General features: G+C 70.8%; 58 protein-coding genes and 1 riboswitch (1 of these 59 cut by a window edge). Of the genes, 24 read left to right on the plus strand and 34 right to left on the minus strand.

Annotated features, from left to right (window positions below; genetic code table 11):
* The first annotated feature begins 126 nt into the window (after positions 1-126).
* On the plus strand, positions 127-627 hold the full coding sequence (locus ACWGLC_RS06725; protein ID WP_452099165.1) for a hypothetical protein: 501 nt from the start codon (positions 127-129) through the stop codon (positions 625-627).
* Positions 628-709: 82 nt separating this feature from the next.
* On the opposite strand, the gene ACWGLC_RS06730 is transcribed toward ACWGLC_RS06725, so the two are convergent.
* From ACWGLC_RS06730 to ACWGLC_RS06750, 5 genes are read right to left on the minus strand one after another with little or no spacing between them, the layout of a single operon-like run.
* Positions 710-1,399, minus strand: a complete 690-nt coding sequence (locus ACWGLC_RS06730) for a metal-dependent transcriptional regulator (protein WP_452099166.1) — start codon at positions 1,397-1,399, stop codon at positions 710-712.
* Entirely contained in the window at positions 1,396-2,265 is an 870-nt protein-coding gene (locus ACWGLC_RS06735) for a metal ABC transporter permease (protein ID WP_452099167.1), read from the minus strand. Before ACWGLC_RS06735 ends, ACWGLC_RS06730 begins: the two co-directional genes overlap by 4 nt.
* Positions 2,262-3,065, minus strand: a complete 804-nt coding sequence (locus tag ACWGLC_RS06740) for a metal ABC transporter ATP-binding protein (protein ID WP_452099168.1) — start codon at positions 3,063-3,065, stop codon at positions 2,262-2,264. Before ACWGLC_RS06740 ends, ACWGLC_RS06735 begins: the two co-directional genes overlap by 4 nt.
* Positions 3,062-4,126, minus strand: a complete 1,065-nt coding sequence (locus ACWGLC_RS06745; protein ID WP_452099169.1) for a metal ABC transporter substrate-binding protein — start codon at positions 4,124-4,126, stop codon at positions 3,062-3,064. The genes ACWGLC_RS06740 and ACWGLC_RS06745 overlap by 4 nt, the downstream gene beginning before the upstream one ends.
* Before the next feature lie 14 nt (positions 4,127-4,140).
* On the minus strand, positions 4,141-4,632 hold the full coding sequence (locus ACWGLC_RS06750) for a tRNA (cytidine(34)-2'-O)-methyltransferase (RefSeq protein ID WP_452099170.1): 492 nt from the start codon (positions 4,630-4,632) through the stop codon (positions 4,141-4,143).
* 60 nt (positions 4,633-4,692) lie between these two features.
* Between ACWGLC_RS06750 and ACWGLC_RS06755 the strand changes: the two genes are divergently transcribed.
* Together ACWGLC_RS06755 and ACWGLC_RS06760 are read left to right on the plus strand one after the other, a co-directional pair.
* Complete coding sequence (locus ACWGLC_RS06755) at positions 4,693-5,550, plus strand: bifunctional methylenetetrahydrofolate dehydrogenase/methenyltetrahydrofolate cyclohydrolase (protein WP_452099171.1); 858 nt, start codon at positions 4,693-4,695, stop codon at positions 5,548-5,550.
* Between the two features lie 7 nt (positions 5,551-5,557).
* Positions 5,558-5,911, plus strand: a complete 354-nt coding sequence (locus ACWGLC_RS06760) for a DUF3017 domain-containing protein (RefSeq protein ID WP_452099172.1) — start codon at positions 5,558-5,560, stop codon at positions 5,909-5,911.
* 131 nt (positions 5,912-6,042) lie between these two features.
* Here ACWGLC_RS06760 and ACWGLC_RS06765 read toward each other — a convergent pair whose 3' ends face one another.
* The 4 genes from ACWGLC_RS06765 to ACWGLC_RS06780 all read right to left on the minus strand — a co-directional run bounded on the left by ACWGLC_RS06765 (position 6,043) and on the right by ACWGLC_RS06780 (position 10,116).
* Positions 6,043-6,972: a type IV toxin-antitoxin system AbiEi family antitoxin domain-containing protein gene (locus tag ACWGLC_RS06765; protein WP_452099173.1), complete on the minus strand. Its 930-nt coding sequence runs from the start codon at positions 6,970-6,972 to the stop codon at positions 6,043-6,045.
* A 130-nt stretch (positions 6,973-7,102) separates the two neighbouring features.
* Entirely contained in the window at positions 7,103-7,603 is a 501-nt protein-coding gene (locus ACWGLC_RS06770; RefSeq protein ID WP_452099174.1) for a hypothetical protein, read from the minus strand.
* Entirely contained in the window at positions 7,600-8,769 is a 1,170-nt protein-coding gene (gene metX, locus ACWGLC_RS06775; RefSeq protein WP_452099175.1) for a homoserine O-acetyltransferase MetX, read from the minus strand. The genes ACWGLC_RS06770 and metX overlap by 4 nt, the downstream gene beginning before the upstream one ends.
* A 12-nt stretch (positions 8,770-8,781) precedes the next feature.
* Positions 8,782-10,116, minus strand: coding sequence for an O-acetylhomoserine aminocarboxypropyltransferase/cysteine synthase family protein (locus tag ACWGLC_RS06780; protein ID WP_295652236.1), 1,335 nt, complete (start codon positions 10,114-10,116; stop codon positions 8,782-8,784).
* A gap of 52 nt (positions 10,117-10,168) precedes the next feature.
* Positions 10,169-10,284, minus strand: a riboswitch (SAM riboswitch).
* Between the two features lie 185 nt (positions 10,285-10,469).
* Here ACWGLC_RS06780 and ACWGLC_RS06785 point away from each other — a divergent pair.
* Positions 10,470-11,381 carry a bile acid:sodium symporter family protein gene (locus tag ACWGLC_RS06785; protein ID WP_452099176.1) on the plus strand — a complete coding sequence of 304 codons (912 nt, stop codon included), beginning with the start codon at positions 10,470-10,472 and terminating at the stop codon, positions 11,379-11,381.
* 107 nt (positions 11,382-11,488) lie between these two features.
* Complete coding sequence (locus tag ACWGLC_RS06790) at positions 11,489-12,631, plus strand: MFS transporter (protein WP_452099324.1); 1,143 nt, start codon at positions 11,489-11,491, stop codon at positions 12,629-12,631.
* Between the two features lie 31 nt (positions 12,632-12,662).
* On the opposite strand, the gene ACWGLC_RS06795 is transcribed toward ACWGLC_RS06790, so the two are convergent.
* A complete protein-coding gene (locus ACWGLC_RS06795; RefSeq protein ID WP_452099325.1) occupies positions 12,663-12,989 on the minus strand; it encodes a type II toxin-antitoxin system PemK/MazF family toxin in 327 nt (108 codons plus the stop codon).
* Positions 12,990-12,991: 2 nt separating this feature from the next.
* The gene (locus ACWGLC_RS06800) at positions 12,992-13,198 is read right to left on the minus strand and encodes an antitoxin MazE family protein (protein ID WP_452099177.1); all 207 of its coding nucleotides are present in this window, start codon (positions 13,196-13,198) and stop codon (positions 12,992-12,994) included.
* 80 nt (positions 13,199-13,278) lie between these two features.
* On the opposite strand from ACWGLC_RS06800, the gene ACWGLC_RS06805 reads away from it, so the two are divergent.
* The 9 genes from ACWGLC_RS06805 to trpS all read left to right on the plus strand — a co-directional run bounded on the left by ACWGLC_RS06805 (position 13,279) and on the right by trpS (position 22,610).
* Positions 13,279-14,124: an exodeoxyribonuclease III gene (locus ACWGLC_RS06805; RefSeq protein ID WP_452099178.1), complete on the plus strand. Its 846-nt coding sequence runs from the start codon at positions 13,279-13,281 to the stop codon at positions 14,122-14,124.
* A 36-nt stretch (positions 14,125-14,160) separates the two neighbouring features.
* Positions 14,161-14,619 carry a PPOX class F420-dependent oxidoreductase gene (locus ACWGLC_RS06810; RefSeq protein ID WP_452099180.1) on the plus strand — a complete coding sequence of 153 codons (459 nt, stop codon included), beginning with the start codon at positions 14,161-14,163 and terminating at the stop codon, positions 14,617-14,619.
* Positions 14,620-14,685: 66 nt separating this feature from the next.
* Positions 14,686-15,243 (plus strand): hypothetical protein, encoded by a 558-nt coding sequence (locus tag ACWGLC_RS06815; protein ID WP_452099181.1) that lies wholly within the window; start codon positions 14,686-14,688, stop codon positions 15,241-15,243.
* Positions 15,240-15,797: a hypothetical protein gene (locus ACWGLC_RS06820; RefSeq protein WP_452099182.1), complete on the plus strand. Its 558-nt coding sequence runs from the start codon at positions 15,240-15,242 to the stop codon at positions 15,795-15,797. Before ACWGLC_RS06815 ends, ACWGLC_RS06820 begins: the two co-directional genes overlap by 4 nt.
* Before the next feature lie 77 nt (positions 15,798-15,874).
* Positions 15,875-17,239 carry a sensor histidine kinase gene (locus ACWGLC_RS06825; protein ID WP_452099183.1) on the plus strand — a complete coding sequence of 455 codons (1,365 nt, stop codon included), beginning with the start codon at positions 15,875-15,877 and terminating at the stop codon, positions 17,237-17,239.
* Entirely contained in the window at positions 17,236-17,934 is a 699-nt protein-coding gene (locus tag ACWGLC_RS06830) for a response regulator (protein WP_452099184.1), read from the plus strand. Before ACWGLC_RS06825 ends, ACWGLC_RS06830 begins: the two co-directional genes overlap by 4 nt.
* A 218-nt stretch (positions 17,935-18,152) precedes the next feature.
* Positions 18,153-19,022, plus strand: coding sequence for an ABC transporter ATP-binding protein (locus ACWGLC_RS06835; RefSeq protein ID WP_452099185.1), 870 nt, complete (start codon positions 18,153-18,155; stop codon positions 19,020-19,022).
* Entirely contained in the window at positions 19,019-21,487 is a 2,469-nt protein-coding gene (locus ACWGLC_RS06840) for an ABC transporter permease (protein ID WP_452099186.1), read from the plus strand. The genes ACWGLC_RS06835 and ACWGLC_RS06840 overlap by 4 nt, the downstream gene beginning before the upstream one ends.
* 70 nt (positions 21,488-21,557) lie before the next feature.
* Positions 21,558-22,610 (plus strand): tryptophan--tRNA ligase, encoded by a 1,053-nt coding sequence (trpS, locus tag ACWGLC_RS06845; protein ID WP_452099187.1) that lies wholly within the window; start codon positions 21,558-21,560, stop codon positions 22,608-22,610.
* A 198-nt stretch (positions 22,611-22,808) separates the two neighbouring features.
* Here the strand turns inward: trpS and ACWGLC_RS06850 are convergent, their stop codons facing one another.
* The 4 genes from ACWGLC_RS06850 to ACWGLC_RS06865 all read right to left on the minus strand — a co-directional run bounded on the left by ACWGLC_RS06850 (position 22,809) and on the right by ACWGLC_RS06865 (position 26,722).
* Positions 22,809-23,783 carry an RNase H family protein gene (locus ACWGLC_RS06850; RefSeq protein ID WP_452099188.1) on the minus strand — a complete coding sequence of 325 codons (975 nt, stop codon included), beginning with the start codon at positions 23,781-23,783 and terminating at the stop codon, positions 22,809-22,811.
* Between the two features lie 106 nt (positions 23,784-23,889).
* The gene (locus ACWGLC_RS06855; protein ID WP_295654072.1) at positions 23,890-24,144 is read right to left on the minus strand and encodes a hypothetical protein; all 255 of its coding nucleotides are present in this window, start codon (positions 24,142-24,144) and stop codon (positions 23,890-23,892) included.
* Positions 24,145-24,218: 74 nt separating this feature from the next.
* Positions 24,219-25,439: a fatty acid desaturase family protein gene (locus ACWGLC_RS06860; protein WP_452099189.1), complete on the minus strand. Its 1,221-nt coding sequence runs from the start codon at positions 25,437-25,439 to the stop codon at positions 24,219-24,221.
* A gap of 47 nt (positions 25,440-25,486) precedes the next feature.
* Entirely contained in the window at positions 25,487-26,722 is a 1,236-nt protein-coding gene (locus tag ACWGLC_RS06865; RefSeq protein WP_452099190.1) for a flavin reductase family protein, read from the minus strand.
* Between the two features lie 256 nt (positions 26,723-26,978).
* On the opposite strand from ACWGLC_RS06865, the gene ACWGLC_RS06870 reads away from it, so the two are divergent.
* Positions 26,979-27,575: a TetR family transcriptional regulator gene (locus ACWGLC_RS06870; protein ID WP_452099191.1), complete on the plus strand. Its 597-nt coding sequence runs from the start codon at positions 26,979-26,981 to the stop codon at positions 27,573-27,575.
* 19 nt (positions 27,576-27,594) lie between these two features.
* Here ACWGLC_RS06870 and ACWGLC_RS06875 read toward each other — a convergent pair whose 3' ends face one another.
* From ACWGLC_RS06875 to sdhC, 5 genes are all read right to left on the minus strand, one after another.
* The gene (locus ACWGLC_RS06875; protein WP_452099192.1) at positions 27,595-28,980 is read right to left on the minus strand and encodes a D-alanyl-D-alanine carboxypeptidase family protein; all 1,386 of its coding nucleotides are present in this window, start codon (positions 28,978-28,980) and stop codon (positions 27,595-27,597) included.
* A 257-nt stretch (positions 28,981-29,237) separates the two neighbouring features.
* Positions 29,238-30,020 carry a succinate dehydrogenase iron-sulfur subunit gene (locus ACWGLC_RS06880; protein WP_452099193.1) on the minus strand — a complete coding sequence of 261 codons (783 nt, stop codon included), beginning with the start codon at positions 30,018-30,020 and terminating at the stop codon, positions 29,238-29,240.
* Positions 30,020-31,789, minus strand: a complete 1,770-nt coding sequence (sdhA, locus tag ACWGLC_RS06885) for a succinate dehydrogenase flavoprotein subunit (RefSeq protein WP_230930212.1) — start codon at positions 31,787-31,789, stop codon at positions 30,020-30,022. The genes ACWGLC_RS06880 and sdhA overlap by 1 nt, the downstream gene beginning before the upstream one ends.
* Before the next feature lie 58 nt (positions 31,790-31,847).
* Positions 31,848-32,279 carry a succinate dehydrogenase hydrophobic membrane anchor subunit gene (locus ACWGLC_RS06890; protein ID WP_230930213.1) on the minus strand — a complete coding sequence of 144 codons (432 nt, stop codon included), beginning with the start codon at positions 32,277-32,279 and terminating at the stop codon, positions 31,848-31,850.
* A 14-nt stretch (positions 32,280-32,293) separates the two neighbouring features.
* Positions 32,294-32,701: a succinate dehydrogenase, cytochrome b556 subunit gene (gene sdhC, locus ACWGLC_RS06895; protein WP_230930214.1), complete on the minus strand. Its 408-nt coding sequence runs from the start codon at positions 32,699-32,701 to the stop codon at positions 32,294-32,296.
* A 236-nt stretch (positions 32,702-32,937) separates the two neighbouring features.
* Here sdhC and ACWGLC_RS06900 point away from each other — a divergent pair, with 236 nt between their 5' ends.
* Together ACWGLC_RS06900 and ACWGLC_RS06905 are read left to right on the plus strand one after the other, a co-directional pair.
* Positions 32,938-33,357, plus strand: coding sequence for a cytidine deaminase (locus ACWGLC_RS06900; protein WP_452099326.1), 420 nt, complete (start codon positions 32,938-32,940; stop codon positions 33,355-33,357).
* Complete coding sequence (locus ACWGLC_RS06905; protein ID WP_452099194.1) at positions 33,354-34,682, plus strand: thymidine phosphorylase; 1,329 nt, start codon at positions 33,354-33,356, stop codon at positions 34,680-34,682. Before ACWGLC_RS06900 ends, ACWGLC_RS06905 begins: the two co-directional genes overlap by 4 nt.
* 29 nt (positions 34,683-34,711) lie before the next feature.
* On the opposite strand, the gene ACWGLC_RS06910 is transcribed toward ACWGLC_RS06905, so the two are convergent.
* The 5 genes from ACWGLC_RS06910 to ACWGLC_RS06930 are packed head-to-tail and all read right to left on the minus strand — an operon-like array spanning position 34,712 to position 38,139.
* Positions 34,712-35,935: a primosomal protein gene (locus tag ACWGLC_RS06910; RefSeq protein ID WP_452099195.1), complete on the minus strand. Its 1,224-nt coding sequence runs from the start codon at positions 35,933-35,935 to the stop codon at positions 34,712-34,714.
* Positions 35,936-35,959: 24 nt separating this feature from the next.
* Positions 35,960-36,340, minus strand: coding sequence for a YbaB/EbfC family nucleoid-associated protein (locus tag ACWGLC_RS06915; protein WP_452099196.1), 381 nt, complete (start codon positions 36,338-36,340; stop codon positions 35,960-35,962).
* On the minus strand, positions 36,337-36,606 hold the full coding sequence (locus ACWGLC_RS06920; protein WP_452099197.1) for a hypothetical protein: 270 nt from the start codon (positions 36,604-36,606) through the stop codon (positions 36,337-36,339). The genes ACWGLC_RS06915 and ACWGLC_RS06920 overlap by 4 nt, the downstream gene beginning before the upstream one ends.
* Entirely contained in the window at positions 36,603-37,796 is a 1,194-nt protein-coding gene (locus ACWGLC_RS06925; protein WP_452099198.1) for a C40 family peptidase, read from the minus strand. Before ACWGLC_RS06925 ends, ACWGLC_RS06920 begins: the two co-directional genes overlap by 4 nt.
* A 4-nt stretch (positions 37,797-37,800) precedes the next feature.
* On the minus strand, positions 37,801-38,139 hold the full coding sequence (locus tag ACWGLC_RS06930) for a type VII secretion target (protein ID WP_452099199.1): 339 nt from the start codon (positions 38,137-38,139) through the stop codon (positions 37,801-37,803).
* Between the two features lie 110 nt (positions 38,140-38,249).
* Here ACWGLC_RS06930 and upp point away from each other — a divergent pair, with 110 nt between their 5' ends.
* Positions 38,250-38,873 (plus strand): uracil phosphoribosyltransferase, encoded by a 624-nt coding sequence (upp, locus tag ACWGLC_RS06935; protein ID WP_452099200.1) that lies wholly within the window; start codon positions 38,250-38,252, stop codon positions 38,871-38,873.
* On the opposite strand, the gene ACWGLC_RS06940 is transcribed toward upp, so the two are convergent.
* Genes ACWGLC_RS06940 through ACWGLC_RS06950 form a run of 3 tightly spaced genes read right to left on the minus strand, consistent with a single transcriptional unit; the run spans position 38,870 to position 41,894 of the window.
* Positions 38,870-40,474 carry a phospho-sugar mutase gene (locus tag ACWGLC_RS06940; RefSeq protein ID WP_452099201.1) on the minus strand — a complete coding sequence of 535 codons (1,605 nt, stop codon included), beginning with the start codon at positions 40,472-40,474 and terminating at the stop codon, positions 38,870-38,872. The genes upp and ACWGLC_RS06940 overlap by 4 nt on opposite strands.
* 12 nt (positions 40,475-40,486) lie before the next feature.
* A complete protein-coding gene (locus ACWGLC_RS06945; RefSeq protein ID WP_452099202.1) occupies positions 40,487-41,338 on the minus strand; it encodes a purine-nucleoside phosphorylase in 852 nt (283 codons plus the stop codon).
* A 1-nt stretch (position 41,339) separates the two neighbouring features.
* Positions 41,340-41,894 (minus strand): gamma-glutamylcyclotransferase family protein, encoded by a 555-nt coding sequence (locus ACWGLC_RS06950; RefSeq protein WP_344996553.1) that lies wholly within the window; start codon positions 41,892-41,894, stop codon positions 41,340-41,342.
* 211 nt (positions 41,895-42,105) lie between these two features.
* Here ACWGLC_RS06950 and ACWGLC_RS06955 point away from each other — a divergent pair, with 211 nt between their 5' ends.
* The gene (locus ACWGLC_RS06955; protein WP_452099203.1) at positions 42,106-43,512 is read left to right on the plus strand and encodes an NAD(P)H-quinone dehydrogenase; all 1,407 of its coding nucleotides are present in this window, start codon (positions 42,106-42,108) and stop codon (positions 43,510-43,512) included.
* Between the two features lie 223 nt (positions 43,513-43,735).
* On the opposite strand, the gene glpK is transcribed toward ACWGLC_RS06955, so the two are convergent.
* Positions 43,736-45,295, minus strand: a complete 1,560-nt coding sequence (glpK, locus tag ACWGLC_RS06960) for a glycerol kinase GlpK (protein WP_452099204.1) — start codon at positions 45,293-45,295, stop codon at positions 43,736-43,738.
* A gap of 82 nt (positions 45,296-45,377) precedes the next feature.
* On the opposite strand from glpK, the gene ACWGLC_RS06965 reads away from it, so the two are divergent.
* The gene (locus ACWGLC_RS06965) at positions 45,378-47,159 is read left to right on the plus strand and encodes a glycerol-3-phosphate dehydrogenase/oxidase (RefSeq protein WP_452099205.1); all 1,782 of its coding nucleotides are present in this window, start codon (positions 45,378-45,380) and stop codon (positions 47,157-47,159) included.
* A gap of 144 nt (positions 47,160-47,303) precedes the next feature.
* Here ACWGLC_RS06965 and ACWGLC_RS06970 read toward each other — a convergent pair whose 3' ends face one another.
* The 5 genes from ACWGLC_RS06970 to ACWGLC_RS06990 form a co-directional block, all read right to left on the minus strand.
* Positions 47,304-49,091, minus strand: a complete 1,788-nt coding sequence (locus ACWGLC_RS06970; protein WP_452099206.1) for an acetyl/propionyl/methylcrotonyl-CoA carboxylase subunit alpha — start codon at positions 49,089-49,091, stop codon at positions 47,304-47,306.
* A 186-nt stretch (positions 49,092-49,277) separates the two neighbouring features.
* Entirely contained in the window at positions 49,278-49,988 is a 711-nt protein-coding gene (locus tag ACWGLC_RS06975; RefSeq protein ID WP_452099208.1) for a Maf family protein, read from the minus strand.
* A 21-nt stretch (positions 49,989-50,009) separates the two neighbouring features.
* Positions 50,010-50,441, minus strand: a complete 432-nt coding sequence (locus ACWGLC_RS06980) for a cupin domain-containing protein (RefSeq protein ID WP_452099209.1) — start codon at positions 50,439-50,441, stop codon at positions 50,010-50,012.
* Positions 50,442-50,580: 139 nt separating this feature from the next.
* Positions 50,581-50,838, minus strand: a complete 258-nt coding sequence (locus ACWGLC_RS06985) for an acyl-CoA carboxylase subunit epsilon (RefSeq protein ID WP_452099210.1) — start codon at positions 50,836-50,838, stop codon at positions 50,581-50,583.
* Positions 50,835-52,484 (minus strand): acyl-CoA carboxylase subunit beta, encoded by a 1,650-nt coding sequence (locus ACWGLC_RS06990; protein WP_230930239.1) that lies wholly within the window; start codon positions 52,482-52,484, stop codon positions 50,835-50,837. The genes ACWGLC_RS06985 and ACWGLC_RS06990 overlap by 4 nt, the downstream gene beginning before the upstream one ends.
* Before the next feature lie 178 nt (positions 52,485-52,662).
* Here ACWGLC_RS06990 and ACWGLC_RS06995 point away from each other — a divergent pair, with 178 nt between their 5' ends.
* The 4 genes in view from ACWGLC_RS06995 to purE are tightly spaced (at most 57 nt apart) and all read left to right on the plus strand, a layout consistent with a single transcriptional unit that may run on beyond the window.
* On the plus strand, positions 52,663-53,556 hold the full coding sequence (locus ACWGLC_RS06995) for a biotin--[acetyl-CoA-carboxylase] ligase (protein ID WP_452099211.1): 894 nt from the start codon (positions 52,663-52,665) through the stop codon (positions 53,554-53,556).
* A gap of 3 nt (positions 53,557-53,559) precedes the next feature.
* Positions 53,560-54,123: a PH domain-containing protein gene (locus ACWGLC_RS07000; protein WP_452099212.1), complete on the plus strand. Its 564-nt coding sequence runs from the start codon at positions 53,560-53,562 to the stop codon at positions 54,121-54,123.
* A gap of 22 nt (positions 54,124-54,145) precedes the next feature.
* Entirely contained in the window at positions 54,146-55,432 is a 1,287-nt protein-coding gene (locus ACWGLC_RS07005) for a 5-(carboxyamino)imidazole ribonucleotide synthase (RefSeq protein WP_452099213.1), read from the plus strand.
* Positions 55,433-55,489: 57 nt separating this feature from the next.
* On the plus strand, positions 55,490-55,502 hold the beginning of the coding sequence (gene purE / locus ACWGLC_RS07010) for a 5-(carboxyamino)imidazole ribonucleotide mutase (protein WP_452099214.1). Its footprint extends 500 nt past the window's final position; only the first 13 of its 513 coding nucleotides appear in the window; it begins with the start codon at positions 55,490-55,492; its stop codon lies beyond the right edge, outside the window.

The raw sequence follows: 55,502 nt of genomic DNA on the forward strand, positions 1-55,502 counted from the left end.
AGAGGCCCTAAGACGCAACGGCCACACTGACACGAGCGGCCCTCGCACCGCCGGGCCCGGATCTCAGGTGCGAACCGGGGGATCTCCCCGATGTGCCCGACGACCCGCCGGGCGACGATACCGACCATGGCCATTGATCGACTCCACCTGCTGCTGTACCGGGCGCTGCTGCTGACGACCGCCGTCGTCGCGGCGATCCTGGGCATCGCCGCCGGACTCGAGGCGCCCACCATCACGCCCGAGTTCCAGCTGACCGGCTACTGGCGGGCGTACGGCCTGCTCGTCTTCGCCGCCCTGTCCGCCTATCTCGGTGCCACCCCGCCCGGCGCCGCCGTGCTGTGGCTCGTGGTGATCTTCCACAAGGCGTCCATGACGATGACCGCCGTGCTCCTGCTGCGCCACGACGTCACGGGCGCGCCCGCGGCTGCTCTGATCGACGGGGTGATGGTGCTCGCCACTCTGGTGGCGCTCGGCCTGCGGGCCCCGGCTGCACGGGCACGCCGAGAAGCGCGGGAGAGTCGGGCCGCGCGGGAGCGCGCGCCGGCGTCGGCCGTCCGGACCGACCGCTGCGCGACGGGCACCCCGGCCAGCCGGGCCCGGCCCGCACTCGCCCATCGCGCCGCCTGAGTGACCGCGGGCCGAACGGGTGGACGGGGTGATGTCGTCGTCGTTGTCGTCGCGCCCCCGTAGGACTCGTGCGCGGCGGGGCTCAGGCCTCGTCGAGGCGCACCCGCACCGCCGCCGCGACGGGCGTGCCGACCTGCACCGGCTCGCCGCCAAGTGACACGGTGATGATCCCCAGCTCCACCTGGCGGGAGACCACGCGCACCGGCGAGTCGGGACGCAGGCCGATGTCGGCGAGGTGGCGCAGCACGGCGTTGTCGCGGTCGGAGACCCGCGTCACGACACCCGTAGAGCCTTCGCCGACGCTATCGAGGGGCGTGTCGCCGAGGGGGGCGACGCGACCGTCGCGCGTGGGGATGGGATCGCCGTGCGGGTCCCGCCGCGGGTGGTCGAGGAAGGCGTCGAGGGCGTCGACGAACCGGTCGGAGACCACGTGTTCGAGCGCGTCCGCCTCGGCGTGCACCGCGTCCCACGGGTAGTCCAGGCAGCGCGCCAGGAACGTCTCGATGATCCGGTGGCGCCGCACCATCGCCACCGCCAGCCAGCGGCCGGTCTCCGTCAACTCGACAGGCGCATAGGGGCGGTGCTCGGCCAGGCCCAGTGCCACAAGCTTGCGCACGCCCTCACTCACCGACGACGGCGACGCCCCCAGCCGCTCGGCCATCGCGCCCGAGGTCACGGGCTCGCCCCCGGCGCCCAGCGCGTGGGCGGCCATGAGATAGGCCTGGATGGTGGGGGTGAGATCCGCCAGGCGTAACGGCTGGTCGTCGTTCATGCCGCCATCATCCCCGATCGCCGTGCGCGTGCGCCCGCCAGCGCCCGTGGCACCACTCCGCGCCGGGGCGCGAACAACTGCGTGACGAGGAAGATGATCGCCTGGGTGAGGACGACGACGGGCCCGGGCGGGAGGTCGGCGTAGTAGCCGAAGTACAGGCCGGTCACGCCCCCGACAAGGGCGACGACGACGGCGAGGATCATCGTCCCCCGCATGGTGTCGGCCACGAGCTGGGCGGTCGCGCCGGGGATGATCAGGGTCGCCACGACCAGGATCACGCCCACCGACTGGACCCCCGCGACGGTCGCGGTGGCGAGCGTCGCCAACAGGAGTGCGGTGAGGGCGCGGGTGCGTAGGCCCAGGGCGTGGGCCTGGAGCCGGTCGAAGGCCAGCATGACGAGGTCGCGGCGGAAGGCCAGCAGCACGATCACCGTGAACGCCGACACCGCCAGCACCTGGATGAGGTCGGAGTCGCGGACGCCCAGCACGCTGCCGAACAGGATCGAGTGCAGGTCCTGCTGGCTGGGGAAGCGGGCGACGAGCACCAGGCCGAGCGAGAACAGGGCGGTGAACACGATGCCCATCGCGGCGTCCTCGCGGACGGTGCCGGCCTCGCGGACCCCGCCGATAAGCGTGACCGCCACGAGCGCCGCGAGAAGCGCGCCGACGGCGAACGGGATCCCGGTCATCGCCGCGATCACCACGCCCGGCAACACGGCGTGCGAGACCGCATCACCCATCAGTGACCAGCCCATGTGGACCAGCCAGCAGCTCAGCAGCGCGCCGGCGACCCCGGAGGCCGCCACCACGAGCAGGGCGCGGCGCATGAACTCGTACGACATCGGCTCGAGAAGGAGATCGATCACGGTAGGGCCTCCTCGGCGGTGTGGTCGGCTGCGGTGGCCGCCGCGGGTGGGCGCGCGCCGAGCAGTGTCGACAGGATCTGGGGGGTAGTGGTCTCGGTGACCGGGCCGTGCGCCACGAGCCGCCCGTTGAGCAGCGCGACCGAGTCGGCCAGTCGCTCGACCGTGCCGAGGTGGTGGGTGGAGATCAGGGCGGTGCGGCCGGCGGCCGTGAGCTCACGCAGAACGTCGATGTAGACCTCCTCGCTGCCGGCGTCCATGCCGTTGAACGGCTCGTCCAGCAGCAGCAGGTCGGCCTCCTGGGCCAGGCAGCGGGCCAGGAGGACGCGGCGCCGCTGGCCGCCCGAGAGTTCGCCGATGCGCCGCGAGGCCACCCTGGTCAGCCCCACGCGGCCGAGCGCCTCGGCCACCGCGTCCCGGTCCTCGGCGGACGGTCGGCGCCACGCCCCGGTGAACCTGCGCCGGCCCTGCATGACCACCTCGGCAGCGGTGATGGGGAAGCCCTCGTCGAGCGCGTCCTTCTGGGGGACCGTCGACACCCTGCCGCTGCGCAACGCCTTCCGCACCGGCTGCCCGAGTATGCGTACGGCCCCGGCGGTCGGGGTGACCAGGCCGAGCAGGGTCTGCAGCAGGGTCGACTTGCCGGATCCGTTGGGGCCGAGCAGCACGGTGATCTCGCCGGACGGCACGGTCAGTGAGACGGAGTCGAGTGCGCGCACCTGGCCGCGGTCCACGGTGAGGCCGGTGACCACCGCAGCGGGCGGCCCGGTGTGCGGTGAGTAGGGCAGTGGCTGCACGGTCATGCGGTCAGCTCCCGGGTGATGGTGTGGAGGTCGTGGTCGAGCAGGTCGAGATAGGTGGGCACGGGGCCGGTCTCGGCGGACAGTGAGTCGACGTACAGCAGGCCCGCCACACGGCTGCCGCTCTCGGACGCGACCTGCTCCATGGCGTCGCCGGAGACGGTCGACTCGCAGAACAGGGCGGGCACCTCGCGCTCACGGACCTCGTCGATGAGCGCGGTGACCTGCCGCGGCAGCCCCTGGTTCTCGCTGTTGACCGGCCAGAGGTACAGCTCCTCGAGCCCCAGGTCGCGCGCGAGGTAGGAGAAGGCGCCCTCGCAGGTCACGAGCACGCGCCGCTCGGGCGGGATGGTCGCGACGGCGTCCCGCGCCCGTTCGGCGAGTGCCTCGAGTTCGGCGGTGTAGGCGTCGGCGCGGGCGGTGTACCCGGCGGCGCCGGCGGGATCGATCTCCCCGAGAGCGTCGGCGATCACGCGGATGTACGCGGCCCCGTCGGTGGGGGACATCCAGGCGTGCGGGTTGGGGTGGCCGACCGAGTTGCCCGACCTGACGGGCTCGGGGGCGATGCCGTCGGTCGTCACGACGTGCCGGGCGCCCGTGCCGTCGATGAACCGCAGCAGCCAGTCGTCCAGGCCGAGGCCGTTGCTGATCACCAGGTCCGCGCCTTCGACGCGCCGGAGGTCGCCGGCGGTGGGCTCGTAGTAATGCACGTCGGCGCCGGGGGTGGTGACCGACTCGACCTGTACGCGGTCACCGCCGACGACGCGCGCCATGTCGGCGAGGATCGTGAAGGTGGTGGCTACGACCAGTCGGTCGTCGGTGTCGACGAACTCGGCGCGGTCGTCGATGTCCCCGCCGGGCGTGGTCGGAACCGCACACCCGGCCGTCAGCGACAGGGCCAGCGGAAGCGCCAGGGCCGCCGCGGCGATGCGCCGGGGGAGGGCGGGTGCCGCCGCGCAGGCCGCACGGATCCTGGCAACGACGACCGCGACGACGACGACGGCGTCACCGGCGACTCGGCCACCCGGGTGGTTACGGGTGCCGGCCGTGCGAGATTTCGGCATACCGAAACTCTAAATCATGGGGACTGGAAACTCACATCGCCCTGATAGTCGAACTGGCGCCACGCCTCGTAGACGGCCACCGCGGCGGCGTTGGACAGGTTCATCGAGCGGCGGCCCGGCAGCATGGGTATGCGAACTCTCGCGGTGACCCTGTCGTCGTCGAGCACCTCCCGGGCGAGCCCTGTGGGCTCCGGTCCGAACAGCAGGACATCGCCCGGTTCGAACCTCACGTCCGGTAGCGACATGTCGGCGCGCGCGGTGAACGCGACGACCCGCGCCGGCAGCAGGCGCTCGTACGCGGCCTCGAGGTTCTCGTGGACCTCGACATGGGCGAGGTCGTGATAGTCCAGCCCCGCCCGACGCAGATGCTTCTCGGACAGGTCGAAACCCAACGGGCCGGCCAGATGCAGCTCGCAGCCCGCGCCCGCGGCCATCCGGATCGCATTGCCGGTGTTGGGCGGGATGCAGGGTCGGTCGAACAACACTCGTACAGCCGCTCCGGTCATGTCCGGCATTCTCGCAGTGCCGTGCCTGCGCGCCCGCCGTGGAATGGGATACTGGCAGCCGTGACCGCGATCAAGCTGGACGGCAAGCTCACCCGCGACGAGATCGTCGCCGACCTCACCACGCGCGTGGACGCGCTCCGGGACCAGGGAATCACCCCCGGGCTCGGCACCGTGCTCGTCGGCGACGACCCGGGCAGCCAGTCCTACGTCAAGATGAAGCACCGCGACTGCGAGCAGGTCGGCATCGCCTCCATCAGGCGCGATCTGCCGGCCGAGACCACGCAGGCCGAGCTCGAGGCCGTGATCGACGAGCTCAATGCCGACCCCGCGTGTACCGGGTACATCGTGCAACTGCCGCTGCCGAAGCACCTGGACGAGAACGCGATCCTCGAGCGCATCGACCCGGCCAAGGACGCCGACGGGCTCCACCCGGTCAACCTCGGCAAGCTCGTGCTGGGCGAGCCCGCCCCGTTGCCGTGCACCCCGAACGGGTGTATCCGGCTGCTGCGTCGCTTCGGCGTGGAGCTGAACGGCGCGCACGTCGTGGTGATCGGCCGCGGCGTCACGGTCGGGAGGCCGATCGGGCTGATGCTGACCCGTCGCAGCGAGAACTCGACGGTCACGCTGTGCCACACCGGCACCCGCGACCTGGCCGCCGAGACCCGCCGTGCCGACGTGATCGTGGCCGCCGCGGGCGTGCCGCACATGCTCACCCCGGACATGGTCTCCCCCGGCGCCGCCGTGCTCGACGTGGGCGTGTCCCGCCTCGACGGCAAGCTCGCCGGCGACGTGCACCCCGACGTGTGGGAGGTGGCCGGCGCGATCTCGCCCAACCCCGGCGGCGTAGGACCGCTGACCCGGGCGTTCCTGCTGAGCAACGTGGTCGAGCGCTGCGAGCGGCTGGCCGCCGAGGCGTGAGGCCCGAATGACCCATCCCGCCCCCGACCGGCAACGGCCCCAGCGTGCCGATGCCGGCCCGTCGCGGACGCGGCCCGCCCGGCTGACGTGGGCGCAGGTACGGTCGCAGTGGCCGCTCGCGCTGGTGCTCATCGGTGTGGCGGTGGCACTCGGATTCGTGATTCTCGAGCGGTGGCGACGCGGCGCGTTCGTGCTGGGCATCGTGGCACTGGCGGCGGCGGCACTGCGGCTGGGCCTCTCGGATGAGCGGGCCCGGCTGCTCGGGGTGCGCTCCAAGCGCTTCGACGCGGCGTTCTACCTCGGCATCGGGGCGGTCATCCTGTGGCTGGCCACCTCGGTCGACTCCCTCGGCACCGGCTGACCCCGGCCTCTCGATCCCTTCATACTTTGCCTATCAAGCCCGCCGCCACCCATCGGATATCGCGCTGCCTGCCAAATCTGGCAGGCAGCGCGATATCGGATGGGTGACGTTCAGCCGGCGGCGCTCAGGGGTCACGCTGCGGCGTGACGAAGCACCCGTTTGATTCGTGTAGCGAGGGCATGGGGCTCCTCGAGATCGCGCCATCGCCAGTGCAGAACCCGGTAGCCGAGGGCCATGAGTTCGGCGTCCCGATCCTTCTCCTTGCCCAGGCGGCGCCGCGTCTCGGCGGGGGTCAGCCCGTCGAAGTACTTGCCGAAGCCGTCACATTCTCCGATCACCCCGTACTCGGACCAGAGGAAGTCCACGCGGGCGATCAGTACCCCGCGGGGGTTGCGGATCTCGACCTGTGTCTCAGGCTCAGGCAGCCCGAAGTCGCGGAAGATCAGTCGACTCAGAGTCTCGGCCACACTCTCGCTTCGTCCGTCGACTAGGCTCATCTTGTGTCGGGCACGCCTGATCCCGCGGCGACCCGCAGCCCCGTCCAGCGCACCATCGAGCGCCTCCCTCGTGACGATCTCGTTGTGCAGCGCAGCGTCGGCGGTCGTCACGGAGGTATCTCTGTTCGTCGACATCGCAATGTCCGTCACCGTCCGCGCAGGGGTGGTGACCCGCAAGCCGTCGACGGTCATCAGATGCCCCGACAGCTCGGGCACGGAGCGGAACGTGGTCAGTGCAGAGCTGCGCGTACGCGGCTCCGGCCCTTCCTCACACACTGTCACCTTTCGAAGCGGGAGCCCCCAGTCCGGGAGTCCGTGGATCAGGGCCGCGGAGGAGTGGGAGAACACCGGCGCGTCGAGGGCGATGTCCGCGGCCAGAACCGCCAGGAGGTGCCGGTCACGTCGTTGGAGTTCACGAGCTCGGCCGTCGACGAAGAACCCGGGTCTGAGCCGGATCAGTTCGCCGGACTCCACCGCGCGCCTCAAGGTGTGAGAAGTCATGCCCCGGCTGAGGAGCTGATCGGTGGTGAGAAGCATCGCGAGGAGATCTTCTGGAAAATTCATACCCTCGATGATCTCGACCGCCCAGCTGAGAACTCCCCTGAAAGAGACCGGCGGGATGCGGCGGGGCGAGTGCGGCGGAAAGATCGCGGCGCGGCGAGAGCGCGGGCAGAATGCGCCGGAGCAGGCCGCGTCAGCGGAGGCGCAGCGGGACGCCCTCGCGGATGTGCTCGCGGACATCGTCCGAGGTGATCAGGTAGCCCATCGCGACCAGCGCGAGCAACGAGAACACGGTGCCGACCACCGAGATGAACGTCAGACTGTCCAGCACCATGCGGGCCGCCGAACTCAATGCCAGCAGAGTCACGGCGGAGCTGATCACTACCAGCGACGCACGGTGGGCGCGCCACAGCAGCCCCGCGCCGACGATGAGCAGCAGCCCCAGCACCAGCGAGGACACGGCGGAGATGATCATCGGCCCGAATCCGGAGGTGTCGAAGCCGCCGGAGGCGGTGGCGGTCACGCCCAGCACGGTGGCGAACCCGATGGACACCCCGATGATTCCGAATCCCGCCGACAGCCCGGCGAGCACCATCGCGGCGGGCCGGGGTGTGTGGTCCGGGTCGCGGCCGGCTCCGGGGTGGGCGGGGTCGGGGTGGACGTTGTCGTCGTCGTTATATTCCGGCACGGTCACGCCAGTCCTCGGGAACGTTCGATCGTGTCCTGCTCGGACAACTCCATGGTGCGCGCGAGCATCGGACCCACCACATCGTCCTCGGTGAGGAAGCCGTCGTGCCCCGCGGGGCTCTCGATCACCACGAGGGGATCGGCGCCCGGCAGCAGCGCGGCCAGCTCCTCCTGCTGACGCAGCGGGTAGAGCCGGTCGGTGGTCACGCCGCCGATCACACACGGCACCGGGCAGGAGTGCAGTGCCTCCTCGACGCCCCCGCGGTCCAGGCCCACGTCGTGACGGTTGAGCGCGTCGGTCAGCAGCACATAGGTGCAGGCGTCGAAGCGGGAGACGAGCTTGCCGGCCTGGTGGTCGAGGTACGACTGCACGGCGAAGCGACCGGACATTGACAGGTCCTCGGCGCGCGGATTCTCACCGGGCTGGGGCCGGTTGGAAAAGCGTTCGTCGAGCTCCACCTCGCCGCGGTACGACAGGTGGGCGATGCGGCGGGCGATGCCCAGACCGGTCACCGGCGTGCGACCGGTGCCGTGATAGCCACCCTGCTGCCAGTGGGGGTCGGAGGTGACGGCCATGATCTGTGCCGTCTGGATGCCGATCTGATCCGCCGACGCGCGCGCGCCCACGGCCAGGACGCAGGCCGCGCGGACACGCTCGGGATGGGTGATCATCCACTCGAGCGTGCGGGCCCCACCCATCGACCCGCCGATCACCGCAGCCCAACGCTCGATGCCCAGCAGGTCGGCGAGCATCCGCTCGGAGGCGACCATGTCCCGCACGGAGACGGCGGGGAAGCGGGCGCCCCAGTAGTGGCCGTCGGGGTGCAGTGAGCTCGGCCCGGTCGACCCACGGCACCCACCCAGGACGTTGACGGACACCACGCAGTAGCGGTTGGTGTCCAGCGGCAGTCCGGGCCCCACCAGCCCGTTCCACCAACCCGGGGTGGGGTGCAGTGAGTCGACCGGCCCCACGACGTGCGAGTCGCCGGTCAACGCGTGCTCGACGAGCACCACGTTGGATCGATCCTCATTGACCCGCCCCCACCGCTGCACCGCGAGCGTCACCGCCGGGAGGACGACACCCGTGACCAGCGTGAGGTCGCCGATGGCGACGTGGCCGAGGGTGCCGTCACCCGGAGGTAGCAGCGCGAGCGGATCGGAGGCGGAGACCATGGGCGTGTGAGATCAGGAGATCGCGGCGAACCCGAGCTCGAGGTCGGCGATGATGTCCTCGACGGCCTCGATGCCCACCGACAGGCGGATGCTGGAGATGGACACCCCGGCGTTGGCGTTGGATTCCGGGGTGCCCTGTGAGTGGGTCGTGGTGGCCGGGTGGCTCACGAGCGACCGCACGTCACCGATGTTGACGAGGCAGGAGTGCAGCTTGAGCGCGTCGATGAACGACCAGGCCCGCTTCTTGAGGTCCTCGTCGGATGCGCCCTCGGGGGCGGTCAGCTCGAATGTGACGATCGCGCCGGCGCCCTTGGGGGAGATCTTCTTCTGGATGGCGTTCCAGGGCGAGGACGCCAGGCCGGCGTAGGAGACCGACGCGACGTCGCTGCGGGCCTCGAGCCACTCGGCGATCGTCTGCGCGTTGGACACGTGCCGCTCGACGCGCAGGCTCAGGGTGTCGATGCCCTGCGCGATGGCCCAGGCGTTGAACGGGCTCGGCGCGGCGCCGGTGTCACGCAGCAGTGTGACGCGGGCCTTGAGCGCCAGGGCCGGCGCGCCGAGGTCGGCGTAGACGGCGCCGTGGTAGGCGGGGTCCGGGGTGGTGAAGGACGGGTAGAGGTCCTCGCCGTCGCGCTGCGCGCGCCAGTCGAAGGAGCCGCCGTCGACCAGGACGCCGGCCAGCGAGGAGCCGTGGCCGCCGAGGTACTTGGTGGCGGAGATGACGACGACGTCGGCGCCCAGCTCCAGGGGACGGACCAGGTACGGGGTGGCCGTCGTGTTGTCCACGATGAGCGGCGCCTGGTTGCGGTGAGCGATCTCGGCGATGGCCGGGATGTCGAGCACGTCGTTGAGCGGGTTGGAGATCGTCTCGGCGTAGAACGCGCGCGTGTTGGGCCGGACGGCGGCCTGCCACGACTCGGGATCGTCCGGGTTCTCGACGAACGTGGTCTCGATGCCGTACTTGGGCAGGGTGTGGCGCAGCAGGGCATCGGTACCGCCGTAGAGGCGGGGCGAGGCCACGACGTGTCCGCCGGCCTGGAGGATCGACTGGATCGCCGCGGTCTCGGCGGCCTGTCCCGAGGCGAACATGGTCGCGGCGACGCCGCCCTCGAGGGAGGCGATACGCGCCTCGACCGCGGCGACGGTCGGGTTGGTGATGCGCGTGTAGATGGGGCCCATCTCGGACAGGGCGAACCGGTTGGCGGCCTGCTCGGCGTCCGCGAAGACGTACGAGGTGGTCTGGTAGATCGGCAGGTTGCGGGCGCCGGTGTCGGAGTCGACGGGCTGACCTGCGTGAACCTGGCGCGTCTCGAAGGCCCAGTCTGGATTGCTGTTGTCGTATGTCATAGGGGCCTGGCCCCTCCTCTCGTCAGAAGGGTCCGGCCGCTGAAGGACAACGGACCCGCGCTTGCCTGCCACCGTATGTGGTGTGGGCCAGGTCGTCTCCCGGGGCACCCCACCGCGGTGGAGGGTTGCCGTCCAGCGAGCCGGGGCTTGTCGCTGGAACTCATGACCTGGGGTCAGGCTAGCCTAGGCCGTTTACCGCCCGCAACGAGGGGCTACTTGACCGGCTGACTGGTCCCAGCCCGTAGGCCGGAGTTCGGGCACCGCGGCCCCCGGACGTGGGATATCGTCACCGGTCAGTGGTCCAGATCACAGGCGGCCCTTCCGTCGACGGACCGAGGACCGGAGGAGACCCCGTGGACCAGAGTCCCCTGATCGAGATCGGCCTACCCATCGCGCTGGCGATCATCATGGTCGGCATCGGCCTGAGCCTGACCAAGGAGGATTTCGCGGTCCAGGCCAGGGCGCCGTGGGCCACCATCGTCGGCCTGGTCGCCCAGTTGATCCTCGTGCCGCTCGTGGGCGTCGGGGTCACGATGATCTTCGACCTCTCGCCACTGCTCGCGCTCGGCGTGATCCTCGTGGCCGCCTCACCCGGCGGCGCCACATCGAATCTCATCACCTACCTGGCCCGCGGCAGCGTCGCGCTGTCGATCATCCTCACCGCCATCGCGTCGGTCGCGGTGATCCTCACGCTGCCGCTGTGGTTCGACATCGGAGCTCGTGTCATCCCCGGTGCCACCGAATACGACGTGACGGTCCCGCTCGGCCAGACCTTCGGGCTCCTGCTGGGCGTCATCCTCATCCCCGTCGCACTGGGCATGCTCCTGCGAGCCCGCAAGCCGGCGCTGGCTGACCGGATCGAGCGGTTCGTCGGCGTCGTCGGGCTCGTCGTCCTGGTGGCACTCATCGTGGGCATCGTGCTGGGGGAGCGGGACCGCATCGTCGACCTGGTCGCCTCCGTCGGCCCCGCGGTGATCGTCCTCAACATCGCGGTGATCATCCTGGGTGGCCTGGTCGCCTGGGTCTGCCGCCTGGGCCGCGCCGAGCAGATCGCGATCGCTGTCGAGCTCGGGATCAAGAACACCACGCTCACGATGCTCATCGCGTTCACCGTGATCGGCATCGAGGAGGTCGGTCTCGCCGCGGCGGTCTACAGCATCGTCATGTACATCACCACGTTCGTGTTGGTCTGGGGCGGGCGCCGGCTCATGCGTACGGCGCCCTTACCGGCGTCAGGGACCCCGGCAGGATTCGCCGCCCCCTGAACGGGTTGACCGTCACGGGAGCCACCCGGCACGCGGCGTAACCTGCTGCGGTGCCCCAGCCCGTCGCCGAACACCCCGGTTTCTCGCCCGCCCGCGTCCAGCTCGCGATTCTCGCCCTCGCGCTGGGCGGGTTCGGCATCGGCGTCACCGAGTTCGCCGCGATGGGCCTGCTCCGCTCGATCGCGGACAGCTTCGACATCTCCGAGCCGCAGGCCGGCACCGTCATCTCCGCCTACGCCCTCGGTGTGGTGGTGGGCGCCCCGCTGCTGACGGTGTGGACCTCCCGCTGGCGGAGGCGGACCCTGCTCATGGTCCTGATGGGGCTGTTCACGGCGGGCAACGTGGTCGCCGCGTTCGCGCCCACCCTCGAAACGCTGGTCGCCGCACGCTTCCTCGCCGGCATCCCGCACGGCGCGTACTTCGGCGTCGCCTCACTGGTCGCGGCCTCTCTCGCCGGGGCCGGCAAGCAGGCGCGGGCCGTGGCCCAGGTGCTGCTCGGTCTGTCCGTGGCGAACGTGATCGGCGTGCCCGTGGCCACCTGGCTCGGGGAGGCCGCGGGCTGGGAGTCCGCGTTTCTCGCTGTCGGAGTGATCGGGGCCGCGACCGTGGTGGCCATCCTCGTCGTCGTCCCCGAACCCACGGGAGGCGTCGTGGTCAGGGCGCGCGAGGAGTTGGCGGCGCTCGCCCGCCCGCAGATCCTCGCCACCCTCGTTGTGGGCGCAGTGGGCTTCGGCGGCATGTTCGCCATCTACACCTACATCCAGTGGACGATGGTCGACGTCGCCGGCATCGACCGCGCCTGGATGCCCGCTGTGCTGGCGGTGTACGGGCTCGGCATGGTCGCCGGCAACGTGGTGGGCGGCATCATCGCCGACCGCGATCTCGACCGCGGCCTGGTGGTCATCGCGACCGTCATGACGGCCGTCCTGGCCCTGTTCTCGCTCGCGGCGCACAATCCGGTCACCGCGGTGATCGGGCTCTTCCTCGTGGGCGCCACCGGCTCGGCGCTCGTGCCCGGCCTGCAGACCCGCCTCATGCGCTACGCCGGACGCGGGCAGACGCTGGCGGCCTCCCTCAACCACTCGGCGCTCAACGCCGCGAACGCGCTCGGGGCGTGGATCGGCGGCGTGGTGATCGCGTTCGGCTTCGGCTACACCTCTCCCGCACTCGCGGGGGCGGCGCTGGCGGCGCTCGGGCTGGTGATCCTCGTGGCCGCGGTCCTGGGGGCCCGGCGCTCGGAGGCCGCCTGATCGGTGTGCGGAGTCTCGGTCACGTTCGGCGTCAATCTGCCATCCCGAGGAAGACGATCATGCTGCGTTCCAAGGCGACCAGGTGCTCCGGCTCCAGCGTCCCGACCCGTTCGCGGACCCGATCTCGTGGAGCGGCGGTGAGTTTGTCGACCATCAGCCGTGATGCTGTGGTCAGACCATTGAGCGGCGAAGGCTCGACCGCGGGCCGGAAGAGTGGTGCCTCAGTCGGGTTGGTGGTCAACGGGCACACCACGACCGAGGCCGTGGCGTCGAATCGGTCGTCCTGGACGATGACCACCGGGCGGGGCTTGCCTGCGTAGCCACGCCCTGACGCGGTCCAGATCTCGCCGCGCCGCATCGTCAGTCGTCGTCCCAATCGGTGGACAGCGAGTCAACGAATACCTGATCCTCCGTGTCCTGTGCGCTGCCGGCGATCGCAACAGACTGCTTGTGCGCCTCGATGCTGAAGCCCGGCCACGTCACATCCGGGACCCACATCTGGATGGGCCGCAGTCCTTGCGCCCGCAGGCGTTCGCGGTGGCGGCGAACCCGGTCCTTCGTGCTCATGTCGCCATGTTACATGTAACGGACGGATGGGCGCGGGTGTTGGCCCGAGGCTGTTATCGGGGGGCGCTACGATGGCGGCCGTGAGCCTTACCGTGTCGACCGTCAACGTCAACGGGATCCGCGCCGCCGTCAAGCAGCGCTCGGAGACCAACCTCGGATTTCTGCCCTGGCTGGAGACCAGCGGGGTGGACGTCGTCGCCCTGCAGGAGGTGCGTGCCGACGAGGACCAGACCCGCAAGGCGCTGGCACCCGCGCTCGAGGCCGGATGGCACCTCATCGGGTCGCCCTCGTCCCTCAAGGGGCGTGCCGGCGTGGCGCTGTTGTCGCGGCAGGAGCCGGCCGAGGTGTGCGTCGGCCACGGGGACCCGGAGTTCGCCGAGTCCGGGCGATATATCGAAGCCGTCTACCCGGGCGCGGTCGACGGCGAGACCGTCACCGTGGCGAGCCTGTACCTGCCGTCGGGGTCGGCGGGCACGCCCAAGCAGGACGAGAAGGACCGCTTCCTGGCGTCATTCCGGGAGCACCTCGCCGAGCGGGCCGCGACCGTGGGGGCCCGCGACGGCCACGAGATGATCATCTGCGGCGACTGGAACATCGCCCACCGCGAGGAGGACCTGAAGAACCACAAGGGCAACCACAAGAGCTCGGGCTTCCTGCCGCACGAGCGCGAGTGGATGACCGGTGTGTTCGCCGAGGGCAGCGGCTGGACCGACATCGTCCGCCACCGCCGGCCCGACGAGGTGGGCCCGTACTCGTGGTGGTCGCAGCGCGGCAAGGCGTTCGACAACGACGCGGGCTGGCGTATCGACTACCACGTGGTGACCGACGGCCTGGTCGACCGCGCGGTGTCCGACCGGGTCGATCGGGCGAGCGCCTACGACATGCGCTGGTCCGACCACGCGCCGGTGACCGTCGTCTACGAGTGACTGCGGCGCACCGTCGACTCTCGTAGCCTCGGGAGCATGACGAAGTACGCCACCGCCGAACGTCCCGATCGCACCGCGCTCGTCGAGTTCCTCACGCCCCGCCACCGGGCCGTACTCATCACCCGGCGGTCGTCTGGTGGCCTGCAGACCTCGCCGGTGACCTGCGGCGTCGACCCCGAGGGCAGACTCGTGGTGGCCACGTATCCGCAGCGGGCCAAGGTGAGCAACATCCGCCGCGACCCGGCCGTGAGTGTGTGCGTCCTGTCAGACGACTGGAACGGCCCCTACGTTCACCTCGACGGCACCGCGGAGATCGTCGACCTTCCCGAGGCGGTCGAACCGCTGGTCGAGTACTTCCGCAGCGTCGCCGGTGAACACAGTGACTGGGATGAGTACCGCGAGGCGATGGTCCGCCAGGGCAAGAGCCTCATCCGCGTGACGATCGACGACTGGGGTCCGGTCGCCACGGGCGGTTTTCCGCCTCCGACGGGATAGGCGGGGCGCGGACCCAGAATCACGTCGCTCGGCTCGCGGACGAGTGAGGTCTCCTACCATGTGCGCATGACGAGGACCTCCGCGCCGGCTCGCCCACGATGGCTTCAGCTCGTCGCGGGCCTCGTCGTCGGTGTGGTGGCAGCCGCCGTGGCGTTTGTCGTCGTCGGCGTGGTCAGGGACGACCCGGTCGACGGCGTCACCACCGCATACCGATTGAGCGACGAGGACGCGCTCGCGCCCGGGCCGGTCTCGCTGATCACCGTCAGGGATGTTCGCCAACCCACGTCGATACCCGGGCTCGCGGCGCCGACGGGCGATCGCTACGTCACGCTCGTCGTGGCGATGGAGAGGGACGGCGCTGATGCTCAGCAATGGTCCACGCTCGACGATATGAGTCTCTCCCTCTATGCCACCGATGGATCCGGCGAGCGCGAAGAACTCCTCCCGGCCGAGGGCAGTCGGAGCCTGCTCGACGGCGTCGGCGGCCGGCTGCGCGGAGCCGACCCGTACTGGATCCGGCTCGAGTACGCGCCGCCGTCAGGCGACGTCGCCGATTACGAGGTGGACCTCCGGGTCGATGGCGAAGAGTACTCGTTCACCGTTCGCCCGGAGGAGCCAGCATGAGTGACACCGCCTCACCGGCGCTGCCCCCGACCGCCTCGCGCGCAGCGTTCTGGATCACCGCGGTCGTCACGTTCGTCGTGGTGCTCAGCGTGCTCGTCCTGTGGCCGCGCGGGGCCGCCACGGGCGAGGAGATCGCGGGAGACGAGGTGGTCGTCGACCTGCGTGAGGGCGTCACCGCCGGCGTCATTCCCGCCATTCGCGACCTGGGATGGCGGGCGCAGTACGCGACACGGCCGTACGAGATCGGCCTGCGTATGACGATCGACAACACGTCCGATGAGCTCTTTCCCCGCTGGTACCGCGTCACCGTGTTCGAGGCGGGAAACCTCGTGGACGGTGAGGACCTCCCGAGGCGCATGACCGATTCGTTGCAGACTTCGCATGTTGATCCCGGCGGGCAGGCTGCCACGGACTTCACCTTCGAGTACCACGACGCCTGCGGGGAGTTCATAGCCCGGATCACCTCCGTGCCATCGCTCGAGGAGGAGGACGAACGCTCCAGCGTCGACGTTCCTTTCACGGTCGGAGATGACCAGTGTCTCGCGGCGCGCTGATGAGGCCGGTCGTCATCCCGCAACATCATCCCGCAGGATGATTCGGAGCGCGTTCGGGCCGAACTACAGTGACGGGCATGGGTGCCGCCACGACTCCGCCTGCGCAGCCGAGCGGCCGCGTCGAACGCGTTCTGGCGTTCCTGGAACGGCACCCCTGGATCACAGACGCTCTCTTCGTGGCGATCCCGTTGAGCCTGCTGACGTTTGCTGCCAGCCGCGACTCCTTCTACGGGCAGAACCCGCTCCTGCCGGGCTGGATCGAGCTGGCGGTGGCGCTCACCATGACCGGTGCGCTGGCGTTGCGCCGCACGTGGTTGGTCCCGGCCGCGATGACGGTCGCGGGAGCGGCTCTGCTCATGGTGGTGCTGCTCATCCCGCCGTCCATCCAGATCGTGGCGGTCCCGATCACCGTCTACACGGTGGCGAAGTTCGGCAGCCCCAAGGTCTCGAGGGCGTTCCTGGGGCTCGGGCTGGCGGGCGCCGTGCTGGTGCTCGTGCCCTATGCGGCCAATGTGTTCTGGATCGGACCAGCGGGTACCGGGCCGTCCTCGGTCCCGACGCTCGGCTTCCAGGAGATCATCGTGGCGACCGTCGTCGCCGGCTTCTGCGCGTCCACGGTGATGGTCGCGTGGATGCTCGGCGAGGTCGGTGCCCGTGGCCACAGGCGTCTCGCCGAGATCGAGGAGCGCAATCGACTACTGATCAGGGAGCGGGCACACGAAGCCGCGGCCGCCGCCACCGACGAGAGACTCCGGATCGCGCGCGACATGCACGACGTGGTGTCCCATTCCCTGTCGGTGATGATCGCCCAGGCCGACGGTGGCAGGTACGTGGCGAGCACCGATCCTCGGGCCGCCGAACGCGCGTTGGGCACCATCGCGAGCACCGGCCGCGAGTCGCTGGTGGAACTGCGCCGGATGCTCGGGGTGCTGCGCAGCCCGGAAGATCCGGTGGACCATCGACCGCAACCCAAGGCCACCGACCTCGCCGAGCTTGTCGCATCGGTGAGGGCCGCGGGATTACCGGTCGAGTACCGGCCGCCTGACTGGCTGGGGGAGTTGCCCGAGGGGCAGTCGCTCGCCGTCTACCGGGTGGTGCAGGAAGCGCTGACAAACACGCTCAAACACGCCGGCCCCGACGCGCGGTCCGAGGTGGTCATCAGCGCCGCCGGCTCCACCCTGCTGGTCGAGGTCGTCGATCACGACCCGCAGGTGCGCGACGGCCAACCCGGCATCGGCACCACCGGAGATGCGAAAGACCATGACAGTGAGCGTCTCGGCTCGGGACTCGACGGGATGAAGGAGCGGGTCGCGCTGTATTCCGGAACGGTGGAAGTCGGTTACGAGGACACGGGATTCGCCGTCCGCGCCCGGTTCCCCCGCCCCGGACGACCCGCCGGCACGCCCAGGGAACGTCTCCCCGCCGGGGAGGGTCGGCGATGAACCCTATCCGGGTCATGCTGGTGGACGACCAGCATCTGCTGCGCGCCGGCTTCGCGATGCTCATCGGATCGCAACCGGATATAGAGGTCGTCGCCGAGGCCGGAGACGGCGCCCGTGCGGTCGATCTCCTCCGCGAGCGGCCGGTCGACGTGATCCTCATGGACGTGCGCATGCCGGTCAAGGACGGCATCGCCGCCACGGAGGAGATCCTGGCGATGGTCGACGCCGGACAGGTCCCGGCGGTCCGGATCGTCGTCCTCACCACCTTCGACACCGACGAGTACGCGTTTGCCGCGCTCAAAGCCGGCGCCGCCGGTTTCCTCCTCAAGGACGTCCCGCCCGAGACGCTGCTGGCCTCGATCCGTCAGGTGCACGAGGGCGGCTCCGTGGTCGCGCCGACCACCACCCGACGCCTGCTCGAGCATGTCGGTCCGATGCTGGTCACCTCCGACGCACCCGAATCGCCGCGCGACCGGGCACGACGGGCAGGGCTGACCGACCGCGAGACGGACATCCTCCTGGCCATGGTCACCGGCGACTCCAACGGTGAGATCGCCGGGCGGATGTATCTCTCCGAGGCGACGGTCAAGACCCACGTCAGGCGGGTCCTCGCCAAGTTGGACGCCCGGGACCGCGTGCAGGCGGTGGTCTGGGCCTACGAGCACGGGGTGGCGGGCCCGGGCGCAGTCCGCTGACGTAGAGCCGCTCCGACACGTCGGCGCGGCCCGTCGCCGCTGGGCCGCCCCGTCCGCGTGGGGCGGCCCGTCAACGGCGGATCGCCTCATCCCAGAGGGGCGCGGCGTCATCCCACAGGATGAGTCCCGGGCGCGAAGGAGAGCCTCGAGGAGGATGTCTGCGCAGGTCACGGCTCCATACGGTGGTCATCGACAACACGACCACCAAGGAGAACACGATGACCGAGACCTCAAGCGGCTCCGGAGGGTCCGCCTCCGCGCGGGCCGCAGACGTCACCGGCCACGCCGCCGTCCGGGCCGCAGAAGCCACCGGCCACGCCGCCGTCCGGGCCGCAGACGTCACCCGCCGGCACGGCAGCGGCGAGAACCAGGTGCTCGCCCTCGACGGGGTCAGCATCTCCGTCGATGCCGGCCGGTTCACCATGATCATGGGCCCCTCGGGGTCCGGCAAGTCCACGCTCATGCACGTGCTGGCCGGCCTCGACTCGCCTGACGAGGGTCGGGTGTTTCTCGGCCGTCGCGAGATCACGGGGATGAGCGACAAGGCGCTGACCAAATTGAGGCGCACCCGGACGGGTTTCGTCTTCCAGTCCTTCAACCTGATCCCGACGCTCAGTGTGCGCCAGAACATCGGCCTGCCGGCTCAGCTGGCCGGCGAAAAGCTGGATGCCGGCTGGGTCCGTACTGTCACCGACCGGCTGGGTATCGCGACGTTGCTCGCTCGCAAACCCCATGAACTGTCCGGTGGGCAACAGCAGCGCGTGGCGGTGGCCCGGGCCCTGGTGACCCGGCCCGCAGTCGTCTTTGCCGACGAACCCACAGGCAACCTCGATTCGGCCTCGGGGGCGGAGGTCATGCGCCTGCTCTCCGCCGCGGTCCGCGAGTACGGACAGACGGTCATCATGGTCACGCACGATCCTGGGCTCGCCGCGTACGCCGACAGGGTCATCATGTTGGCCGACGGCCGCCCGGCCGCTGATCTCGCCGCTCCGACCCCGGAGGCCGTCGCCGACACCCTGCTGCGTCTCAATCCGGGTCCGAGCGACGAGACCCTGCCGTTCGTCGAACAGGAGGCACTCGCACGATGAGAACCGTTCTGATGTCCACGTTCCGCTCCGGCGGCGCCCGGCTGCTGGCCGCGGGGCTCGCTATCGCGATCTCGGTGGGTTTCGTCGTCGCGACCTTGGCCACGATGGATTCCTTCCAGTCGAGCATGCGCACCCAGCTGGCCGGCGAGTACGCCGGCGTCGGCGCCGTGGTGGATACCCAGGGGTTCGACGACGACGACATCGGCCGCGCGCTTACCGCACTGCAGGAGCACGGGGGTGTCGGGAGCGCCGGTGCTCACTCGACATCGTTCTTCCAGACGCAGATCGATGGTCGGCAGTACAGCACTGTGGCCCGGAACCTGCCGAATGCCGACCTGCGTGCGGAAGAGTTGGCCGCCGGCCGGTGGCCCACCGAACGGCTCGAGACCGCCGTCGACGACGCGACCGCGCAGGACCTGGGACTGGCGGTGGGGGACACGCTGACGCCGACGGTGTACGACGACGCCGGCCGCGAGCAGCCGGGCCCTTCTCTCAAGATCACCGGTCTCTACACCGGTGTAGGGGCCTCTCCGCTGCCGACCGTGTTCGTCCTCGCCGAGGACCTGGCGGAGCTGGGCCGGGTCTCGACGACGGAGATCAGGATCGCCGCCCCGCTCGCCGGAGGTGACCATGAGGCACTCAAGGCGTCGGTGAGCGACGCACTGGAGGTGGCCGGAGTGGACGCCACCGTCCTCACCCAGCAGGAGATCGTCGACCGCGAGACAGAGAGGTTCTTCGGTGACGCCGCGATGCTCGCCGTGATCGTGTTGGCGTTCACCGTGATAGCGCTGCTGGTCGCGGCCCTGGTGATCATGAACACCTTCGATGTGCTCATCGCCCAGCGCACCCGGCAGCTGGCACTGCTACGGTGTCTCGGCTCGACCTCCGGCCAGGTCAGGCGAATGGTGCTGCTCGAGGGGGCGCTGGTCGGCGGGGTCGCCTCCCTGCTCGGCACGGCCGGCGGCTTCGGACTCGGACACGTGCTCGCCGCGGTGAGTGGGAGCGTGCCGGGCCTCGCCGCGCTCGAACCGCCCGTGCTGCACTGGTGGATCGTCGTGGTCGGGATGGTCCTCGGCGTGGCGGTCACCCTGCTCTCCGTGTCCCTGCCGGCCCGCAAGGCCATGCGCACGTCGCCGCTCATGGCGATGCGCCCGCTCGAAGCGGTCTCGCCCGAACCCCGATCGCGCATGTGGACCACGATCCTCGGCTCGGCACTCTTCCTCGGAGGCATCGCGGGGATGGCCGTCGCGGTCGCGGCGGCCCGGATGATCATCGCCATACCTGCCGCAGCGGTCACGGCGATCGGTCTGATCGTCCTGCTCCGGGTGACGGCGGCCCCGATGATCGCGGGACTGGCGGGCATGGTTCCCGGGAGGTGGCTGCCGTTCCGGCTGGCCGCTCTGAACTCGAGGAAGCACCCGGGGCGCACGGCGACCACCACGATCGGCATGGTCATCGGCGTCTCCATCGTCACCACGATGATGGTGGGCGCGGCACTGGCCCAGGGGTCGATCTCCAGGGAAATCGATGCGCAACGCCCCATCGACATGTTCGTCACCAGTGAGGAGTCACAGATCTTCGAGCCAGCCGAGATCGCCGCGGTCACCGATGCGGAGGGCGTTGTCCACGCCGAGGCCGTGCGGGGCACCCTCGCCCGTGTCGGCGACGACGACGTGCTGGTGCTCGGGGTCGACGAGTCCGTCGGGCAGGCGTCCCGCGGGGATGATCCGATACCGGCCGCGGGCACCGCAGCCATCGGGGACGAACTGACGGACGCGGTCGGCGCCCCCGGCGCTCCGTTGACGCTTTCCGTCGCGGGCCGACAGGTGACCGTGGAGACGACCACCGCTGAGTCCCCGTGGCCCGGCTCGATCCTGGTACCGATGGACACCCTTCTGGAGCTGGACCCCGGCGCCGGGACGATGCAGATCTGGGCACAGGTCGAGGACCTTTCGTCCGCGCAGCTGCAGACGCTGGCCTCGACGATCTCCGGCGATACTGGGCTCCAGGCGGAGGTCGGTCCGGCATTGGAACGGGCGATGATCGAGGAGATCATTACGACGATGCTCGGCATCGTGTTGGCACTGCTGGCGGTGGCGATCGTGATCTCGGTGATCGGCGTGGCCAACACGCTCTCGCTGTCGGTCATCGAACGCACGCGGGAGTCCTCGTTGCTGCGGGCGTTGGGCCTGACCAGGGGGCAGATGCGCATGATGCTGGCCTGCGAGGCCGTCCAGATGACGGTCGTGGCCGCGGGAATCGGCATCATCGCCGGGATCGGGTTCGGTGCGGTCGGGATCGCTGCCCTGCTCGGCGAGATGGATGTGCCGCTGGCCTTCACCCTGCCGTGGCTCCAGCTGCTGCTGGTGGTCGGCGCGGCACTGCTGGCCGGGCTCCTGGCGTCCGTCCTCCCGGCCCGGCGGGCGGCGATGCTCTCACCGACCGTGGGGCTGGCCGCCGGCTGAACCGCGGCCCGGGTGGCTGCCGCCGTCGGTCGGCCGAGGCGGAGCCACCCGGGCGTGGGAAGATGGCGCCATGTCTGAGCAGTCCTCCTCCGCAGTGCCCACGCCCGCGAAGCGCCAGCGCGTCCTGTCCGGCATTCAGCCCACCGCAGACTCGTACCACCTCGGCAACTACCTGGGCGCGGTGCGGCAGTGGGTTGAGTTGCAGGACGACTACGACGCCTTCTACTTCATCCCCGACCTGCACGCGATCACCGTCAAGCAGAATCCGAAGGAGCTGCGGGAGCGTGTTTTCCGCGGCTGCGCGCAGCTCCTCGCACTGGGCATCGACCCCGGGCGTTCGGTGCTGTTCGTGCAGTCGCACGTTCCCGAGCATGCCGAGCTGTCGTGGGTGCTGAGCTGTATCACCGGCTACGGCGAGGCCGCCCGCATGACCCAGTTCAAGGACAAGGCCGCCAAGCAGGGCACCGACGGCACCACCGTGGGGCTGTTCACCTACCCGGTGCTCATGGCCGCGGACATCCTTCTCTACCGCCCCCACCTGGTGCCGGTCGGCGAGGACCAGCGGCAGCACCTCGAGCTCACCCGCGATCTGGCGATGCGGTTCAACTCGCGCTACAAGAAGACCTTTGTGGTGCCCGAGGGCAAGATCCTCGAGGGCTCGGCCAAGATCTACGACCTGCAGGACCCCACGGCCAAGATGAGCAAGTCGGGCGCGAACCCCAAGGGCATCGTCAATCTGCTCGACGACCCCAAGGTGTCGGCCAAGCGCATCCGCAGCGCCGTGACCGACTCGGACGGCGACATCCGATTCGACCGTCAGATGAAGCCGGGCGTGTCCAATCTGTTGGTGATCCAGTCGTCGTTCACCGGGCGGCCGGTCGCCGACATCGTGGCCGACTACCAGGCCGCGGGCGCCCAGTACGGCGCGCTCAAGTCCGATACGGCCGACGCGCTCGAGGCGTTCGTCACCCCGCTGCGAGGTCGGTTCGACGAGTTCATGTCTGACCGAGGCGAGCTCGAGCGCATCCTCGCCGACGGCGCCGAGCGTGCCCGCGCCGTCGCGAGCCCTGTGCTGTCCCATGTCTACGACGCAGTCGGATTCACCGCGCCCCGCCGCGGCTGAGCCGGGTCGGCTTCTGGCCGCGTGCCCGGCGCCTGCAGCCGAGTTGCAAGACATCGATCTCCGGATGCCTGACAAAAGGTGCGTTTTCGGGCTCCGGATTAGCCCCAAATGTCTTGCGAGCGTGAGGTCGTGTCTTGCAACCGCTGGAAGGCGGGGCGAGGCGCAGCTGGGCGGGGCGCGGCGAGGCCGGGCCGTGGCTCAGGCCTGGCGGGTGCCCTGCTGGTAGACCTGCTTCCAGTCATCGCCCGCGCGCTGCCAGATCGAGCTGTGCAGCGACGACGCCCCGCCCGGGCTCGTCGCGCGCCAGAGCAGGAGGACCACGTCGTCGGAGAGTCGACGGGTCTCCAGCACCTCGAGTTCGACGCCGGCGAGGGAGGCCTCGGCGTCGCCCAGCTCGCGGCGGGTCCACGTCCGGCCCGCGGGGTCGACCTGCCGCCACCGCACATCGAGCAGCCGCGTGAGCTGCTTGCGGTCCCGGCGGACGGCGTCAGTGAGCAGCGACCGCTCGAGGCCCACCACGAGCTCCTCGACCGCGGGCCCGGCGGCGGGCGCCCCGGGCCGCGAACCCGTCGCGCCGGGGGAGTCGGGCTCGCCAACCGAGAAGAGGTCGGGCTCGGACGTGTCGGCGGACCTCGTCGTCGTCGCCGGCACGGCACCACCGTCGGCGGCCGGGGGAACGGCCGGATCCTCGCCCGCACCGACCGCGGTCGCGCCCGGGAAACCCGGGCCGGCCTCCGGCTGCTGCTTGGACGCGTGGGCCTTCGAGGCGCCGTTGGCCAGCGCGTCGGCCTTCTCGTTGAGCGCGTGACCGGCGTGGCCCTTGACCCACTCGAAGGTGACCTCGCGGCCCCGCATCGCCTCGTCGAGGGCCTTCATCACCTCGACGTTGAGCACCGGCTTGCCGTCGGCCTTCTTCCAGCCCTTGCGCTTCCAGCCGGCCATCCACTTGGTGATGGAGTTGATGACGTACTGCGAATCGCACAGCACGTGCAGTGGCTCGTCGACGTGAGCGGTCTGGCGCAGCAGATCCAGAACGGCGGCGAGCTCGCCCTGGTTGTTGGTGCCGCGCTTCCAGCCGCCGCAGCGCCAGCGGGCGTCGTCGATGTACCAGGCCCAGCCGGCGGGGCCGGGGTTTCCGAGGGCGGAGCCGTCCGCGGCGGCGATGATCGTCACGGGATGCGATCCTGCCACCGTGGCGGGCGTCACCGCACACCGGCCGCCACGCCGGCGAGGCAATCGGCCCGCTACCGGCGAACCGAGGCGGGCGCGACGCGGCAGGTCAGCCCTGGAGGTCGCCGTCCTCGATGTCGTCGAGGTCGATCGGCCAGCCGGCCTCCTTGCCGTCCTGCTTCTCGGCAAGGCGGGCGGTGCGGGCGGCCTCGCGCATCTCGATGCCCTCGGTGACGAAGTCGCCCACCTCGCGGGCGATCGACCCCACCGCGTCGGTGATGATGACCGTGATGCGGCCGACCAGCGACGCGCCCGCCTGGACGCCCGCCTGGATCTGGTCCTTGTTGCGCTCGAAATCGCTCATCGGGTGCATCCCCTCTCGTCCGTGATGAACCCGAAGGTACCCCGACCCGGGCCGGTGGTGAGGCTCTCCCCGGCTCAGGCGGCCGTCGGGGACTTGCGACGCTCGATGATCACGGCGGGCGAGTCGGCCGAGGTGGGCGGCAGTGGGAGCGCGAGGCGGAACATCTTGGCCCACACGTTCGCCACCTGCTTCCACAGCGGCCCGGTGTTGTACGGCAGCCCGTGCTCCTCGCAGATCCTGCGTACCTCGACCGCGATCTCCGGGTATCGGTGCGCGGGCAGGTCCGGGAACAGGTGGTGCTCGATCTGGTGGGAGAGGTTGCCGGTGGCCAGGTGCATCAGCGGGCTGCCGGAGATGTTGGCCGAGCCCAGCATCTGGCGCACATACCACTCGCCGCGGGTCTCCTCGGCCGTCTCCTCCTGCGTGAAGACCTGCGCGCCGGAGGGGAAGTGACCGCAGAAGATCACCGAGAACGCCCACACGTTGCGGACCAGGTTGGCGGTGAGATTGCCGGCGAAGGTCAGCGGGAACAGCGGGCCGGTCAGCGCCGGGTGCACGATGTAGTCCTTGGCCACCTGCCCGCGGACCTTGCGCCACCAGCCGGCCACGAGTCCCTTGACGTCGGTCCACTTGCGCTTGCCCTTGAGTACGTTGTCGTACTCGAGGTCGTGCAGCATCACGCCCCACTCGAACAGCATCATCAGGGCGAACGCGTACACCGGGTTTCCCAGGCGGATCGGGTTCCACGGCTGCTCGTGCTCCATACGCAGGATGCCGTAGCCGATGTCCCGGTCCAGGTCGAGGATGTTTGTGTACGTGTGGTGCATGTAGTTGTGCGAGTGGCGCCACTGGTCGGAGGGGCACACGTTGTCCCACTCGAAGCTGGATGAGTGGAGCATGTCGTCGCGCATCCAGTCGTACTGGCCGTGCATGACGTTGTGGCCGATTTCCATGTTGTCGAGGATCTTGGACGCGCTCAGCGCGGCGACGCCTGCCAGCCAGGCGGGCGGGAGGAAGCCGAGGAACATGAGGCCGCGCCCCGCCAGTTCGAGTCGACGCTGGGTGCGGACGACGCGCAGGATGTAGTCGCGGTCGGCGGTGCCGAGGTCGACGACGACACGGTCACGGATCGCGTCCAGTTCGCGTCCGATGATCTCGACGGACTCCGCCGAGAGCACGATCGGCTCCGGCGCCGCGGCGGCCTTGGCGCGCTTGCCGGTTTTCGGGGCCGTGGCGGGCTTGGTGGCCGCGGGTGCCTTGGCGGTCTTCAGGGTGGGCAGATTCAGGATTGCCATGGTGGGTGTCCTTCCGGGTCGGGTCCGGGCGGTGGGAGGCAGGTGGTCTAGAGCTCGATCTCGACGTCGCCGACCGGGGCGGAGACGCAGATCTGGACGCGGCAGCCGGGCTCGGAGTCGACCTCACCGGTGCGCAGGTCGCGGGTCGCGCCGGAGACGCGCACCGCGGTGCAGGTGTGGCAGATGCCCATGCGGCATCCGTGCTGCGGGCTCAGGCCCGCGGTCTCGGCGCCCTCGAGCAGGGTCGTACCGGGATTGTCGGCGGTGACGCCGCTGGTCAGGTACGTGACGGTGCCGCCGTCGGTGTCCGGGACCTCGGCGACGGTGGCGGTGAACCGCTCGCGCAGGACGCCCGAGAACCGTTCGGCGCCCAGCGTCTTCTCGAGACCGGTGGCCAGACCCTCGGGCCCGCACAGGAAGATCGTGGCCTCGTGGTGCCAGGGCGCGGTCTCCTCGAGATGACCGGCGCTGAGGTGGCCGGTCAGTCCGGGGCGCGTGATCGCGCGGTCCTCGGTCGGCGCTCCGGCGCTGTTCTCGCCGGCGGTGGGGATCACGTGCACATCGATCCCGGCGCGGGACAGTTCGCGGAGCCGGTCGCGGAACGGCACATCGGCGGCGCTACGGGCGTAGTGGATCCACGTCACGCGGCCGGTCCTGGTCGAGGTGGTGTCCGTGTCGGGCCCCGCGGTGCCCGCGTCCCGGCCGACGCAGTGGCCCTCGGCGGCCAGAGTGGAGGCGATCGACAGCATCGGCGTGATGCCGCTGCCGCCGCTGACCAGCAGGATGTCCGACGGGCGCGTCGCGGGCAGGGAGATCTCCCCGGCCGGGTTGCCCAGCAGTAGGCGCATGCCCGGTTCGGCTGCGGCCCACAGGAACTCCGAGACCACGCCACCGGGATGGCGACGGACGGCGATCGTCGCCAGGCCGTCGGCGCGGGAGGCCGGGTCGACGGGGGAGTAGTGCCGGCGATGAACCACGCCGTCGACCACCACGCCGATCTCCAGCGCGGCGCCGGGCTCGGGCCGTGCGACGCCGGCGGGAAGACGCAGCGTGAGCACCGTGACGTCGGAGACCGGGCGGTCGACGGACACGACGGTCGCCCCGGTCGGGTCGTCGGACCAGGTCACGCCCAGCGAACGGGCGTAGTGCTCGACCGGGTGCGGGGTGAGCAGCGTGCGGGCGAGTTCGCCGGAGAACAGGCTTTCGGCCAGGCCGCGACGCGAGAGTCGGCCGGGCGTGAGAAGTCGGCGGGTGAAGGACGGGTGGACGGGCGGAGCTGTCATCGGGACCTCCGTGGAGAACGTGGTCGGTGTGGTCGGCCGTCGACGGACGCCGCCGCCCCGGTCTCGAGTTCCGCGCCGCGCACCGGTGGGTGCGGTCGCGCTGAAGGGGGCGCATCCGTCCGGCTCGACCACCGGACGAATCTGAGTGTACAGGCGTTCTCTGAAATGAAAAGACCCCGGTGTGTGACAGCTGGGTTGCGGGCCCACGAACTCGAACGACATGCGGTTTTTCAGCTCAATCGCTAGAATCGTCGACGTGACGGCGCCCAGATCTCGAGCAGAACAGAAGCGGCACACTCGTGCACTCATCGTCGACGCGGGTCGTCGAACGGTGGCGAGCCGTGGCTTCTCGGGCCTCGTCGTCCGGGAGCTCGCCCGCGAGGCCGGCATCGTGCCCACGGCCTTCTACCGACACTTCGACTCGGTCGAGGAGTTGGCCACCGAGCTCGCCGGAGCCGCCGCGGACGCGCTGGGCACGCTTGTCGACACGCTGGTTTCGACCCCGACGCAGGACCCGGCCTCGGACTGGCCGCACCAGGTGAGCGCCCGGGCGGCCGAGAACCCGCAGACCTGGTCGGTGCTCGCGCGCGGACTGGTCGACACCGCGGGGCCGGATCACCGCGTTCTGTCGGCGGCCGTCGACACCGCACGCCGGCGGCTCGGGATCACCCTGGGCAGGCTCGAATCGTTGTCCGGTGCGGACGGGGCGGTGGTGGATGTGACTGCCGACCTCGTCGTCGTCGTCCTGGTCCGGCACCTTATGGACGTCGCGGCCGGACAGGACGCGCGCACCCTGGACGGGGACTGCGCCGTGCGCCTGCGAGTGGTCCTCGCCGGGGCTGCCGCGCAGTAAGCGAGCGCCCCGCAGTGGCTCAGCGACGCCGCAGTGTCAGGACGGCGCCCGCGAGCACCACCAGGGCCGCCGCGCCGACCGCCATCCAAGTTCCGTACTCCTCGAACAGCGACCCCGCTGCGGTCGTCTCCGACGCCCCCGACCCGCCCAGCGGGCCCGACGCCAGCTCCGTCACGTCGTCGTCGGCCTCGCTCGGTCTGTCGCCCAGCTGGCCGACGGCGTCCTCGGCCGCGAACCCCGCGTCGAGCAACATCGCCGCCTGCTGCCACGGCGCCTGCGGCACCCGCGTGCCGTCGAGCAGCACCACGGCCAGCCGCCTGCCGTCCCGTTCGGCCGCGCCGATGAACGTGTGGCGGGCGTCGTCGGTGAAGCCCGTCTTCCCGCCCAGCGCGCCGTCATAGTTGAAGAGGAGCTGGTTGTCGTTGGCCAGCACGAAGCCGGGATTGACCACCTCGCCGTCCTCGCGTGTGGTCGGGCCGGTGTACGGGGGCGGGTCGACGGGGTCGGGCGGGCCCGCGCCCTCGCCCGCCGGGTAGCCGGGGAAACCGGTCAGCTGCGTGGAGACGATCTCGGCGAACTCGGGCCGGGTCATGGCGTCGCGGAAGATCAGCGACATGTCGTACGCCGAGGACATCATCCCCGGCCCGTCCAGCCCGCTCACCGTGGCCACGTGCGTGCCCGCGGCACCGAGCGAGGCGGCGCGCGCGTTCATCGCCTCGAGCGTGTGGTCCATGCCGCCCATCTCGTGCGCGAGCACGGCCGCCGCGTCATTGCCGGACGACATCAGCAGCCCACTGAGGAGCCGGTGCACCGAGTATCTGCCGCCGGGACCCACGCCGACGAGGCTGCCCTCGGCACCCTCCAGATGGGCGTCGGTGACCTCCACGATCTCGTCGCCGTCCAACTCGTCGAGCGCGACCGACGCCAGCAGGGTCTTGATGATGCTCGCCGGGCGGTAGCGGCCGTGCGGGTCCTTGGCGGCGACGATCTCGCCGGTGTCGAGGTCGGAGATCATCCAGGCGCTCGCGGTCACCTCCGGGGGCACCGCGAAGCCATCGGGAGCCACGACGTCGCAGCCGGCGAGGGCCTCGCCGCCGGCGGGCGTGGCAGGCACCGGGGGAGGGGCGGGCGAGGACTGACCGGGCAGCGGCACCTCGGACTCGTCGACGGGCGCGGGTGGAGTCGTCTGGTACGGACACCCGGTCAGGTCGCGCGGGGTGTCGAAGTACGACGACGACGTCGTCGACGGCAGCACCGCGGCCGGCGGCGGCTCCGAGAGCGGGAGGGCGGGGTCCGGCTCCACGGCCGCCGCCGGGCTCGCTGCAGCGAGGGGCATCAGTGCGACGAGGGCGGCGGTGGCGAGGCCGGCGGCACGGCGGGCGGGCCCTCGGCGGTTGCTGATCACGGATGTCGAGTCTACGTCCGGGGGAGGCTGGCGCTCCGCCTGACCCGCGAGGGGCGACCGGAGAACGCCACCTATCGAATCGCGTGTCGCCTACGGGATCCGATGGGTGGCGCACGATCCGATGGGTGGCGATCAGCAGAACGAGGGCCGATGCGGCTCGAGGCAGGTCGCGGGCAGGCCGTTCGCCGCCGCGGAATGCGACTCGGGCCGCACCCTCGACAAGAGGATGCGGCCCGAGCCGACGATCTGTGGCGAGATCAGCGCGCGAAGAGCAACGCGCGCTTGACCTCCTGGATCGCCTGCGTCACCTGGATGCCACGGGGGCACGCGTCGGTGCAGTTGAAGGTGGTGCGGCAACGCCACACGCCCTCGGCGTCGTTGAGGATCTCCAGACGCTCGGCAGCGCCCTCGTCACGCGAGTCGAAGATGAACCGGTGCGCGTTGACGATCGCCGCCGGCCCGAAGTACGACCCGTCGGCCCAGAACACCGGGCAGGAGGTCGTGCAGCAGGCACAGAGGATGCACTTGGTGGTGTCGTCGAAGCGGGCGCGGTCGGTCGGCGACTGGATGCGCTCGGCGGTCGGCTGGTTGCCGGACGTGATGAGGTACGGCATGACGTCACGGAACGACTTGAAGAACGGCTCCATGTCGACGTACAGGTCCTTCTCCACCGGAAGGCCCCGGATCGGGGCGATCGTGACGGTGATGGACTTGCCGTCCTTGGGGAGCATGTCCTTCATGAGGACCTTGCAGGCGAGGCGGTTGACACCGTTGACCTGCATGGCGTCCGAACCGCAGACGCCGTGGGCGCAGGAGCGGCGGAACGCCAGCGAACCGTCGATGTAGTTCTTGACGTACATCAGCAGGTTGAGCAGGCGGTCGGACGGCAGCGCCGGGACCTCGAACTCCTGCCAGCCCGCCGAGTCCGGATCCTCCGGATTGAACCGGGCGATCTTCAGCGTGACCATGGTGGAGCCGGGCGGCACCGGGCGGCTGCTGGTGCCGTCGGTGGCTTTGGTGGTGTCGACTGCGGAACTCATCAGTACTTACGCTCCATCGGCTCGTAGCGGGTCTGCACAACCGGCTTCCAATCCAGCCGGATGTCGGAGAGCAGGTCGAGACCGTCCTCCTTGAACGCCATGGTGTGCTTCATGTAGTTGGCGTCGTCGCGGTCCGGGAAGTCCTCGCGGGAGTGACCGCCGCGGGACTCCTTCCGGTTGAGGGCACCCACGACGGTGACCTCCGCCAGCTCCAGGAGGAAGCCGAGCTCGACGGCCTCCAGGAGTTCGGTGTTGAAACGCTTGCCCTTGTCCGAGACGGTGACCTCGGCGTAGCGCTTCTTCAGGGCGCGCAGCTCGTCGCGGGCCTCGGTGAGCGACTGCTCGTTGCGGAACACCGACGCCTTGTCGTCCATCATGGCCTGCATCTCGCTGCGGATGTCCGCGGCGTTCTCGGTGCCGTGCGGGGCGAGCATGCGCTCCATCCACTCGCGCACCATCGTCTCGGGCTCGGCGGGCAGCTCCACGAAGTCGTGACCCGCGGCGTACTCGGCGGCGGCGATGCCGGCGCGGCGGCCGAACACGTTGATGTCCAGCAGCGAGTTGGTGCCCAGGCGGTTGGAGCCGTGCACGGAGACGCAGGCGCACTCACCGGCGGCGTAGAGGCCGGGGACGATGTCCTCGTTGTTGCGCAGGACCTCGCCCTGGACGTTGGTCGGGATACCGCCCATGACGTAGTGGCAGGTCGGGAACACCGGGACGAGCTCGGTGACCGGGTCGACGCCCAGGTAGGTGCGCGAGAACTCGGTGATGTCGGGGAGCTTCTCCTCGAGCACGTCGGCGCCGAGGTGGGTTACGTCGATGTAGACGTAGTCCTTCTCGGGGCCGGCACCGCGGCCCTCGCGGACCTCCAGGACCATAGAGCGGGCGACGATGTCACGCGGCGCGAGGTCCTTGATGGTGGGGGCGTAGCGCTCCATGAAGCGCTCGCCGTCGGCGTTGCGCAGGATGCCGCCCTCACCGCGGACGGCCTCGGAGATGAGGATGCCCAGGCCGGCCAGCCCTGTCGGGTGGAACTGGTGGAACTCCATGTCCTCGAGCGGCAGGCCCTTGCGGAAAACCACGGCCATGCCGTCACCGGTGAGGGTGTGGGCGTTGGAGGTGGTCTTGTACATGCGGCCCGAGCCGCCGGTGGCGAACACCGTGGCCTTGGAGTGGAAGACGTGCAGGTCGCCGGAGGCCAGCTCGTAGGCGACGCAGCCGGTGGCCACGGGGCCCTCGGGGGTCTCGGTGAGGCACAGGTCGAGCACGTAGAACTCGTTGAAGAACTCCACGTCGTGCTTGACGCAGTTCTGGTACAGCGTCTGCAGGATCATGTGACCCGTGCGGTCCGCGGCGTAGCAGGCGCGACGCACGGGCGCCTTGCCGTGGTCACGCGTGTGGCCGCCGAAGCGACGCTGGTCGATCTTGCCCTCGGGCGTCCGGTTGAACGGCAGGCCCATGTTCTCGAGGTCGATGACGGCGGTGATGGCCTCCTTGGCCATGATCTCCGCGGCGTCCTGGTCGACGAGGTAGTCGCCGCCCTTGACCGTGTCGAACGTGTGCCACTCCCAGTTGTCCTCCTCGACGTTCGCGAGGGCGGCGCACATGCCGCCCTGCGCTGCGCCGGTGTGGGAGCGGGTGGGGTAGAGCTTGGTGAGGACCGCGGTGCGGGTGCGCGGACCCGCCTCGATGGCGGCGCGCATCCCGGCGCCGCCGGCGCCGACGATGACGACGTCGTACTGGTGCTGGTGGACCTGACGATCGGTCATGGTGTTCTCAGTGCTCGCTTTCGAAATGGTGAAGTCCGCGGACGAATACTGCCGGCGATCAGATGTCGTAGGCGAGGCCGAAGATGGCGTAGGTGCCCAGGACGAGGACCAGGACGGTCGCGGCGATCAGGATCGCGTTGAGCCAGAACCGGGTGGAGTCCTTGCGCGAGTAGTCCGCGATGACGGTGCGGACACCGTTCGCGCCGTGCAGCTGGGCCAGCCAGAGCATGAGGATGTCCCACGTGGCCCAGAACGGGCTCTGCCAGCGATCGGCGACGTATGCCCAGTCGATGCGATGGACGCCGTCGTCGATCATCAGGCCCACCGTGAGGTGGCCGATGGTGAGGAAGACCAGGGCCACGCCCGAGTAGCGCATGAAGATCCACGCCGTGCGCTCGAAGTTGCCGCGGGAACGCAGGCGGGGCGAGCGGGGCTGCGCCAGCGAGGCGGGCCGGTCGTAAGAGGTCTGGAGAACAGGTGCGTCTGCCATGATGATCGTTCTCCTTAGATGTGCTCGAAGAGGAGGAAGAGAAGGCGTGCGGTCGCCGCGGCGAACACCACGACCCAGATCGCCAGGACGGCCCAGAGCATCTGGCGCTGGTACTTGGCGCCCTTGGACCAGAAGTCCACGGCGACGATCCGCAGACCGTTCAGGGCGTGGAACAGCACCAGGGCCACGAGCCCGATCTCCATGAGGCCGACGATCGGGTTCTTGTACGTGTCGATGACCGCGTTGTAGCTCTCCGGGCTCACGGTGACCAGGGCGGTGTCGAGCACGTGGACAAAGAGGAAGAAGAAGATCGCGACGCCGGAGATGCGGTGCGCGACCCACGACCACATCCCCGGGTCACCCTTGTAGATGTTGATCTTCTTCGTGGGTGCCGGACGCGCCGGCGCCTGCGCAGTACTCATGGGCTTGTCGTGCCTCCAGTTCGTCTGGGCGTGATGCCTACGGCGCGCGGTTCGTCCATGACAACACGGCGGGCGCCTACAAGGACTTTAGACCTGAGAGTGAACTGATGAGAAGCAGGGTGGGTACCGTGGTCCGAACACGTAATCCCTGTTAGGGGACCCTAAATGAAGTTACCCGGGGGTAGATAAAGGTGTCCGGCGACGAAACCGCAGCACAACGGCTCATAGACCTCGACATGCTCCGCGAGCACGCCCTCCGGGCGGCCGAGAGCGCCTATCGGCCGTACTCGGGGCTGGGGGTGGGTGCCGCGGCGATCGCCACCGCTCCGCAGCGAGAAGCGGCCGGCACGGCCTCCTCCGCGGCGCACGGCAGCAGCACGCGGATCGTCACCGGCTGCAACGTGGAGAACGCCTCCTACGGGCTGACGTTGTGCGCGGAGTGCTCACTCGTGTCGGACCTCCACCGGACGGGAGGGGGCCGCCTGCTCGAGGTCATCGTCGTCGCCCATACCGGCGAGCCCCTCGCCCCGTGTGGGCGCTGCCGACAACTCCTCCACGAACACGGTGGCCCCGACCTGATCGTGCACGGCGCGCGCGGACCCGTCCGCCTCGGTGCCCTGCTGCCCGACGCCTTCGGCCCGGAGGATCTGACGTGAGCGGGACGGGCGACGCCGCGCGGCGCCACGATGCGGTCCGGATCATCGAGGCGAAGAGGGACGGGCGGGAGCTCGACGACGACGAGGTCGACTGGATCGTCGACGAGTTCACCCGCGGGACGGTCGTCCCGGAGCAGATGTCCGCGCTCGCGATGGCGATCTACTTCCGCGGGATGAGCGATCGGGAGATCTCCCGGTGGACCACCGCGATGGTGGGCTCGGGCCACCGATTGGACCTGGCCGGCCTGACCCGCGGAGGCCGGGAGGTGCCGACCGTCGACAAACACTCCACGGGCGGGGTGGGTGACGCGATCACTCTGGTCCTCACACCGCTGCTGGCGACCTGGGACGTGGCCGTGCCGCAGTTGTCGGGGCGGGGGCTCGGGCACACCGGCGGCACGCTCGACAAGCTCGAGGCGATCCGCGGCTGGCGCGCGGACCTGAGCGGGGACGAGATGCGGCGCATCCTGTCGGACTCCGGGGCCGTGATCTGCGCGGCCGGGGCCGACCTCGCACCCGCGGACCGCGCCCTGTACGCCCTGCGGGACATCACCGGCACGGTGCCCTCGATCCCGATGATCGCGGCGTCGATCATGAGCAAGAAGATCGCCGAGGGCACCGGTGCGCTGGTCCTCGACGTGAAGTTCGGGTCCGGGGCGTTCATGACCTCACGTACGGATGCCGAGGAGCTCGCCCGCGTCATGGTGGGTATCGGCACCGCCGCCGGAGTACGGACCAGTGCGCTGGTCACGGCCATGCACACCCCGCTCGGGCGGGCCGTGGGCAATGCGGTCGAGGTGGCCGAATGCCTGGAGATCCTCGGCGGCGGGGGACCCGCGGACATGGTCGACCTGACGTGCGCGCTGGCGGAGGAGGCCCTGGCCGCGGTGGGCATCAGCGACGATCCTCGGGCCCGACTGTCGGACGGGCGGGCCATGGATTCCTACCGGGCGATGATCTCCGCCCAGGGCGGCGACCCGGACGCCGAACTCCCGCGGGCCGCGAACGTCGAGCAGGTGCGGGCGCCCGCCGCGGGCCGGATCACCTGGGACGCGCTCGGGGTGGGCCGGGCGTCGTGGCTGGCGGGCGCGGGACGCAGCGCACCGGGCGAGGCCGTCGACCACGCCGCCGGGGTGCTGCTGCACCGGGTCGAGGGCGACGAGGTGCGGGCCGGCGAGGTGATCGCCAGCGTGTACGCGGGCGACGCCGGCCGGATCGCGTCCGCTCTCGGCGAGCTGGGGGCCGCCGTCGACGTCAGCGACCCGGGCTCCGCACCCGCACGCGGCCCCGCGGGTGCGGTCGTGCGACGGCTCCGGGGCTGGTGAGGGGGCCGGATACCCCGGAGGGCGCCGGCTCAGGCCATGTCCGGGGTGGTGACCAGTTGCTCGACGTCATCGACGAGGTCCCGCCACTCGGAGGCCTCGTCGTCGTACGGCGCGGTGGGCTCGAGCAAGGTCGCATCGTCCGGGTTGAGCACGTAGTGCATGTACCGGCGCAGCGAGGATCCGCGGCCGGTCACCGACGCCTCCAGTTCCGCGTCGCCGACGTAGTTCGCCATGTCGGTGATGAGCTCCACCGCCAGGCCGAGCTGGCCCGGGTCGACCATGGACGGCCCGATCTCGATGTCGCGATCCAGCCCGGCGAGTACGTACACGTTGTCGTCGGTGGCCTGGACATCGAGGCTGCCGTCGGTGGCGGCGATCTTGATCTGCTCGTACGTGGCGACCCGGCTCAGCGTGTCGTCGTCGTTGTCCGCCAGATAGCGGCCCAGACCGCGACCGCTGGTGAACACGTACACCTGGTCGCCGTCGCCCAGGAAGACCGGGCGATCGCCCAAATAGCAGCGCAGACTCAGGAACTCCTGGTCGCCGAACACGATCTGGATGGGGTCGATGCCCACCTTCTCCCAGATCGAGCCCTCCGGGTAGCCGGTCCGGGCGGTCTCCTCGGCCTCGGGCTCCTCCTCGGGCAGGGCGGCCTCGGCGGCCTCGAGATCGCGGCGGGCCTTGTCGACCTCGCCCTTGTCCAGAGCCGGGGCGGTGATGACCTCCTGGATCGCATCCAGCACGTCGTCCCAGCCCTTGGCGACGGTCTTGCGGATGGACTTCCACAGCTTGAGGCCCTCACGGCCGTAGAACTCGTCCATGCCGTGGGTGACGGTGGCCAGAATCGGGTTGCCGTTGAAGAACTTGGTGACCGTGACCAGCTCGCAGACCTCGCCGATCGAGCGGGCGATGGCGAAGGACTGGTCGATCTCGTCCACCGACGACTCGGTCGGAGCGTCGCCGAGGAGTTCGAGGACGCCCACCAGGTCGTAGCAGTTCTCGTCGGCGGCGCGGAAGTCCAGCACGTCCGAGTTGGCGAACTGCTCCCACGACGGGTGGTCTTGTAGGTCCTGCTCGGCCCCGCTGCGCACCAGAGCCAGCAGCTCAGCGGTCGAATCGAAGGCGTAGAGATCCTCGTCGAGGCCCAGGAACGCCTCCCAGTCGTCGTTGTCCTCGCGCCAGCTGGGCGCCCAGAGGGTCGTGACGTCTCCCTCCGGGAGACCGAGCTCGATCGGGACGATGTCCTTGGCCATGTCGGCCAGCATATCCAGGCGTGGTCAGCTGGTGCCACGGCCGGCCGGGCCAGTCGCGCTGTCGGCCCGCAGCGCGTCCTGCGCAGCCTGCCTCCGTCCGCCAACGGCGAGCGCCACGGATCCCGACACCAGCTCGGCCCGCCGGGAATTGGCCTGCTCCACGGCCCGGGCGGTGGCCTCGAGGATCGACGCCGACACGGTGTCCGGCCCGTGCCGGCGCAGCCCCGCCGCCAACCGGAGATCCACCACGGTCCCGCCGGAGTCCGCGGTGGCCGTGGCCAGTTGATCCCGGCTGGTGGCGACCACCCGCAAGGTCTCGAGCTGATCGTGGGCGGACTCCCACTCCGACGCGATTCCCCGCAGACGGTCGAGGAAGGCCTCGACGTCCAGCCCGCCGGCGGTCAACGGACCGACTCCAACACCCCGTCGTCGTCGACGCCCTCGGGGGTCCAGTCGCGGCCGTCCCATTCCTCCTCGGCCCGGCGCTCCAACAACTCGCGGGCCTCGCCCGCGGCCGCGGTGAGGGCGCGCAGCACCGCCCGCGCCACCTCCGACGGCGTGCGGTCCAGAAGGCGATCGGGAACGGCGAGGCCGACCGGCACACCATTGGTGCCGACCTCGGCGACGACCCCCGACATCGGGTCGGTGTGACGGCAGGTGTCGGGCGTCATCCGCCGGTCGGACGGTAGAAGCCGTAGAAGGACATGCCGATATTGTCGGTGCGCAGGCCGGAAACCGCTACAGGGTCCCCAGCCTCCACGATCTGGTCGTTGCCGATGTACATCGCCACGTGGCCGTCCCAGACCAGCAGGTCGCCGGGCGCGAGATCCTGCTGCGAGATTTGAACCCCCACCCCTTGCTCCTGCGCGAGGCGGGGGATCTCCACCCCGGCATCGCGGTAGGCCCACTGGGTGAGCCCGCTGCAGTCCAGTCCCTGCCCCGGCGTGGTGCCGCCCCACACGTACGGCACGCCCTGCTGGCTGAGGGCGTTGCGGACCGCGCCCGCGGCCTGCTCATTCGGTGCGGTGGCCGAGGACCCGTCCGGAAGCACCACCTGGACTCCGCTGCCGAGGAAGCCGGACCCCGCGTCGCCAACGCCGGCGGAGCCCGGCGTCGACACACTCCCGGAGTCGGAGCCGCCGGCCGGGGCTCCGACTCCGCCTGCGCCGGCACCTGCCGCGCTGCTGAGGCCGCCCGCGCCGGTGCCGGGCCCGGGTGCGCCCACCTCGGTGGGTGAGCCGCCGACCGCGGTGGTGGCGCCCGGCCCGGATCCCGCGTACGCCGCGGTGGTGGCGTTGATCGCGCCCGCCGCGCTCGTATCCGCGCCGAGCATCCCGGGCATGCGGGGCGTGCCCGGGATCCCGGCGGCGATCGCGTGCATCTCGGCCGTGGGCGCCCTGAGTTCGGTCTGGACCCGCTCCGCGACCTGGATGCCGCGCGCCAGATGCTCGGCGGCCAACGCGAGGAGCGCGGCCTGCCCGGGCGGCGTCACGAGGGTGGGTCCGAGGGCGGCGGCGCGCGCGATGAACTCGTTGACGATCCCGATCACCTCGATCGTCCCGCGCACGACGATCTCGGCGGCCACGGCGGTGACCCGCGCGATCTCCACAGCGGAGTCGGTGAGTGCGCCGATGGTCCGGCCGACCTCCGCGATCGACTGGGCGGCACCCAGTGCGGCGAGGGAGTCCCACGATTCGGACAGCAGCCGCTCGAGTGGCGGCCCCAACTGCTCGGCCACCTCCAGGCCGTCGCTGACCGGCCGCATGACGTTCTGCGCCTCCGCGGGGACGAACTCCTCGGTGGAGAGCAGGTCGAGGACCTGCCTGATGGGGCCGACGTAGGCCAATGCGTCCGCGATCACCGGATCACACCGTCCATTCGGTCAGGCCCCGGCCGGCCGCGCCGATGGCCCGGGCGCCCGCGGTGTCGGTGTCCTCGAACAACCGGGCCGACTCCAGCACCAGATCCCCGGCGGCATCGGTCACCCGGGCGACCCCGGCGAGCACCTCCCGGTGGCGGGAGGTGGCCGCCAGCAGGGCCGACATGAACTCGGCCCCCACCGGCCCCACCACCGGCACCACCGCCGCGAGCGGTAGCGAGTCGACCGCGTCGAGCGCTCCCCCCAGCGTCTCGGCCAGGGTGGTCAGCCCCGTACCCAGCTCACGTAAACCGTCGACATGGACCTCGATCGCCCCGTCTGCCATGGTCGCGCCCCCTTGTCCTGCCTTCTGTCCCGTCACAGGGTTCGACGAGCAGGGGAGACGATCCGGTTCCAGCACCCGCGAAAAACTTCTCGTGTGGAATCCTGACGGGCATGGACATCATCGTCGTGGACCACCCCCTGGTCGGGGATCGCCTCCGTACGCTGCGCGATTCCGGCACCGATACCGCGGGTTTCCGGGCCGCGATGGACGCTCTGGGAACCATGCTCTGTTACGAGGCCTTCCGTTCGGTGCCGACGGTCGAGATCCCGGTGACCACCCCCGTGATCGAGACGACCGGGGTCGCGGTGGACGGCGTCCCGCTCATCGTGCCGGTGCTGCGGGCCGGGCTCGGTCTGTTGGAGCCGGCGACCCGCCTGCTGCCCGGCGCGCAGGTCGGCTTCATCGGCCTGGCGCGCGATGAGCAGACCCACGAGCCCTTCTCCTACCTGTGCTCGCTGCCTGATGATCTCGCCGGCAGGCACGTGGTGGTGCTCGACCCGATGCTCGCGACCGGCGGCTCACTGGTCACCACCCTGGAGACGCTCACCGCCCGTGGCGCGACGGGCATCACCGTGGTGTGCGTGCTGTGTGCGCCGGAGGGCGTCGAGCTCGTGCGCGACTCCGGGCTCGCGGGCACGCTCGTGACCGCGACGATCGACGAGCGACTCGACGAGGCGGCCTTCATCGTCCCGGGCCTCGGCGACGCCGGCGACCGTCTCTTCGGTCCGCGCTAACGCGCCCGGCCGGCGATGGCGTCCGCGACCCGGTCGGCCAGACCCGCGAGCCGGTGTTCGACCCCGGCTCGGTCCGCCGGGGAGGGCTCCGGCGGTGTCCACGCCTCGACGTAGGTCTTGAGCAGCGGCTCGGTCCCCGAGGGGCGGATCACCGCGCGGGCGCCGTCGATGTCCACACGCAGGCCGGCGGTCCCGTCGAGGGAGTGAACCGCGGGCCGGGCCCCCCTGTTACCCGCGCCGCCGAGCAGCGCCGCGGCCCCGGCCAGCGCGACGGCGGGATCAGCGCCGACCGCCAGCGGCAGAGTCTCGTTGCGCCGGACGTGCACGCCGAACTCCCGCCCCAGCGCGTCGAGACGTTCACCGACAGCGGGCCCGCCGGCCCCGACCATCGCGCACCAGAGCGCGGCGGCGGAGATGCCGTCCTTGTCGGCCACGACCTCCGGCAGCACGCAGTGCCCGATCGCCTCCTCGTACGCGTACCGCAGCGGCCGTCCGGCGCGCACGAGCCACTTGAACCCGGTCAGCGTTTGAACATGCCGACCGCCGCGCGCGGGAACGATCAGCGACGGCAGCCGCGACGACACGATCGTCGATGCCACCACGGGGGTGCTCCGGCCGGCGCCGGCCCCCGGCAGCGGCGCCCGCAGCAGGTGGTCGGCGAGCACGGCGCCGGTCTCGTCGCCGTCGAGCATCCGCCAACGCCCGTCCGGCCCGGCCACACCCACGGCGCACCGGTCGGCGTCGGGGTCGAGCGCGATCGCCACATCGGCCTCGATCTCCGCCGCCAGCGCGAGCAGCCGCTCGGTGGTCTGCGCGCGCTCCGGGTTGGGGGAGTCGACGGTCGGGAAGTCGGGGTCGGGCTCGGCCTGCTCGGCCACCATCACGACGTCCCGCACCCCGATCCCGGCCAGAACGCGCAGGCAGACCTCGCCGCCCACCCCGTGGACGGGCGTCAGCGCGACGCGCGGAGGCCGGGCGGGCGCGGGGATCCGGGCCACGACGGCAGCGACGTAGTCGTCGACCAGCGCCGGGTCGACCCGCACCTCACCGCGACCGGGGTTGACCGCGGTGCCCCCGCGCGGCGCGGTCTCGTCGTCGTTCCATACTGACGCTGCGGGGACGGCGACGCCCTCTCGCGCGGCCGCCACCAGGTGCGCCTCGATGTGGACGTCGATGGGCGGCACGATCTGCGCGCCCCCGCGCCCATAGACCTTGATGCCGTTGTCGCCGGCCGGATTGTGGGACGCGGTCACCATGAGCCCCGCCGCCGCGCCACGCGACCGCACCGCCGCCGCCACGACGGGGGTGGGGACCGGGCCCGGGGGGACGACGACGACGAAGCCGGCCGCCGCCACCACCGCAGCCGCGACCTCGACGAACCGCGCCGACCCGTGGCGCGCGTCCCCGCCGACGACGACCGTCGACCCGGGCGACTCCTGCTCACGCAGGTGGCGGGCGACGGCGGTCGCGACCAGTGCGACCGTACCCTCGTTCATCCGGGCGGGGCCGTCCCCGAGTGGGGCGCGGACGCCCGCCGTACCGAATCGCAGCGGCGCGAGATCGGGGGCGGCGTCGGAGGTCGGGTCGTGGGGACTGGGCACGGTCGGCCTCGTTCAGGCGCGGGCGACGGCCGGCACGAGGGCGCGGAGCGCCGTGGTGAGGCGGGTGGCCCCGGCCGCCCCGGCGGCGAGCACCTCGGTGTGGTCCAGCGGCTGCCCGGTGACACCGGCGGCGAGGTTGGTGACCAGGGACATCGCGACCACGTCCAGGCCCAGTCCGCGGGCGGCGATGGTCTCGGGCACGGTCGACATCCCCACCAGGTCCGCGCCGAGCACACGCAGCATGCCGATCTCGGCGGGGGACTCGTACTGGGGGCCGGGCATCGCGGCGTACACGCCCTCGCCCGGGCGGGAGTCGGTGACCCCGGCGGCGGCATCGGAGGCGGCGATGGCGTCGGCGGCCGCCTCGCGCAGAGTCGGGCGGTAGGCGTCCACCAAATCGACGAACAGGGGGCCGGTCAGCGGGGAGCGGCCGGTGAGGTTGAGGTGGTCGCGGATGAGGACCAGGTCGCCCACGGTCAGGCCGTCGCGCAGGCCGCCGGCGGCGTTGGTGAGCACCAGCACGCGGGAGCCGGTGGCGGCGGCGACGTGGGAGGGGTGGACGACCGGCTCGGTGCCGTGACCCTCGTACAGGTGTGTGCGGCCTGCGATCGACAGGAGGGTGACGCCGTCCACCAGGCAGCTGGTGACGGTCCCGCGGTGACCGACGGCCGACGGCGCGACGAACCCCGGCAGCTCCGACACCGGGATCGTCACCGCGGTGCCCGGGTCGGCGAGTCCGGTCACGACCTCCGACCAGCCCGAGCCCAGTACCAGCGTGACCTCGTGCGAAGGGCGGCCGGTGGCGCGGGCGATGGCGTCGGCGGCCGCGGCGGCGTCGGCGGTCGGGGTCAGGAGCGGGGCCACCTCAGGCGCCGGGGCCGACGTTGCGGGACTCGCGGGTGCGCAGCTCGCGCACGTACTGTTCGGGCGCGCCCGCGCACTCGGCGGCGTCGGCCAGCAGGCCGAGGTAGCGCGCCGACGGCAGCCCGCCCTCGAACGCGTCCATCACGTACAGCCACGCGAGGACCGTGTCCTCGGCGGCCGTCGCGGCACCGGGCCCGTCCGCCGGGCCGGAGTCGACGGCGAACTCCGACTCCTGGGCGCCCACAGGGGGGCCGTCCGGGACGGTCGGCTGGCGCGTGATGCGCACGCGGATCTTCCGGGCGGGCATTTGGTCGGTGCCCTCCCAACGGTCGAGGGAGAGCGCGTCCTCCTCGGGGACGTCGTAGAGCACGACGAACACCCGCGAGTCACGGTCCTGCACCAGGGTCGCCACCGCGCCCTCCCAGGTGGGGTCGTCGCCGGCGAAGGTGAGTCGCCAGCCCTCGAGCCACCCCGACCCGGCGAAAGGGGAGTGCGGCGCGCGGGTGGTCATCTGATCGGGATGCATGTTGGTCCCGTACGCGGCATAGAGAGGCACGCCACCGACTCTAGTCCGTTCGGCAAGCCCGGTCGGTGCACACTCGGGCCCGGCGCGGGTGGATCGGGTGGCGGATCGGGTGGGTCCGCCACCCTCGTCCGCCCGTCTGACGCGGGCCGGTCGACTACCGTGTACGGCGGACGCGACGAGTTCTGCCACCGCGGAACCGGCGCCCGGCCCTGACACCCCGTGAGCCGTGGAGGAATCTTCAGTGACGCAACGCATCATCATCATCGGCGGCGGACCCGCCGGATACGAGGCGGCGCTGGTCGCCGCCCAGTACGGTGCGGATGTCACGATCGTCGACGCGGACGGCATCGGCGGCAACTGCGTCCTCTACGACTGCGTCCCCTCCAAGACCTTCATCGCCACCACGGGCGTGCGCACCGACATGCGCCGCGCGGAGGAGATGGGCGTCCAGGCGCACTTCGACCCCACCGCGTACCGGCTCGGCCAGGTCAACGGCCGCGTCAAGTCGCTCGCGCGGGCCCAGTCCGCGGACATCCGCACGCAGCTCCAGCGCGAGGGCGTCCGCCTGCTGTCGGGCTGGGCGAAGGTCCACGACTCCCAGCCGGGCATGGCCTCGCACCAGGTCGCCGTGACCTTCGAGAACGGCCAGCAGAAGATCCTCGACGCCGACGTGGTGCTCATGGCCACCGGCTCCAGCCCCCGCGTTCTCTCCGGTGCGGAGCCCGACGGCGAGCGGATCCTCAACTGGCGTCAGCTGTACGACCTCACCGAGCTGCCCTCGCACCTGGTGGTCATCGGTTCCGGTGTGACCGGTGCCGAGTTCGTCTCCGCGTTCACCGAGATGGGCGTCAAGGTCACCATGGTCTCCAGCCGGGACCGCGTACTGCCGCACGAGGACGCCGACGCCGCGCTGGTGCTGGAGGAGGCGCTCAGCGAGCGCGGTGTCTCTCTGGTCAAGCACGCCCGCGCCGACGCCGTGGAACATCACGAGGATGGCATCATCGTCCGCCTCGGTGACGGCCGCACGGTCAAGGGCTCCCACGCCCTCATCTGCGTCGGCTCGGTTCCCAACACCGACGGGCTCGGCCTGCAGAACGCCGGCGTCGAGCTGCAGCGCAGCGGCCATATCAAGGTCGACCGCGTCTCCCGCACCACCGCGCCCGGCATCTACGCCGCCGGCGACTGCACGGACCTGTTCCCGCTCGCCTCCGTGGCGGCCATGCAGGGCCGCATCGCCATGTATCACGCGCTCGGCGAGGGCGTCAGCCCGATCCGCCTGCGCACCGTCGCCTCCGCGGTGTTCACCCGCCCGGAGATCGCCACCGTCGGCATCTCGCACACGCAGATCGAGAGCGGTGAGGTCCCCGCCCGCGTCGAGGTCATGCCGCTGTCCGGAAACCCGCGTGCCAAGATGCGCAGTCTGCGCCGCGGCTTCGTCAAGCTATTCTGCCGCCCCGCCTCGGGCGTGGTGATCGGCGGCGTCGTGGTGGCGCCCACCGCCTCCGAGCTCATCCTGCCGATCTCGGTCGCGGTACGGAACCAGCTCACCGTGGCCGACCTCGCCGGCTCCTTCTCCGTCTACCCGTCGATGACCGGGACCATCACCGAGGCCGCCCGCCAGCTCATCCGCCACGACGATCTGGACTGATCCGACTCGGTGGGCCGCCCGGCCCGACCCGCGTGACACTGCCCTGAGTGGGTTGCGCGCCCGGAATGCACCTTTTCAACCCACGTGTGCGCCCTGTTTGCCGCAAACAGGGCGCACACGTCGGTCTGCATGCAGCACACAGGGCGCGCAACCCGGCGGCGGGTAGCGGTGGCGGGAAAACGGTGGCGGGTAGGGGTGGTGGGCGGGCCAGGATGCGGGAGGGTCAGCCCTCGGCGTCGGCCCAGCCCAGCGTCCGCTCGACCGCATCGCGCCAGCGGGCCATCAGTCGCTCCCGCTCCTCCTCGGGCATCTCCGGCGACCAGCGGTGGTCCTCCCGCCACAGCTCACGCAGCCGGTCGATCGAGTCCCAGGTGCCCACGGCCAGGCCGGCCGCGAACGCCGCGCCCAGGGCCGTGGTCTCGGTGACCTCGGGGCGCACCACGTCCACGCCCAGCAGGTCGGCCTGGAACTGCATGAGGTACCCGTTGCCGACCATCCCGCCGTCCACCCGCAGCGAGCCGGCGGCCTCGCCCGCGTCCGCGCACATGGCGTCGACCATCTCGCGGGTCTGGAACGCCGTCGCCTCCAGCGCCGCACGCGCCATGTGGGCCTTCGTGTGGAAGCGCGTCAGACCCACCAGCGCGCCCCGGGCGTCCGGACGCCAGTGCGGGGCCAGCAGACCCGAGAAGGCGGGGACCAGATAGCAGTCACCGTTGTCCTCCAGTGACATGGCGAGCCCTTCCGTCTCGGCCGCGGTCGAGATGATCCCGAGGTTGTCGCGCAGCCACTGGACCAACGATCCGGCCATCGCGACCGAGCCCTCCAGCGCGTAGACCGGGTCGGCGTCACCGAGCTGGTAGGCCACGGTGGTGAGCAGCCCGTTGTCGCTGGCCTGGGGCGTCGTGCCGGTGTTCAGCAACAGGAACGCGCCGGTCCCGTACGTGTTCTTGGTGTCGCCGGGCTCGAAGCAGGTCTGACCGAACAGCGCCGCCTGCTGATCGCCGAGGATCCCCGAGATGGGCGTCCCGCCGAACATCCGGCGTTTGGTGACGCGCCCCAGCACACCGGACGAGGGCACGATCTCCGGGAGCATCGCCAGGGGAATGCCGATCTCGCGGCAGATCTCCTCGCTCCACTGCATGGTCCCCAGGTCCATGAGCAGAGTACGGGACGCGTTGGTGACATCCGTGACGTGCAGGGCGGCCTCGCCGTCGTCGTCACCACGCCGCCCACCCGTGAGGTTCCACACCACCCACGAATCCATGGTGCCCGCCAGCAGTTCCCCCGCCTCGGCCCGCTCCGTCCCGCGCTCGCCCCGCTCGTCCAGGTGGTCCAGGATCCAGCGGATCTTGGGGCCCGCGAAGTAGGTCGACAGCGGCAACCCGGTCGTCTCCCGGAAACGATCGGCGCCCGCCGGATGACCCTCGGCCAGGCGCGCGCAGATCCCCGACGTGCGCGTGTCCTGCCACACGATCGCGTTGTACACCGGCTTCCCGGTGGCCTTATCCCACACCACCACGGTCTCGCGCTGGTTGGTGATACCGATCGCCCGCACCGACGCCGGCTCGAGATCGGCGTCCCCGGCCACGTGCCCCATCGCGGTCCGCACGTTGGACCAGATCTCCATGGGGTCGTGCTCGACCCAGCCCGCGCGCGGCAGGATCTGCGAGTGCTCGATCTGCGCGGTGGCGGTGGCGACAGGCAGGCCCTTCTCGTCGAACAGGATCGCCCGCGTCGAGGTGGTGCCCTGGTCGATGGCCAGAATGTAGGTGTTGCGACTCACATCCCTGAGACTACGTCCGCGCGGGCGTAGAGTCGGCCTCGACCGGCCGGAACACCTCACCCCGGCCGTGGAGGGAGACCCCATGCCCACGATCAGGTCCCGGTCCGTCCTCGGCCCCGAACGCCGAGCCGAGGCGTGGCGCAGGCTTTCCGAGGAGACGTTCGACGTGGTGATAGTCGGCGGCGGCGTCGTGGGAACCGGCAGCGCCGTGGACGCGGCCACGCGCGGACTGAACGTCGCGATGGTCGAGGCCCGGGACTTCGCCGCGGGGACCTCCTCGCGCAGCTCCAAGATGTTCCACGGCGGCCTGCGCTACCTCGAGCAGCTCGACTTCGGACTCGTCGCGGAGGCACTGCACGAGCGCGAACTCAGCATGACCCGACTCGCCCCGCACCTGGTCACCCCACTGAAGTTCCTGTTCCCGCTGACCCGCCGCTTCTGGGAACGCCCCTACATGGCCGCCGGCTTCGTCCTCTACGACGTCATGGGCGGCGCCAAGAGCGTGCCCCCGCAGAAGCACTACAGCCGCGCCGGCGCGCACCGCATCGCCCCCGGCCTGCGCGAGGACGTGGTGGTCGGCGGTATCCGCTACTGGGACACCCTCGTAGACGACGCCCGGCACACCCTCACCCTGGCCCGTACCGCCGCGCGGCACGGGGCGGTCGTGTCCAACTCGACCCAGGTGATCGGATACCTGCGCGATGGCGAGCGGGTCACCGGGGTGCGGGTCAGGGATGCCGAGACGGGCGCGGAGACCGACGTGCGCGCCGGGGTCGTGCTCAACGCCGCCGGCGTGTGGACCGACCAGCTGCAGCGCATGCTCGGGGAGGAGGGCGGCTTCACCGTCCGCGCGTCCAAGGGTGTGCACATCGTCGTGGACCGCGACAAGGTCGACTCGGAGGCCGCGCTGATCCTGCGCACCGAGAAGTCCGTGCTGTTCATCATCCCGTGGGGCGAGTACTGGATCATCGGCACCACGGACACCGACTGGCAACTCGACCTCGCACACCCGGCGGCCACGAGCGCGGACATCGAGTACATCCTCGGCCACGTCAACTCCGTGCTCACCGAACCGATCACCCGCGAGGACGTGCGCGGCGTGTACGCGGGGCTGCGGCCGCTGTTGTCCGGCGGCGCCGACTCCACCGCCAAGCTGTCCCGGGAGCACGCGGTCATGACGGTCGCCCCGGGCGCCGTGGTGGTGGCCGGCGGCAAGTACACCACCTATCGGGTGATGGCCGCCGACGCCGTGGACGCCGCGGTGGCCGAGATGGGGGAGCGGGCCGAGGAGGTGCCGTCGTCGACGACCGAGCGGATCCCGCTCATGGGCGCCGACGGCTACCCGGCGATGGTCAACCGCGCGGACCGGATCGCGGACGACTACGAGATCCGTGAGGAACAGGTCGAGCACCTGCTGGGCCGGTACGGGACCCTCACCGAGGAGGTGCTGGAGATGGCCGCCGACCGTCCCGAGCTCCTCGAGCCGCTCGCCGGGGCGGAGCGGTATCTGCGCGTCGAGGTGGTCTACGCGGCGGCCGCGGAGGCGGCGCTGCATCTGGAGGACGTCCTGGTGCGGCGCACCCGCATCTCCATGGAGTACCAGCACGGCGGTGTCGCCTGCGCGCGCGAGGCCGCCGAACTCATGGCCGGGGTCCTCGGCTGGGATGCCGGCCGGGTCGAGCGTGAGGTGGGCCTGTTCGAACAGCGGATCGCCGCGGAGGAGGCGAGCCAGGTCACCGAGTCCGACGACGAGGCCGACCGATTTCTGCGCAACGTGCCCGAGGTCCGCGAGTTCCTCACGGACACCTCGTTCGATCCGGCGGTCGCGGAGCCGGTGGTGGCCGGGTCGGTGGCCGCCGACTGACAGCCACGCGGTCGATACTGCTGCGCTGCGGCAAGCGCCTGAAATACGAGAATCCGCTACTCGCGCGCGGGTAGCGGATTCTCGTGGGCGCCGGGTCAGGCGGGGGCGACGACGCCGGCCGGCAGGGCCGGCGCCGTCAGCGGATCACTTGATCTCGCAGAGCACCGTGCCCTGGGTCACGGCGGCGCCGGCTTCGACGGACAGGTCGGTGATGACACCGTCCTTGTGCGCGGTGACCGGGTTCTCCATCTTCATCGCCTCGAGCACGGCGACCATCTCGCCGGCCTTGACCTCCTGGCCCTCCTCGACGGCCACCTTGACGACGGTGCCCTGCATGGGAGCCGACACGGCGTCACCGGACGCGGCGGCACCGGCAGCGCCGCCACGGGTGCGGGACTTGGCCTTGCGGCGGACCGTGCCACCGTTGTGCGAGCCACCGAAGGCGAGGTCACCGGGCAGTGAGACCTCGACGCGACGGCCGTCCACCTCGACGACGACCTTCTTGCGCTCCACGGGCTCGTCCTCGTCAGCCGGGGCACCGGTCGGCGTCCACGGCTCGATCGGGTTGTCCCACTCCTCTTCGATCCACTTGGTGTAGACGTCGAAGCTCTTGCCGTCACCGACGAACGCCGGGTTGGCGACGATATGGGCGTGGAACGGCACGACCGTGGCCATGCCCTCGATCTTGTACTCGGCCAGGGCGCGGGCCGAGCGGGCGAGCGCCTGGTCGCGGTCCTCGCCCCACACGATCAGCTTGGCGAGCATGGAGTCGAACTGGCCACCGATGGTGTCACCCTGCTCGACGCCGGAGTCCATGCGGACGCCCGGTCCGGCTGGCTCCTCGTAGGTGGTGATGGTGCCGGGGGCGGGCAGGAAGCCACGGCCGGCGTCCTCACCGTTGATCCGGAACTCGAACGCGTGACCGCGGGGCTTCGGGTCCTCGGTGAACTCGAGCACCTCGCCCTCGGCGATCTTGAACTGCTGCAGCACCAGGTCGATGCCGGCGGTCTCCTCGGTGATGGGGTGCTCCACCTGGAGGCGGGTGTTGACCTCGAGGAACGAGATGGTGTCGCCCTGGACCATGTACTCGACGGTGCCGGCGCCGTAGTAGCCGGCCTCCTTGCAGATGCGCTTGGCGGACTCGTGGATCCGGCTGCGCTGGTCGTCGGTGAGGAACGGCGCGGGGGCCTCCTCGACGAGCTTCTGGAACCGGCGCTGCAGGGTGCAGTCGCGGGTACCGGCCACGACGACGTTGCCGTGCTGGTCGGCGAGGACCTGGGCCTCGACGTGGCGGGCCTTGTCGAGGTACTGCTCGACGAAGCACTCGCCGCGGCCGAAGGCGGCGACGGCCTCACGGGTGGCCGACTCGAAGAGCTCGGCGACCTCCTCCATCTTGTGCGCGACCTTCATGCCGCGACCGCCGCCACCGAAGGCGGCCTTGATGGCGATGGGCAGACCGTACTGCTCGGCGAACTTGACGACCTCGTCGGCACCTGCGACGGGGTCCTTGGTGCCGGCGGCCATGGGAGCCTCGGCGCGCTCGGCGATGTGGCGCGCGGTGACCTTGTCACCGAGGTCGCGGATGGCGTGCGGCGGCGGGCCGATCCAGATCAGACCGGCGTCGATGACGGCCTGCGCGAAGTCGGCGTTCTCGGAGAGGAAGCCGTAGCCGGGGTGGATCGCGTCGGCGCCGGACTTGGCCGCGGCGTCGAGGATCTTGTCGAACACGAGGTACGACTCGGCGGACGTGGTGCCGCCGAGCGCGAATGCCTCATCCGCCAGCTTGACGAACAGTGCGTCGGCGTCGGGCTCGGCGTATACGGCCACGCTGGCCAGACCGGCGTCCTTCGCCGCACGGATCACACGGACGGCGATCTCGCCGCGGTTGGCGACGAGGACCTTCGTGATATGAGAGCTGGCATGACTGGGCACTCAGGGCCTCCTGGTGATGGACGTCTGAAACGACGGTGTCCCCGATGGGCCCACCGATATTCCTTCGCAGTCTAATGAGAGGCCTCCCTCATGTGTGGTGTTGGGGGTCACCGGGTGCGATGGCGGGGGAGGGGCCGTGAATCCGCTATCGCCCTGACCTGCGGCGCGGCCGATGCGGCGTCGATCTCACGGCCGCAACTCGGGCCGCCAGAGGCTGTGCGCGTGCATCCCGGCGTCCTCGAGGAGCCGCCGCAGCAGCGGGAGGCTGAGCCCGATGACGCTCGACGGGTCGCCGTCGATGCGGTCGATGAACCAGCCACCGAGCGACTCGATCGTGAACGCCCCCGCGCACTCGAGAGGTTCGCCCGTGCGGAGGTAAACGTCGAGGTCCGCGTCGGAGGGTGCGCCGAAATGGACCGTGGTGTCCGAGGTGTCCGCGCCGGTGTAGGTGACGACGACAACGCCGTCGTCGTCGTCACCTACACCGGGAGCAGCCCCGCCGCCGAGGTCGGCGACCAGCATCGCGTGTCCGGTGAGCAGCACCCCGTGCCGGCCGCGCATCCGGCGCCACCTCTCCATAGCGCGTTCGTAGGTGTGCGGCTTTCCCTCGAGCTGGCCGTCGACCAACAGCATCGAATCGCAACCCACCACGACCAGTGAGGTGGCCCCGGCGGCGCGGGCCTCGGCGGCGAGCGCCGCGCCCTCGCGGTCCATGACGTCCTTCGCCTTGGCCCGGGCCAACTCCTCCACCACGCGGACGTGCGGCGTGCCCGGGGGGAGGGAGGCCTGGAGGGCGTCCTCGTCGACGCGGGAGGGCCGGACGACCGGATCCACCCCGGCCTGCTCGAGGATCCGCAGGCGGGACGGGGAGGCGGAGGCCAGGACGAAGGAGATCATGGGCTCAGCGTAGCGAGCCGCTCACTCACGCGGCAGGAGCATCGTGACGGTCAGCGTGGTGGGTTCGAGGGCCCGCACCCGGTGACGCAGCTTGGGCGTGAGGTGCAGGATCTCGCCCGGCTGCAGCCGGATCGTGCGATCGGGGAGTCCGAAGTCCACCCGGCCCCGCAGGATCTGGATGAGCACCGGGTGGAACGCCGCGTGGTCAGGCAGTTCCTGGCCCTCACCGAACTCGAACGCGACGATCTTGGTGGTCTCGTCCCGGTGGACGATCGAGGCCCCGGGACGTTCGGCCGCGGGGTCGGCCCGGCCGATCACGTCCGTGTGGTGCGTCGCGGTGCCCTCGTCCGTTCCCGCGCGGCGACCGTGCTCGCGATCCTCGCGGCCGGGGTCGCGGGGGGCCGCGACGCTGTCGGCCGTGCCGGGTGCCGGGGCGGCGTCTTCCGTGGTCATGTCAGGTCCTCCTCGGGGCCGGATATGTGCCAGCCTACTGCCGAGTGGGGGCCCGGAAACGGCGTCGGCCCCGGCCTACCTTGTGGGGGAGGCCGGGGCCGCGGCGTGGACCGGTGGGTCCTATCTCACCGTCTGACCGTCAGTACTGCCGGCGGTTGAGGAATGAGCTCGGGTTGTAGCCGAACGGTGGCCGGAGACGGTCCTCGTAGGAGCCCCAGTCGTTCTTGATCCCGTTGTCGCTCTCGCCCGCGTGCGCGGCGTTGCCCTCGGCGGTCGCGAAGACCGCCGCGAGGATGCCCACCTCGACCGCGGACGGGTTGCCACCGACGACCTCGAAGAACGGCTTCTCCTGTTTGGCGGCGTCGCCCGTGTCGGCCGTGCTCTGCTCGCCGGTCACAGCGGGATGTTCCCGTGCTTCTTGGCGGGCACCTCGACGACCTTGCGGTCGAGCAGGCGCAGCGCCTGGGCCACCTGGAGGCGGGTGTGCGACGGCGGGATGACCGCGTCGACGTACCCGCGCTCGGCGGCGACGTACGGGTTGACGAGGGTGTCCTCGTACTCGGCCTGCAGCTTCAGGCGCAGTGCGTCGACGTCCTCACCGTTCGCCGCGGCCTCCTTGAGCTGCGGGCGGTAGACGAAGCCGACGGCGCCGGAGGCGCCCATGACGGCGATCTCGGCGGTGGGCCAGGCCAGGTTGATGTCCGCGCCCATGTGCTTGGAGCCCATGACGTCGTACGCGCCGCCGTAGGCCTTACGGGTGATGACGGTGACCTTGCCGACCGTCGCCTCGCCGTAGGCGTAGAGCAGCTTGGCGCCGCGACGGATGATGCCGTCGAACTCCTGGCCGGTGCCGGGAAGGAAGCCCGGGACGTCGACCAGGGTGAGGATCGGGACGTTGAAGGCGTCGCAGGTGCGGACGAAGCGCGCGGCCTTCTCGGAGGCCTTGATGTCGAGGCAGCCCGCGAACTGGGTGGGCTGATTGGCGACGATGCCGACGCTGCGGCCCTCGACGCGACCGAAGCCGACGATGACGTTCATCGCGTACTGGCCCTGGACCTCGAGGAACTCGGCGTCGTCCACGATGTGGCCGATGACCTCGTGCATGTCGTACGGGCTGTTCGACGAGTCCGGGATGATCGTGTCGAGCTCGAGGTCCTCGGGGGTGAGGTTGTCCTCGATCGCGCCCTCGGCGACCGGGAACGGGAAGCGCGGCGCCTCGGCCCGGTTGTTGCTCGGCAGGTACGAGAGCAGGTCCTTGACGTAGTCGAGGGCGTCCTGCTCGTCGGCGGCGGTGTAGTGGGACACGCCGGACTTGGTCATGTGCGTGTTGGCACCGCCGAGCTCCTCCTGCGTGACCTCCTCGCCGGTGACCGTCTTGATGACATCCGGGCCCGTGACGAACATCTGCGAGGTCTTGTCGACCATCACGGTGAAGTCGGTGAGGGCGGGGGAGTAGACGTGGCCGCCGGCGGACGGGCCCATGATCAGGGAGATCTGCGGGATGACGCCGGAGGACAGGACGTTGCGGTGGAAGATCTCGCCGTACAGGCCGAGCGAGACGACGCCCTCCTGGATACGGGCGCCGGCACCGTGGTTGATGCCGATCATCGGGCGGCCGGTCTTGAGCGCCAGGTCCATGACCTTGACGATCTTCTCGCCGTAGACCTCGCCGAGCGAGCCGCCGAAGACGGTGGCGTCCTGCGAGAAGATGCACACGGCGCGACCGTCGATGGTGCCGTAGCCGGTGATCACGCCGTCGCCCAGTGGGCGGCGCTCGGCCAGGCCGAAGGTGGTGGCGCGGTGACGGGCCAGCGCGTCGATCTCCACGAAGGAGCCCGGGTCGAGGAGATTCTCGATCCGCTCGCGGGCCGTCAGCAGGCCCTTGTCGTGGGTCCTGTCGATCGCGGCCTGTCCCATCGGGGCGCGGGCCTCGTCGAGGCGGCGCCGCAACTCGGACAGCTTCCCGGCGGTGGTGTGGATGTCGGGGGTCGCGGCGTCCGTGGGGACGTCGGCGCTCACGTCCGGTTCTGAGGCAGTCGTCATGTTGCAAGACTCTAACGAGTCATTCCCGTCCGTGGCGACGTGACCCGGCCTACATCCCCCGACAGGCGACCCCGCCGCCCTCCTGAGGGCGCCATTTCAGCCCCGGCGAGGAGCGTCTGACCGGGCACGGGGCGCGCGCGGGCGCGGGATGTCGTAGCGGCGACCTACATTGGAAGACGTGCATGCCGACCCCACAACCGTCACCCCGCCCAGGCTGGACGCCGCCGCGCTCCGCCACGCCCTGGTGGAGGTCGCCGGTGCGCCGTACACCTCTCTCGAGGTGGTGGACGAGATCGGTTCCACCAACGCCGAGCTGCTTGCGCGTGCGGCGGACGGGGCCCCGGACCGGAGTGTGCTGTTGGCCGAATACCAGGCCTCGGGCCGCGGTCGACTCGGTCGCGAGTGGACGGCCCCGCCCCGGACCCAGGTCGCCGTGAGCATCCTGCTGCGGCCCGGTGCCGTCACGCCCACGCTCTTCGGATGGCTGCCGTTGGTCACCGGCCTGGCCGTCCGGGACGGGCTGCGCGAGGCCGCCGGGGTGGACGCCACGCTCAAGTGGCCCAACGACGTCCTGATCGAGGGGCGCAAGCTGTCCGGCATCCTCGCGGAGATGACCACCGTGCCCGCGGCCGGGGATTTCCGGGTGCGGCTGCCCGCGGTCGTGGTGGGCGTCGGAATCAACATCTCGCTCACGCAGGACCAGCTCCCGGTCCCGCACGCCACCTCACTCACGCTCGCCGGGGGCTCGGCGGACCGGGACGCGATCGCCCGCGCCGTGCTGGAGGCGCTCGCGCTGCGTCACCAGCAGTGGCGTGAGTGCGAACGGGGCAGCGGTTCGACCATCTCGGACGAGCTCATGTCGACCTACACGGAGGCCTGCTCGACCATCGGGGCCGAGGTCCGCGTCGAGCTGCCAGGGGACATCGTCAGGACCGGACGGGCGGTGAGGGTGGACCGGGAGGGCCGGCTCGTCGTCGTCCCACACGAGGGCGGGACCTCCGGCGAGGAGTTCGCCGTCGCGGCCGGGGACGTCACCCACGTCCGCGGCACCGGCGGTCGGTGGGGCGGCTGACCCGTGGGGTTCGTCCGAACGGTCGTCGCGCCGGGGGAGGCGCTGATCGTCCACACCCACCCCCACTGGCGGCAGCTCATCCGACCCGCGCTGGTCGCCGTCGTCGCCGCCGGGCTGGCCGGGATCGCCGGCGGGTTCATCGAAGTGCAGATGCCGGACCCGTCCGACCGCAGCGTCACCTGGGCCATGGTCGCGGTGATGTACCTGCTCGTCGTGCTGCGACTGGCGCTGTGGCCGGCGGTCCGCTGGGCGCGCACAGACCTGATCGTCACCGACGAACGAGTGCTCTACCGGCCGGCCGGCTCGTCGCGAAAGTGCGTCGACGTGCCCCTGCGGCGCATCAGCGCGGTCCGGTTCCGGCACACCCTCAGCGACCGCGCGATGGGCACCGGCTGTCTGATCCTCGAGCTCGGACACCTGCCGCCGGTGGAGATCGAGGACGTTCCCGAGGTGGCCCGGGTCCACGCCGCCGTGTACGACGAACTCCTCCGGCTCCCGCCCCCGCCGCCGCCCACTCCGCTCGCCCCGGAGCCCCGGTTTCGCTGGGGGCTCCCGGGGCGTAGGTGAGGGCCCTACTCCACGTGAGACGATGAACGGCGTGAACGACGACTCGCGCATCCGCCGCAATCCGCTCGGTACCCCAGTCGTGGCGATGATCGGCGGCGGGCAGCTGGCCCGCATGACCCATCAGTCCGCCGTGGCCCTCGGCCAGACCCTGCGCGTCCTCGCCGCGGACCCGCTGGATCCGGCCGCCCAGGTCACCCCCGACGTGGTGATCGGCGCCCACGACGACCCGGACGCGGTGCGCACCGCGGCCGAGGGCGCCGACGTGATGACCTTCGACCACGAGCACGTCCCACCGCAGATCCTGCTCGCGCTCGAGGCGGACGGCATCGCCGTTCGGCCCCGCGCCTCCGCGCTCATCCACGCGCAGGACAAGCTCGTGATGCGTAACGCGCTCGCGGAGATCGGCGCGCCCGTGCCCGCCTTCGCCGGTATCGACTCCCTCGACGACGTGCGGCGGTTCCACGGCGAGCAGGAAGGGCGGATCGTCCTCAAGGCGGCGCGCGGCGGATATGACGGTCGCGGGGTGTGGATGCCCGACTCACTCGAGGAAGCCGAGCGCATCGCCGCCGAGCAACTCGAGGCCGGCGTGCCGATGATGGCGGAAGCCCGCGTGCCGTGGACCCGCGAGCTGTCCGCGATGGTGGCGCGCTCGCCGTTCGGGCAGGGCGCCGTGTGGCCGGTCGTGGAGACCGTGCAGCGGGACGGCATCTGCGCTGTGGTCGTCGCGCCGGCCCCCGGGCTACCCGACGACCTGCGCTCCGCGGTGCAGGCCACCGCGCTGCGCCTGGCCGAGCACCTCGACGTGACCGGGGTGATGGCGGTCGAGTTGTTCGAGGTCGTCGGGTCCGACGGTCGACCGGGCGTGCTGATCAACGAGCTGGCCATGCGTCCGCACAATTCCGGGCACTGGACCATGGACGGCGCCACGACCAGCCAGTTCGAGCAGCACCTGCGGGCCGTCCTCGACTACCCGCTCGGCTCCACCGTCCCCACCGCGCCCGTCACGGTGATGGCCAACGTGCTCGGCGCCGCCGAGACGCCCGAGATGAGCATGGACGAGCGCGTCCACCATCTCGGAGCCCGGTTCCCGCACGCCAAGGTGCACCTCTACGGCAAGTCCGAGCGACCCGGCCGCAAGATCGGCCACGTCAACGTCCTGGGCGATCCGGGGGTCGACCCGGACGACGCGGATCAGGTCGCGGCCGTGCGCTCGGTGGCCGAGCTCGCCGCGCACTGGCTCTCCCACGGGCGTTGGGCCGACGGCTGGGACCCCCACACGGGGGCGCCGGTCGCGGACTTCGAACGCTGATCCTGCACGCGCTCAGCGGAACACCACGGTGACACCACCTCGACGAAAGGCGACGACATGACCGCGCGAC

The organism is Dietzia sp. NPDC055877 (genome assembly GCF_053615975.1).

Bases quoted from the DNA above. Each gene is read 5' to 3' on its own strand.
- ACWGLC_RS06725 (WP_452099165.1), top strand. From the start codon at position 127: ATGGCCATTGATCGACTCCACCTGCTGCTGTACCGGGCGCTGCTGCTG.
- ACWGLC_RS06730 (WP_452099166.1), bottom strand. From the start codon at position 1,399: ATGAACGACGACCAGCCGTTACGCCTGGCGGATCTCACCCCCACCATC.
- ACWGLC_RS06740 (WP_452099168.1), bottom strand. From the start codon at position 3,065: ATGACCGTGCAGCCACTGCCCTACTCACCGCACACCGGGCCGCCCGCT.
- ACWGLC_RS06745 (WP_452099169.1), bottom strand. From the start codon at position 4,126: ATGCCGAAATCTCGCACGGCCGGCACCCGTAACCACCCGGGTGGCCGA.
- ACWGLC_RS06750 (WP_452099170.1), bottom strand. From the start codon at position 4,632: ATGACCGGAGCGGCTGTACGAGTGTTGTTCGACCGACCCTGCATCCCG.
- ACWGLC_RS06760 (WP_452099172.1), top strand. From the start codon at position 5,558: ATGACCCATCCCGCCCCCGACCGGCAACGGCCCCAGCGTGCCGATGCC.
- ACWGLC_RS06765 (WP_452099173.1), bottom strand. From the start codon at position 6,972: ATGAATTTTCCAGAAGATCTCCTCGCGATGCTTCTCACCACCGATCAG.
- metX (WP_452099175.1), bottom strand. From the start codon at position 8,769: ATGGTCTCCGCCTCCGATCCGCTCGCGCTGCTACCTCCGGGTGACGGC.
- ACWGLC_RS06780 (WP_295652236.1), bottom strand. From the start codon at position 10,116: ATGACATACGACAACAGCAATCCAGACTGGGCCTTCGAGACGCGCCAG.
- ACWGLC_RS06795 (WP_452099325.1), bottom strand. From the start codon at position 12,989: ATGCGGCGCGGCGAGATCTGGACCGCGTCAGGGCGTGGCTACGCAGGC.
- ACWGLC_RS06800 (WP_452099177.1), bottom strand. From the start codon at position 13,198: ATGAGCACGAAGGACCGGGTTCGCCGCCACCGCGAACGCCTGCGGGCG.
- ACWGLC_RS06810 (WP_452099180.1), top strand. From the start codon at position 14,161: ATGACGAAGTACGCCACCGCCGAACGTCCCGATCGCACCGCGCTCGTC.
- ACWGLC_RS06815 (WP_452099181.1), top strand. From the start codon at position 14,686: ATGACGAGGACCTCCGCGCCGGCTCGCCCACGATGGCTTCAGCTCGTC.
- ACWGLC_RS06820 (WP_452099182.1), top strand. From the start codon at position 15,240: ATGAGTGACACCGCCTCACCGGCGCTGCCCCCGACCGCCTCGCGCGCA.
- ACWGLC_RS06825 (WP_452099183.1), top strand. From the start codon at position 15,875: ATGGGTGCCGCCACGACTCCGCCTGCGCAGCCGAGCGGCCGCGTCGAA.
- ACWGLC_RS06830 (WP_452099184.1), top strand. From the start codon at position 17,236: ATGAACCCTATCCGGGTCATGCTGGTGGACGACCAGCATCTGCTGCGC.
- ACWGLC_RS06835 (WP_452099185.1), top strand. From the start codon at position 18,153: ATGACCGAGACCTCAAGCGGCTCCGGAGGGTCCGCCTCCGCGCGGGCC.
- ACWGLC_RS06840 (WP_452099186.1), top strand. From the start codon at position 19,019: ATGAGAACCGTTCTGATGTCCACGTTCCGCTCCGGCGGCGCCCGGCTG.
- trpS (WP_452099187.1), top strand. From the start codon at position 21,558: ATGTCTGAGCAGTCCTCCTCCGCAGTGCCCACGCCCGCGAAGCGCCAG.
- ACWGLC_RS06855 (WP_295654072.1), bottom strand. From the start codon at position 24,144: ATGAGCGATTTCGAGCGCAACAAGGACCAGATCCAGGCGGGCGTCCAG.
- ACWGLC_RS06860 (WP_452099189.1), bottom strand. From the start codon at position 25,439: ATGGCAATCCTGAATCTGCCCACCCTGAAGACCGCCAAGGCACCCGCG.
- ACWGLC_RS06865 (WP_452099190.1), bottom strand. From the start codon at position 26,722: ATGACAGCTCCGCCCGTCCACCCGTCCTTCACCCGCCGACTTCTCACG.
- ACWGLC_RS06880 (WP_452099193.1), bottom strand. From the start codon at position 30,020: ATGAGTTCCGCAGTCGACACCACCAAAGCCACCGACGGCACCAGCAGC.
- sdhA (WP_230930212.1), bottom strand. From the start codon at position 31,789: ATGACCGATCGTCAGGTCCACCAGCACCAGTACGACGTCGTCATCGTC.
- ACWGLC_RS06890 (WP_230930213.1), bottom strand. From the start codon at position 32,279: ATGGCAGACGCACCTGTTCTCCAGACCTCTTACGACCGGCCCGCCTCG.
- sdhC (WP_230930214.1), bottom strand. From the start codon at position 32,701: ATGAGTACTGCGCAGGCGCCGGCGCGTCCGGCACCCACGAAGAAGATC.
- ACWGLC_RS06900 (WP_452099326.1), top strand. From the start codon at position 32,938: ATGCTCCGCGAGCACGCCCTCCGGGCGGCCGAGAGCGCCTATCGGCCG.
- ACWGLC_RS06910 (WP_452099195.1), bottom strand. From the start codon at position 35,935: ATGGCCAAGGACATCGTCCCGATCGAGCTCGGTCTCCCGGAGGGAGAC.
- ACWGLC_RS06920 (WP_452099197.1), bottom strand. From the start codon at position 36,606: ATGACGCCCGACACCTGCCGTCACACCGACCCGATGTCGGGGGTCGTC.
- ACWGLC_RS06930 (WP_452099199.1), bottom strand. From the start codon at position 38,139: ATGGCAGACGGGGCGATCGAGGTCCATGTCGACGGTTTACGTGAGCTG.
- upp (WP_452099200.1), top strand. From the start codon at position 38,250: ATGGACATCATCGTCGTGGACCACCCCCTGGTCGGGGATCGCCTCCGT.
- ACWGLC_RS06965 (WP_452099205.1), top strand. From the start codon at position 45,378: ATGCCCACGATCAGGTCCCGGTCCGTCCTCGGCCCCGAACGCCGAGCC.
- ACWGLC_RS06975 (WP_452099208.1), bottom strand. From the start codon at position 49,988: ATGATCTCCTTCGTCCTGGCCTCCGCCTCCCCGTCCCGCCTGCGGATC.
- ACWGLC_RS06980 (WP_452099209.1), bottom strand. From the start codon at position 50,441: ATGACCACGGAAGACGCCGCCCCGGCACCCGGCACGGCCGACAGCGTC.
- ACWGLC_RS06990 (WP_230930239.1), bottom strand. From the start codon at position 52,484: ATGACGACTGCCTCAGAACCGGACGTGAGCGCCGACGTCCCCACGGAC.
- ACWGLC_RS07005 (WP_452099213.1), top strand. From the start codon at position 54,146: ATGAACGGCGTGAACGACGACTCGCGCATCCGCCGCAATCCGCTCGGT.